We start from the raw sequence: 56,012 nt of genomic DNA on the forward strand, positions 1-56,012 counted from the left end.
CCGATGAGCGTGAAACCGTGCTCGATCGCGACCCGGATCTTCTCCACCGGCTGCGTCTTCGTCGCCAGCATGATCCGCACATCCTCAGGTGTGCGTCCGGATCTCCGCGCCGCCTCGGCGGCCTGACCGGCCACCGCATCGAGACGGTCGCGGATCTTTTGAGCATGTTCGGAGGAGAGGGGCTCGGTGCTCATCGCGGCTGCATCGTTCATGACTCCATCATGGCACTTCTCCTCTCTGTCGTGGCCGCCGCCTCGGGTGCTGCTGACACATATGACAGCTGTACGGCAGGCAGGTGAGCCCCGGTGGCACAATGAGGGTATGACTGACGCTCTGCGCCTGCGCGCTCCTGAACTCACCGGCCGCCGCTGGATCAACACCGGCGGCATCGACCTCAGCCTCGCCGACCTGCGCGGCAAGGTCGTGCTGCTGGACTTCTGGACCTTCTGCTGCATCAACTGCCTGCACGTGCTCGACGAGCTGCGCCCCATCGAGCAGAAGTACGCAGACGAGCTCGTCATCATCGGCGTGCATTCCCCGAAGTTCGAGTTCGAGCGCACCGTCGAAGCCGTCGACAAGGCCGTCGAGCGCTACCAGGTCGAGCACATCGTCCTCGACGACCCGGACCTTGAGACCTGGCAGGCGTATTCGGCCCGGGCCTGGCCGACCCTGGCCCTCATCGACCCAGAAGGCCACCTCGCCGCCTCGATGTCCGGCGAGGGACACGCTGCCGGGCTCGCCTCCCTCATCGAAGACCTCATCGAAGAGCATTCGGCCAAGGGCACCCTGCGCCGCGGCGACGACCCCTTCGTCCCGCCGGCGCCAGTCGAGACCGACCTGTTCTACCCCGGCAAGCTCATCCGGCTCACTACCAGCGAACACGCCGGCAACCTGCTCGTCGCCGACTCCGGGCACCACTCACTCGTCGAATACGACCCGACCGGCAGCACCATCCTGCGCCGCTACGGCTCCGGGGAACGTGGTCGGACTGACGGGCCGGCAGAGACCGCCGAGCTGAGCGAACCCGGCGGCTTAGCCGAACTCCCGGCCGAGCTGGCAGCCGAGGTCGGCTATCACGTCGTCATCGCCGACACCGTCAACCACCTGCTGCGCGGCCTCAACCTCGACACCGGTGAGATCTCGACGGTCGCCGGTACCGGCGAGCAGTACATGGTCGGCGCTGTCGACAACGTCACCGGCACCCACGGCGACACGGGCCGCTACGACGGCCCAGCCGATGCCATCAAGCTCTCCAGCCCCTGGGACGTCCACTACGCCGAGACCACCGGCGAGGTCGTCATCGCGATGGCCGGAAACCACACGATCTGGTCGTTCAACCCGCAGACCGGCACCATCCGGCTGCTGTCGGGCACGATGAACGAAGGACTCGTCGACGGTGACGCCGAAACCGCTTGGTACGCCCAGACCTCCGGCGTGGCAGCCGCTTCGGACGGCTGCGTGTGGCTGGCTGATTCCGAGACCTCGGCACTGCGACTGCTTGACCCGGCCACCGGTGTGGTCGAGTCGAAGCTCGGGCAGGGCCTGTTCGACTTCGGGTTCCGCGACGGAGCCGCCGCCGAGGCGCGCCTGCAGCATCCGCTCGGCGTCGCCGAACTGCCCGACGGGTCGGTGGCGATCGCCGACACCTATAACGGTGCGATCCGCCGCTACGAGCCCCGCACCGATGAGGTCACGACGTTGGCCCGCGGGCTCGACGAACCGTCTGACATCCTCGTCCTGCCCGGCAGCGACGGCGAGCAGCCGAGCCTGCTCGTCGCCGAATCGGCAGCCCACCGGCTCACCCGGGTCGCCATCCCGGCTGAGGCACAGCATGTCGACGAGGGCGCCCAGCAGACCTCACGGCCGGCCACCGAGCTCGGCACCGGCACGCTGACCCTCACCGTCGGGTTCAGCGTGCCTGCCGGACAGAAGCTCGACGACCGGTTCGGCGACCCGACCCAGCTGCAGGTCTCGTCCACTCCGCCAGAGCTCATCACCGCTGGCGCCGGCGGTAGCGAAGGTTTGGAGCGGACGATCGAGATCGCCGATGGCATCGACTCCGGTGTCCTGCACATCACCGCCCGGGCCGCGGCCTGCGATGGCTCCGAGGACGGGGAGATCCCGCTGCATGCGGCCTGCCACCTCTACCAGCAGGACTGGGGCATCCCGGTCACGCTGAGTGCTGATGGCCCGCACGAGCTGCGCCTCGACCTGCGCGGCACCAGCTGAGCGCCAGGCCGCAGACCGTCAGCTGCCGAGCTCGGCTCCACTGTTGGGCTCAACCCGCACCTCATCACCGGTGACGATCACCTCGGCACCGAGCGTGAACGGCACCTCCTCACGGAAGTCGAACTCGAACCCGGTGACGCTGTCACGGTAGGTGCCCGACACCTCGGCGACGGCAGGCGAGCGCACGAGCGAGAGCTGCGACCCGGAGCTGCGCAGGCTCACCTGCGGGTCCTCAAGCATCCGCCATGACACCTCGCCGAGGATCTCGTTCTCTGTCTCATAGCCGAAGGTACAGCCGGTCGGCATGAGCGTCGTCGCCCTCACACAGCCAGCGAGGTGCTCCTCGATCTGGCGCTCGACCTCGGCGGTCAGCGCCGGGGTGGGGGTCGGCTGCAGGGCCACCCCCATGTCGTCGGAGCTGCTGGTGACCACCACCTGCTTGACCTCGGAGGTGAGGTATTCGGCGTTGAAGCCGATGTTGTAGCTCATGGGGAACAGCACCGGCACCGGCCCATCACCGGCCGGCACCTCGACCCCGTTGACATCGGCGGTGCCTGAGCCGCTGATCTGCAGCGACAGCTGCGGCCAGGAGTCGACGGCGATCGCCCAGCGCTCGAACAGCCCCCACGTCGCAGGCCCCTGCTGGAGAGTCAGATCGGTGGTGCGGGTGGCCGAGCCGAGGTTGTAGCGCACGCGCACGCGGGCGGTGTCGCCGTCGCGTTCGCTGGCGGTGATCCGCACGTGCTCGGGAACGGCCGGGGCACCGGCGAGCACCGCATCGGTCAGCGCGTTCTGCGGGGTGCGCTCGCTGTGCGATGGGGCTGCGAGCATCCCGAGCGCGGCAGCGGCATCCCCGTCGGCCAGGGCTGCGAAATAGGCGTCGACAGCCCGGGCGGGGGAGTAGACGGTGAGGTTGAGCAGCGGCACCGCGGCTGCGGTGAGCGCGATGATGAGCAGGCCGGCGATGAGCAGCGCGCGGGCGCGCCCGACCATTCGCCTCATCGCCTGTTCCCTCCGCTCTGCGCCGCCGGCCCGGTGGCCTGGGTGCGGCTAGTCCACCTCAACAGGATAGGCGTGCATGCGGGAGGTATCGACCTCGATGTGCACCCGCGTGCCGACCCGCACGTTCGCCAGCGTCTCAGCGACGGTGGCACCGAGCCCGGGGTGCAGGACACCCCACTGCGGTGAGCACTCCGTGCCCGAGGCGGTGGGCGCCTCGGCGTCGGAACCCGGACCGGGCTCCCGGTGAGGGGTGTCAGCCGGCAGTGAGCGGAAGTCGAGCACATCAGCGGTCATCGCCAGCCCCACCTCGGTGTCGGAGGGGGAGACGACGATCTGCAGACGCCCGCCGCGATCGCGGATGCCGACGATGAGCGCCTCGAAGACGGTCTCGGCGGTGAAGACGGGATCGAACTCGTCGAAGGACATCGTCGTCGCATCGGTGGGAATGGTGACGAAGACCTTGCCGTCGAGTTCGGTGCGGGCACGCACCTGGGAGTGCCCGATCGAGAGCCAGCCGCGACGGGCCAGTCCGGAGAAGACGTTGACCCCGGCGAACGATGCCGCCAAGTTGCTGCGCGGGTTGCGCAGCATGGCCGCCAGCTCACCGGAATCGGCGACCTGACCCTTCTCGACGACGACCGCGGTTCCCCCGGTGGTCGCGGCGTCGAGGAGGTCGTTGCTGGCCAGCACGAGCCCGAGCCCGAACTCCTCGCACACTCCGAGCAGTCTTCCTCGCACACCTGCTCGAAGGTCACCGGGCAGACCGGCGAAGGGATTGTCCAGGATGGGCCACTGCGCGCCGCTGACGAGCGCTGCCGCCAGATGCAGGCGCACGCGCGTGTCGGGGCCGAGATCGCCCAGCCGGGAGCGGCGCAGCCGGTCATAGGAGAGGCCGTAGGCGTCCAGGGCATGATCCGGATCGACCGGCTCGGGTTCACCCAGCTGAGGTGTCCCCGAACCGGTGATCCGGCGGAGGTAGGCGGTCACGCTGAGTCTGCGTGCCCCGTCAGGTGCCGGCACCACAGCGGTGCCGGGCAGCGCAGCCACCCTCTCAAGCACATGGGAGACATCGTCCCGGTCGCCCATGACGACGAGACGGCCCCCGCGATCAAGCGGAGCGGAGACGAGCGGTCGCCCGGACACCTCGACTGTGTGGGCAGCGAGGTGTCCGGGGTCGTGCATCGTCACAGCGGCCTGCCTTCTGAACTCTCAGCTCAGATGTCGGCAGGTCCGTTGCCGCCGGCGGTGCGGCGGCGGGTGATGACGACAGCGGCCGCGCCGATGACGAGCAGGCCTGCGCCCATCGCCAGTCCGGTCAGCTCGGCACCGGTGCGCGGCAGATCTGTGCCACCGGAGGTGCCCTTCTTCGTGTCGCCGGTCGTCTCATCGCCGACCGACGAGCCGTTGGTGATGACGGTGAAGCTGCCGTGCAGCGCCTCGTCACCATCAGCTGCCGCGTCGGACGGGTGGACGGTGACGTTGTACTGGCCGAGCACCGGGGTGGTCACCGCACGCACCCGGAACGCAGCCACGCCGTTGTCATCGGCGGTGACCTCCGTGGTGTACTGCTTGACCTTGCCCTGGGCGTGGTTGACGACCATGGTGATCTTCTGGCCCGGCTCGAAGTTCTCACCGATGATCTTGACGCCGTCCTTGCCGAAATCGGCAGAGGCGATCTCCAGCGGATCGATCGTCAGCTTCGGTGCGGCCTTCTGCTCATCCGAGTCCGTCGGCTGGCCGGTGGGCACCGGCGACTTGCTCGGCGCGGTCGTCTCCGATGGGGTCTCAGAAGGCGTGGCGCTCGGGGTGTCGCTCGGGGTTGCCGACTCCGAGGGATCGCTCGTGGCAGACGGGCTGTCCGACGGGCTCGGGGTGCCTGTCGGGGTCGGCTCCTCGGTCGCGGCAGCGGTGACATCGAAGGTGGTCGTTGCGGCCTTCTCTGCACCCTCGGCCTTCACCTCGACGGTGTAGGTGCCGGGCTTGACGGCGATCTCGAGCGGAGAATCGCTGTCGCCGCTGGCCGGTGTGGCCAGGGCGTCGGCGGTGCGCGCGCCCTTGACGGTGAACGCGAGCTTGCCGTCCTTGTCGGTGGTCACCTCGGCCTCGGCAGTCTGCGGCGCCTCGCCGTTCTCAGCCGGCGCCTTGACGGTGACAGTGGTCTTGAGGTTGGCGGTGAATCCCTCGCCGGTGAACTCGATGCCCTTGTCCAGGAAGGCCTTCTCATCGACCTCGGCAGCGCTGGCCTTGACCTCACCGATCTCCGGCTTGGGATTCTCGGTCGGCGTGGCGCTCGGGGTCTCAGACGGGGTCGTGGTCTCTGAGGGAGTCTCAGACGGTGTTGCCGACGGTGTTGGGGCGGGCGACTCCGAATCGGAGACGACCGTGAAGGTGACTTCGGTCGATTCGGTCTTCGTGTCGTTGCCGACCAGCTTGAGCTTGTACTCACCGAGCGGCACCGTGGCGTCACCGCTGGTGGTAAAGAAGTACGATCCGTTGACTTCGCCCTTGTCGTTGACAGTCAGCTTCTGGTCTGCCGGGTACTCGGTTCCGTCGGTTCCGGTGACGACCACACGGGCGGTCTTGTCACCGTCGAACCCGGATCCGGAGAACCTGATTCCCTTGTCCTTGTTGGCGATGTCGGACTGCGTGACAGTCTCAGATTCGACGGTGGCTTCGGGTTTCTTCGTGTCGCCCTGCGCGGGCGGACTGTCGGGCGCAGTGCTGGTGGACGCGACGGCTGGTACGGCAAACATGCCGGAAACCGCTACGGCGACTGCGGGGGCAAGCACAAGACTCTTGGAAGTCTTCACAGTTCGGCCTTTCGGTTGTGGAGGCTACGTCCACGCAGAAGGCGACGAAGTGCGTCCAGGGATGACCCTGGCATTCCCGGCTTCCTTTGGTCACAAAGGGGGAAGGCACCATCGGCGCGGGCGTAATGTCACAACCCACTGTAGAGCATCTGTCCAGCTCTCGGTGAGTTTTCTGTGAACCAGCCCGCTGGAAAGTGACGAAATCGTTGCCAAATCGCGATAGATTGGCAGGGTGACTCTGCTATCTGATCGTGACATTCGCGCCGAGATCGACGCCGGGAACGTGCGTCTGGACCCCTACGACCCGGAGATGATCCAGCCGGCGAGCATCGACGTGTGCCTCGACCGCTACTTCCGGCTCTTCGACAACCACAAGTACTCCGTCATCGATCCCTCCCAGGAGCAGCCGGAGCTCACCCGCTTCGTCGAAGTCGACCCCGAAGGCCCCTTCGTCCTGCACCCCGGGGAATTCGTCCTCGCCTCGACGCTCGAGCTCATCTCCCTGCCCGACACCATCGCCGCCCGGCTCGAAGGCAAGTCCTCGCTCGGCCGGCTCGGCCTGCTGACCCACTCGACGGCCGGCTTCATCGACCCCGGCTTCTCCGGGCACGTCACCCTGGAGCTGTCCAACGTGGCGACCCTGCCGATCACCCTGTGGCCGGGCATGAAGATCGGCCAGATGTGCTTCTTCGCCCTGTCCTCACCAGCCGAGCACCCCTACGGTTCGGATGCCGCCCGCAAGAACCGCTACCAGGGCCAGCGCGGACCCACCGCCTCGCGGGCGTTCATGAACTTCCACCGCGCGCCCATCCGCAGCGCGCCGGTGACCGGAAACGGCCCGGCAGGCTGACGCCGCTGCCATGAGTGCTCCTGCCGCCCCGGACCCGCGCAGTCCCGAAGCCCTGGCCGGTGAGCACCTGCTCATCGTCGACGCCGGCTTAGAGGCCAGCGACGTCATCGCGCTGCTGTCGAACCTCTACCCGCGGCTGCCCGAACCCGAGGCGGTGGCACCGGCGACCAGCACCGCTCCGGAGGTGCTGCGCTGGCGGATGACCCGCCACTCGGCGCTCAAAGGACCAATCTACCTGCCGGCCGAGGCCCGCACCCGCCTCGGGCTGCCCGACTGGGCCGACGTCGTCTTCGCCCTGTCCTGCCCGCGCGACCGCGAGGATGCCCCGCCGCCGGAGTGGTACTCCGATGCCGACGGCCTCGAACGCCACTTCCCCGACGGCCTGCCCGAACGCGAAGAGGGCCGGTCACTGGCCGCGCTCATCGCGCTCGCCCGCCGCCTGCACGTCGCCGTCCGGCTGGCAGACGAGACCGGGCGGATCAACCGGATCATCACCCCGGATCCCGAATCCCACATCGACATCTTCGTCTACTCCCCGTACTGGCTGGCCCCCGATGTGCTGCTGACCCGGCTGCGCGAGATGGAGCCGACTGCCGAACTGCCCGGCCCTCTGAGCGCTGAGCAGGAGGCCCGGGTCAGCGAGCTCATCGCCTCCGGCATCGTCGACCCCGACGAACCCGTCGTGCTCGATGGCTATGAGGTCACCGTCAGCCTCGATGAGCTGGGCCCGGCCGCCGGCAGCATCGCGGTGCGCGTCAGCGTCGAGACCGCGCTGCCGCGCATCGTCACCGAACACCTCGGCGAGACGGCGGTGTGCTACCACCTGACCTGGATCGACACCGATGACCGCCGCTACGACCGGCAGCCCGGCGCGTGGCTGTCGAACCTGCGCCGCACTGCCGCTGTCCGGCTTGAGGAGATGGCCGCCTCCGTCATCTCCGGGACCGCCGGCATCGCGGTGGACGAGAGCGGTTTCCTCGTCACGGAGAACCAGCTGCGCGGCTGACAGGACGGCGGATCTGATGACGATGCTGACCAGCCCGATCCCCTCGCCGCTTTCCACCGGCACCGGCAGATATGCCAGAATAGATGCGTGGACCGCTAGGGGTGAGGTGACAGCATGGCAGTGATGACGGGCGCATTCTTCCTGGCCGCCGTCATCGCCCCGCTGTTCATCCGGTTCCTCGGTCGCACCGGCTTCGCCGCCCTCGCACTCGTCCCCGCCGCCGGTCTCGCCCTGTCGCTGTCGGTCGCCCCGCTCATGCTCACCGGCGCCGAGGTGTGGGTTGAGTCCTATCGCTGGATCCCGGCGCTCGACATGTCGCTGGTGTTCCGGATGGACATGCTCTCGTGGATCTTCTCCCTGCTCGTCACCGGTGTCGGGGCGCTTGTCTTCCTCTACTGCGCCCGCTACTTCGACGCCGATGAGCTCAGGCTCGGCCGCTTCGCCGGGATCCTCATGGCGTTCGCCGGGATGATGTACGGGCTCATCGTCGCCGATGAGATGCTGCTGCTCTTCATCTTCTGGGAGGGCACGACGATCTTCAGCTACCTGCTCATCGGCCAGTACCACTCCCGGCAGCAGACGAGGCGTGCGGCCCTGCAGGCCCTCATCGTCACCACTGCGGGCGGACTGTCGATGCTCATCGGCGTCATCCTCCTCGGCAACATCTTCGGCAGCGGCAAGCTCTCCTCGGCCGTCCAGCGCGGCTTCGAGTCCGGCTACCATGACGGCCTCGTCATCGCCGCGATCATCCTCATCCTCGTCGGCGCGGTCTCGAAGTCCGCGCTCGTTCCCTTCCACTTCTGGCTGCCCGGTGCCATGGCCGCCCCCACGCCCGTCAGCGCTTACCTGCACGCCGCTGCGATGGTCAAGGCCGGCATCTACCTCGTCATGCGCCTGGCACCGGGCTTCAGCGGCATGCCCGGCTGGCACCTGATACTGCTGAGCCTCGGCATCGCCACGATGTTCATCGGCGCCTGGCAGGCCCTCAAGCAGCACGACCTCAAGCTGCTGCTCGCCTACGGCACGGTCTCCCAGCTCGGCTTCCTCATCATCGTCTCGGCCTTCGGCAACCGCGACCTCACCACTGCAGCGCTGGCCCTGCTGCTGGCCCACAGCCTGTTCAAGGCCGCGCTGTTCCTCATCGTCGGCATCATCGACCACCGTGCCGGCACCCGCGACCTGCGCAAGCTCTCGGGCTACGCGCGCTGCTCACCGCTGCTGTTCGCCCTCGCACTCATCTCGGCTGCCTCGATGGCCGGGCTGCCGCCGACGCTCGGATTCGCCGCCAAGGAAGCCGTCTTCTCCACCCTGCTGGCCGATGGCTCCAAGGAAGGCGTCATCGCGCTCATCGGCGTGGCTGTCGGCTCGATCCTCACGGTTGCCTACTCCGCCCGGTTCGTCTGGGGTGCCTTCGCCGTCAAGCCCGATGTCGAACCGGTCGATCCCGGCGGTGACAGCCCGCTGCTCATGACCGCCCCGACGATTCTGACGATCCTCACGCTCACCGGCGGTTTAGCCGCTTCCGCCGTTGACGGCATCATCGCCCCCTGGAGCCGCCAGCTGCCTGCCGCCGACGCCGAGGCCTACCACCTGGCGCTGTGGCACGGCCCGGAGCCAGCACTGATGTTCAGCCTGCTCATCATCAGCATCGGCATCGTCATGTTCCTGTTCCGCGAACCCGTCGCGGCCTTCCAGACGGCGATGCCCGACGGGCTGGACTTCCACCAGGGCTACCGGTGGACGATCGGCCGGCTCGAGGCCTTCGCAGCGACCGTCACCTCCCGCACCCAGCGCGGTTCGATGCCCTTCTACCAGGGCGTCATCTACCTCTTCGCCATCGCCACGATCGTCATCACCCTCATCCTCAACAACACCTGGCCCGGTGAGGTCACACCGGCCGACACCGCCATGCAGCTGCCGATCGCCGGCGCCCTCATCATCGGCGCGATCGCCGCGACGGCTGCCGAGAAGCGGTTCGCCGCTGTCGTCGTCGTCGGTGTCACCGGCTACGGCATGTCCGCCTTCTTCGCCCACCAGGGCGCGCCGGACCTCGCACTGACCCAGGCGCTGGTCGAGACGATCACCATCGTCGTGTTCGTGCTTGTGCTGCGCCGTCTGCCGGCACGGATCGGCCGCTCGGCCGGGCGCCTGTCGCCATCGCTGCGGCTGCTCATCGGCGCAGCCTTCGGGGTGACGATGATGGTCGTCGCCTTCGTCGCCCTCGGCGCCCGGACCGCCGCCTCGATCGGCGATATGTTCCCCCGCCTGGCCTACGAGATCGGCCACGGCACGAACGTCGTCAACGTCACCCTCGTCGACATCCGCGCCTGGGACACCCTCGGTGAGCTCTCCGTCGTCGTCGCCGCAGCCACCGGCGTCGCCAGCTTCATCTTCGTGCGCAGCCGCGAAGGCACCCTGCAGCGCATTGACGCCAACCGCCCGAGCGTCTTCTCCCGCCTCTACCGGCCGGTCGAAGACGACCTTGCCCCGCTGTGGCTGGCCTCCGACGAGGAGCAGGAGGGCCGGGCAGTGCGCCGCAACGCCTGGCTGCTGGCCGGCCGCACGCTCTCACCGGCCAACCGGTCGATCATGCTCGAAGTCATCGTCCGGCTCATCTTCCACGCCCTCATCGTGTTCTCCGTCTACCTCCTCTTCGCCGGGCACAACCTGCCCGGCGGCGGCTTCGCCGCAGGACTCGTCGCCGGGATCGCACTCGCGCTGCGCTACCTGGCCGGCGGCCGCTACGAACTCGCCGAGGCCGCCCCGGTCGACGCCGGCAAGCTGCTCGGCCTCGGACTGGCGCTCGGCGCCGGCACCGCGTTGGGCGGACTGCTGTGGGGCTCAACAGTGTTCGACGCCGTCTGGCTCGACTTCACCGTCCCGCTGCTGGGCGAACTCCACGTCGGCACCGCACTGATCTTCGACATCGGCGTCTACCTCATCGTAGTCGGACTCATGCTCGACATCCTCCGCAGCCTCGGCGCCGAGGTCGACCGGCACCAGGAATCCGACGGGCGCCGGCTCGCCGAATCCCTCTCGACCGAGGAGACGAGTCCCGACACCCAGCAGCTGCACACGCTGCTCGGCCGGATGGACGACGTCGACGTCGACGGCGGAGCGTCAGGAGGCCGGCTGTGAGCGTCTCCCTCGTCATGCTGCTGGCCATGGGCGTCATGTACGCCTGCGGCATCTACCTCATGCTCGACCGGTCCCTGACCCGCGTGCTGCTCGGCTTCATGCTCATGGGCAATGCGACCAACCTGCTCATCATGCTCACCGCCGGCCCGCCCGGCCGCCCGCCGCTGACCGACGGGAAGAACCTCTCGGCTGCCGGAATGTCCGATCCGCTGCCCCACGCACTCATCCTCACCGCCATCGTCATCACCTTTGCGATGAGCGCCTTCCTGCTGGCGATGATCTACCGGTCCTGGCGGCTGGTGCGCAACGAGAACCTCGAAGACGACATCGAGGACATCCGCATCGCTTTCTCGCAGGGCCGCGACAATGCTGAAGAGGCCGGCACCAGCGGCGAATACGACGACACCGAATTCGGTGACGAAGCCCAGTCCCCGATTCCCGGCGCGCTCGACCTCGACGAGGAGGATGAGCGCTCATGACTCTGGCCATGCTCATCCCGCTGCCCGTGCTGCTGCCGCTCATCGGCGCCGGCATCACCCTCCTGCTCGCCGGGCGCGCCCGGGCGCAGGCGGCGATCACCATCATCACGCTGCTGGCCGTGCTCGCCATCGACGTCGTACTGCTCATCGGCGTCGACGCCCACGCCACCCAGGCGCTGGCCGTCGGAGGCTGGGAGCTGCCGTTCGGCATCGCGCTCGTCGTCGACCGGGTCTCGGCGCTGATGCTCATCATCTCCGCGATCGTCACCTTCGGCGTGCTCCTCTACGCCGTCGGGGAGGAGATGGCCGACACCTCGACCGAAACGCCGGTCAGCGTCTTCTACCCCGCCTACCTCATCCTGTGCGCCGGTGTCGCCGCCGCGTTCGTCACCGGAGACCTGTTCAACCTCTACGTCGGCTTCGAGATGCTCTTGGCGGCCTCCTATGTGCTGCTGACGCTCGGCTCGACCGGTGAGCGGATCCGGGCCGGGGTGACCTACATCGTCATCTCGCTGGTGTCCTCGGTCCTGTTCCTCTCCGCCATCGGACTCATCTTCGCTGCCACCGGCACCGTCAACATGGCCCAGCTGTCCGAGCGGATCGGCCAGCTGCCCGACGACATCCAGATGATCCTCCACGTCGTGCTGCTGCTGGGCTTCGGCATCAAAGCCGCCGTCTTCCCGCTGGCGTTCTGGCTGCCGGACTCCTATCCGACCGCACCCGCCCCGGTCACCGCCGTGTTCGCCGGGCTGCTGACCAAGGTCGGCATCTACGCGATCATCCGCACCGAAACCGTCATCTTCGCCGAATCCGACCTGCGCGTACCGCTGCTCGTCATCGGCGGGCTCACGATGATCGTCGGGATCCTCGGCGCGATCGCCCAGTCGGAGATCAAGCGGATGCTGTCCTTCACGCTCATCTCCCACATCGGCTACATGATCTTCGGCGTCGCCATGGGCACCGTCGAAGGGCTGACCGCTGCGATCTTCTACACCCTGCACCACATCCTCGTGCAGACCGCGCTGTTCCTGGCCATCGGGCTCATCGAACAGCGCGCCGGCTCCACCTCGATCCGCAAGCTCGGCGGACTCGGGGTGCTCGCCCCCTGGATCAGCCTGCTGTTCTTCATCCCCGCCCTCAACCTCGCCGGCATCCCGCCGTTCTCCGGGTTCATCGGCAAAGTCGCGCTCTTCAACGCTGGCTTCGACACCCGCGACTGGCTCATCTTCGTCCTCATCGGCGCCGGCACGCTCACCAGCCTGCTGACCCTCTACGTCATCGGCAAGACCTGGAACCTCGGCTTCTGGCGCGACCCGGACGATGTCGAAGAGCCCACCGAGGAGCTCGTCACCGAATTCAAGGAGCGCCGCGTCGCCCTCGCCGAGGGCCGCCGCTGGACCTCCTCCATCACCTCGGACAAGACCATGGTCGCCGCCACCACGCTCATCGTCGCCGTCAGCGTCTCGCTCACCGTCATTGCAGGCCCCCTGTGGGACGTGTCGTCCCGGGCGGCGGAGAACCTGCGCGGGCCCAACACCTACATCACCTCCGTGCTCGACCTGCGAGGTGACCGATGAGTCCCCAGCGGATGCTGCCAGCTGAGAACACCCCGACCCTGCGCCAGCGGCTGCGCTGGTTCTTCCGGCTGCCCAGCCCCCAGCAGTGGCTGCTGCTGGCCGGGCTCATCATCCTGTGGATCATGCTGTGGGACGAAGTCAGCGTGCTCACCGTCGTCACCGGCTTCATCATCGCCTGGACGGTCAGCCGCACCTTCTACCTCCCGCCCGTCGAACTCTCCGGCCGGCTCAACGTGTGGTACCTGCTCGTTTTCCTCGCGTGGTTCCTGTGGTCGATGGTCAAAGCCTCGATCGAAGTCGCCTGGCTGTCCGTGCGCCCGGCCCGCGTGCGCGCAGGAAGCCTGGTCGCCATCGATCTGCACACCCGCTCCGACCTGCTCATCACGCTGGTCGCACTCGTCGCCGGGCTCATCCCCGGCTCATTCGCCACCGAGATCAACCGGGCCCGCTCGACGATCTACCTGCATGTCCTCAACTGCGCCACCGACGAGGACGTCGAACAGGCCCGCGCCGATGCCTACCGCATCGAGTTCTACCTGGTGCGCGCCATCGGCTCCCCGCACGACATCGCGATCCTCAACGACTGGCGCCACGAGCAGGGGCTTCCGCCGGTGCTGGAGAGCAAGTCGATCACCCACCGGAGGAGGAAGCGCTCATGATGATCGCCGGCTACATCACCGGGCTGCTGTTCTCCGCGGCCGTGTTCATCACGATCGTCCGCATGATCAAGGGGCCCTCGATCCTCGACCGCATGATCTCCACCGACGTGCTGCTGGCCACCATGCTGTGCGGCTTCGGCGGCTTCATCGTCGTCACCGGCCGCACCGACCTGCTGCCGGTCATGCTCGTCCTCGCCTCACTCGGCTTCATCGGCTCAGTGGCCGTCTCGCGCTACGTCAGCCGGTCCGAATCCCGCACCCCGGTCATCGGCGAGACCCGCCGCGGTGCCGCAGCACATGAGCATGCGCTGTCGGAATCGCATGTGCCCGGCCGCCACCAGGTCGGCCCGCTGTTCGGCTCCGACACCGAGGCGGTGCCTGAGAACCCGGCACCGCAGGCCTTCGCGGACGGCCGGGCCGGCGAGGCGATCGCCGAACTGCACGACCCGGCTGTCGACGCGGCTGACACGGAAGGGGAATCCGATGATCGCTGACATCGTCTCCGGCACGCTGCTCATCGCCAGCGGCGCCCTGTCCCTGGCTGCGGCGGTCGGCCTGCTGCGCTTCCCCGACCTCATGAGCCGTCTGCACGCTGGCTCCAAGCCGCAGATCCTCGGGCTCATCTTCATGATGATCGCCATCAGCGTCCAGCAGTTCCACTGGGGCGTCATCACCACTCTGCTGCTCATCGTCACCCTGCAGATGGCGACCACCCCCGTCGGCACGCACATGGTCGGCCGCGCCGGCTACCGCACCAAGCATCTGCGCCGCTCGATGCTCTATCGCGATGAGCTCTCCGATGCCGTGGCGCTGGCTGAGGAGCGCGACGCAATCGAGCACGAACGCCGGCAAGACGGCTAAAGTTCGGGATAACAGCAAATCTGAGCCAAGCGAAGGGTCCCCATGACTGCGCAGCCCGGTGCCGACAACCGTCCCGTTGTCGTCCTCGCCGATGACGAACCCGATGTGCTCGGTGCCGTCGCCCCGTTCTTGGAACGCTCCGGCCTGCGGGTCATCACCGCACCCGACGGCAAACTCGCCCTCGACGAGATCCGCCGCCACAAACCTGATGTCTGCGTCCTCGACGTGCTCATGCCCGGTGCCGACGGCCGCGAGGTGTTGCGCACCCTGCGTCGTGAGGAGAACTGGGTGCCGGTGCTGCTGCTCACCCAGGTCGGCGAAGCCGTCGAACGCGCCATGGCACTCGAAGAGGGTGCCGATGACTACCTGAACAAGCCCTTCGACCCGCACGAACTCGTCGCCCGCATCCGCGCGGTGCTGCGCCGCACCCGCCACGACGGCCCGCCCCTGGCCACTGCCCCGGTGCTCGTGTCGACTTTCGGGCTGCGCCTGGACCGCACGTCGCGGCGCGTGTGGCTCGGCGACCGGGAACTCGTCATCACGCCCAAGGGCGTGACACTGCTCGAATACCTCATGGTCCACCGCGACGAGCTCATCGAACGCCAGCGCCTGCTCGAGGTGCTGTGGGGCTTCGACGACGCCGTCGGCACCCGTGCGGTCGACTCCCGGGTCGCCGAGCTGCGCCGCGTCCTCGGTGAGGACGCCTCGAATCCGCGCTGGATCGGCACCGTGCAGGGCCGCGGCTACCGGTTCGTCGCCGAGGTCACCGGCGCTGAGAACGCGAGGCCGTGATGAACCAGTTCCTCATCTTCGAGATCCGCATCTGGCTGCTGCTCATCCTGGTGCTGCTCTTCCTCGGCCTGCTCGTCGGCGCGTTCTTCTACCTGCGCCACCTGCTGCGCAAACGCGAAGCCGCCCTGCGGGCAGAGGAGCGGGCACGGGCCGAACACGAGGCACTGGCCAACCGCAACCGGATGCTCATCCGCCTCGACCACGAGCTGAAGAACCCGCTGACCGCCCTACGCACTTCAGCAGCGACAGTCCGTGAACTCGTCACCGAACCGGTCGCTTCATCCAGTGAGATCGAACCGGTCGCCCGGCAGATCGACACTTCCTCCCGCCGGGTCGCCCGCCTGCTGGCCGACCTGCGCAAGCTCGCCGACATCGAATCCCGCGAGATCCACTACCAGCGGGTGAATATGGATCAGCTCATCCACCAGGCCGTCGAAGACGCCCGCACCGCACCCGGTGCCGAGGACCGGATGATCATCGCCACGGTCGCCCGCGCCCCGTGGCGGCTGCCCGATGTTGCAGGCGAAGAGGACCTGCTGATGTCAGCGATCATGAACCTGCTCGGCAACGCCATCAAGTACTCCACCGACACCGATGTCATCGAGCTGCGCGCCAATGAGCAGGTCATCAATCAGCACCGCTGGATCGTCATCGAGGTCGCCGACACCGGCATGGGCATCCCGGCCGCCGAACAGGCAACCGTGTGGGATGAGCTCAGCCGCGGCCAGCAGGTCCGCGCCGTCGCCGGCTCCGGCATGGGGCTCTCGCTCGTGCGCTCGATCATCAGCCGGCACGGCGGCTCGGTCTCCCTGCTGAGCCAAGAGGGCCAGGGCACCTCGGTGCGACTCGTGCTGCCGGTGCTCGGCGAAGCCCAGCACCCGGTGGCCCCGCAGGACTACGACGGTGCAGCGGCCGTGGCCGGCTCACGCGCCGTCGAACCGGTCAACGCCAACCGGTCAGCCCGGGCCGATCAGTCCTTCCGCCCACCGCGGGCCCCATCCGAGGCCGAACTCGGCCGGATGCTCGGTACCCCGCGGCGCGGCTCGAAGCGCCGGCTGCAGAAGGTCGACGGGCAGTGGCACGACACCGCTACCGGGGAGACGCTGGGCAGCAACGGCCACCAGCAGCCCATGCCCGGCAGCCAGCCGGGCCCCTACCGGCCCCCGGCACAGGGGATGCCGCCGCAGCAGCCGGCCGGGCCGCGCTCACCGTTCGCCCCGCCGCGCCCACCACAGCAGCCGGTCGGCTCGCAGCCACCGCAGCAGCCGCGGCCGCCGCAGCCGCAGACCGACCCGCAGCAGCATGGCTCCGGCCCACCGCACCCACCAGCCCACTGACCCCGCTCACCCCCCGACTCTGGAGACGCTGTGAGAACTCACCCCACACCTCGGGCCCGGCACCGCCGAGCCCTGCGTGCACTCGCTGCGGCTGGCGCGATCCTGACGCTGTCCGGCTGCGGTCTGGTGGGCATCCGCACCTCCGATGAACCCGGCGGGCCGCTCGGCATCGCCGTCGCCCCCACCCAGGGACCCGAACCTGAGCCCACGGAGACCGGCCCGCAGATCCCCGAGGGCTGGGAGCTGCATCGGGCGGACTTCGCCGGCGAATGCAACTCGCGGCTCGAGGTCGCGCTGCCGCCGAGCGTGAAGGCGACGCCGGGCACTGAGCGCGGTTCCTTCATCTACTTCACCTTCGGCAGCCCGCACGACAAGATGGCCATGAACATCTCGTGCAACGAGAGCTTCCGGCAGTCACCGGTCGAGGAGCTGCAGTTCGAGAAGGAGTACGAGTTCTCCTACGGCGACAGCACCAAGCTCGCCGACCGCGACGTCAGAGTCGACAACGGCGCCGGCTGGGCGTACAAAGCCGAGGTCAACGAGAAGTCGAGCCTCATGATCGGCCTGGCCGGCGGCAGCGCTGCGAAGGGCTACGCGTTCGCTGTGTATGCGGCGCAGCAGGCCGAGGGCCGGATGGAGACCATCAGCGTCACCACCGTGGCCCTGGAGGACTCTCCCGAGGCGGTCGAAGCGGCTGAGGAGATCACTCAGCACGTCTTTGTCGACAAACAGCTGCTCATCATCCCCGACTGGCAGTGACCGCCGCCGGGGTATCAGGCTGCACCTCATTCCCGGTCGCGGATCGCGGTGAGCTCTGCCGCCAGCGCGGCTTGGTAGGTGAAGACGTCGCCGCTCAGTGAGATGACCGAATAGCCGCGCTCGAGTGCCGCAGCGCTGAGCTGCTCGGAGGTGGAGAAGATCCCGGCCGCCGTGCCGGTCGCCTGCGCCGCCTCGGCCACCGTGTCGAGGGCGGAGAGGAACGCAGACGACGTGAAGTCCCCAGGGGCGCCGAGGTTCGTCGACAGGTCCAGCGGGCCGACGAAGAGCACATCGACGTCGTCGACCGCGCCGATCTCGGCGGCAGCCGCGACCGCAGCCGGGGTCTCGATCTGCGGCAGGAACATCACCGACTCATTGGCTGCGGCCTGTTTGTCCCCCGGCGCGCCGGGGGAGTAGAGGTCATGGGCGATGCCGAAGGCGCTGCCCCGCCGGCCCGCCGGCGGGAACCGCATCCACTGGGCGATCTCGGCGGCCTGTGCAGCGGAGTCGACGTAGGGCATCATGATCCCCTCCGCCCCGGCGTCGAGGGCGGTGGAGACGAGATGCTGACTGTGCCCGGCGACCCGGACGAAGGAGGCGATGTCCTCTCGGCGGGAGACCGCCAGGGCCGGGCGGATCGCATCGAGCGACCAGCCGGTGTGCTCAAGATCGTAGAGCACCCAGTCGGCCCCGGCCCGGGCGCAGAGCGCACCGATGCCGGGAGTGGCGAATTCGAGGATGAAGGTGCCCAGCGCCGGCTTCCCGGCAGCGAGGCGCTCACGCACATGTGCAGTCGTCATGAGGTCAGCGTATCCGGCGCAGGCACAGCAGCATATGCGCGTGCCACGATGTGAATTCTGAGCATTTCCCCCCACCGCACACCCGGCCGACGCTGGTAGCGTTTCGCCCATGACGATTACCGACACTCCCACATCCCCGGGCATCAGCATCGACGCCCTGCTCGACGCCCACCGCCTCAACGGCCTGGCCGCCAACCCCACCGGCGGTGCCGTCGCCCTGGTGCAGACGGTCCAGCAGGCACCCGCCGCCGAGGTGGCCGAGCCCGGCGAGACCGCCGACCGCGACGACGCGGCTGGCGACCCGCGCGCCGGTGACTACCTCACCGCCCTCTACACCGTCGACGAGGCGCCGGTCAGGCTGACCTCCCCGCTCGCCTCGGTCGGGGCTGCCAGCGTCGACGACGCCGGCAATGTGTGGTTCATCGCCAAGCGCGCCAACACCGCCGACGATGCCGCCGAGGACGCCAGCCTGTGGAAGCTTCCCGCCCGCGGCGAGGCGATCCAGATGGCCACCCGCCCCGGCGGATTCTCCTCGGTCACCGTGCGCGGCACGACGGTGCTCGCCACCGGCCCGATCGCTGATGGTGCTGAGGATGAGAAGACCCACGCCGAGCTGTACGGCACGCGCACAGCCCACAAGGTCACCGGCATCCTGCACGATTCCTTCCCGCTCCGCAGCTGGGACTCCGATCTCGGACCGGACCGTGACGGCCTGCTCATCGCCGACTGCAGCGACACCGGCCGCAGCGACAGCCGTGATGCCGGGACGCTGAGCTTCCGGCACGGGCCGGTTCCGGCCGGCCGGGTCACTGGTGTCGAACTCTCCGCAGACGGCACTGTCGCGCTCCTGGACGTCAGGCGGCTGGAGGAGAAGACGACCGAGGTCACCGATATCTGGCGCGTCGACATCGCCTCCGGTGACGCCGGCATCCTGCTGCACGCGGCCCATCCGATCGACTACACCACACAGGCGCTCAGCCCCTCGGGCCGGTTCGCCGCGGTGAGCGAGGAGACCGCCTGGACTGCCCAGTCGAACCTGCAGCAGCGGTCCGTGCTCGTCGACCTCGCAACCGGAGCCGCCCAGCCGCTGTGGCCCGCCGGCGACCAGTGGTACTCCATCACCTGGCTCGACGACGACACACTGCTGGCGACCTCGGACTACCGCGGTCGCGGAGCCGTGTGGATCGGCGGACCCGACGACGCCCAGCCGCGCCTGCTGGCAGGCGGCGCCGACCAGCCGTACCACTACAGCAGTCTTGTCTCCGCGCCCGAGGGGGTGCTCGCGATCCGCTCCTCGGTCGCCGAAGCTCCGCACCTCGTCGCCATCGACACCGCAAGAGGCGACGTCGCGATCCGCACCAACCCGGCTGATGACCTGGCACCTGCCGGCCGGCTCGAGGAGGTCGTCACGACCGCAGCCGACGGTACCGAGATCCGCGCCTGGCTTGCCCTGCCGGCCACCGCCTCGGCGGCGGAGACCGCAGCACCCCACCCGCTGGCCGTGTTCGTCCACGGCGGGCCGTGGGGATCCTGGAATGCCTGGACCTACCGCTGGAACCCGTGGCCCTTCGTCGCAGCCGGCTACGCGGTGCTCATGCCGGACCCGGCGATCTCGACCGGCTACGGTCAGGCGTTCATCGACCGCGGTCAGCAGGAGCTCGGCGGGGCACCCTTCGACGATGTCGTGGCGCTTGCCGATGCGGCGATTGCCCGCGCCGACATCGACGAGACCCGCCAGGCGCTCGCCGGCGGCTCCTACGGCGGCTACATGGCCAACTGGGTCGCCGGGCACACCGGAGACCGGTTCCGCTGCATCGTTACCCACGCCTCCCTGTGGGACGTCACCACGATGGGAGCGACGACCGACAACGGCTCGTGGGCGCTGGCGATGGCCGAGCAGGCCCAGACGTACTCGCCGCACCTGTATGTGCGCGACATCGAGGTGCCGGTGCTCGTCATCCACGGCGACAAGGACTACCGCGTGCCGATCGGACAGGGCCAGCAGCTGTGGTTCGACCTGCTGACCTTCTCCAAGACCCCGCTCGATGCGCACGGGAAGACCCAGCACAGGTTCCTGTACTACCCGAACGAGAACCACTGGATCCTCAGCCGCGGCAATGCCCGGCAGTGGTACCAGGAATTCATCGCCTTCCTCGACCAGCACGTCACCGGCGCATGAGCGCCGCACCGCAGCCTGCCATGACGACCAGCCCCGCATCCGAATCCCAGCCCGCAGCCTATCGCCGGCGCGCACACGCCGGTGCGTGGGCGGTGCACCTGTTCACCCTCTCCGGGTTCCTGTGGGCGCTGCTGGCGATGCTCGCCCTGCTCGACGGACACATCGGCTGGATGTGGCTGTGGCTGGGCATCGCAGCGCTCATCGACGGGGTCGACGGGTTCCTCGCCCGCAAGGCGCGCGTCAAGGAGATCGCCCCGTGGTTCGACGGCACTGTCGTCGATATCGTCGTCGACTACCTGACGTGGACATTCATTCCGGTGCTGTTCATGCTCATGCACCTGCCGCTGGGACCCAGGCCGGTGGCGATCGGGCTGTCAGTGCTCATCCTCGTGTCCTCGATGTTCTGCTATGCCAATGAGAACTGGAAGTCGACTGACTACTACTTCATCGGCTTCCCGGCAGCCTGGAACGTCATCGCCGTCATGCTCTACGTGCTGGCCCTGCCGGCATCGCTCACCATCGCCGCAGTGCTCGTGTTCGTCGTGCTCACCCTCGTGCCGACGCACTACACGCACCCGTTCCGGGTTGAGCGCTTCATGGCGCTCAACATCATCGCCGTGCTCGTGTGGATGGGGGCCACAGCCTGGATGGTCGCGATCTACCCCGAGCGCCCGGTATGGCTGCTTGCGGTTTTCTGGATCTCCGGCGGCTGGTTCGCCGCGACCTGCATCCTGCGCGATATCCGCGGCCGACGGGCGGAGCAGCGCTGAAGCTGTCGACTAGGAGGGCTCTGGACTAGGAGGGCTCGGAGATGCCCGGCCGCGTCGGCGCGCGGCCGCCGAGGCGCCACTTGACGATCCGGTCGCGCTGCCACCGGGAGGCCTCCAGCAGGCAGGTGAAGACGATGAGACCGGCGACGATGAGGATGACGTAGAGCGGGTACCGGTCCCCCTTGAGCCAGAAGTACACGTACGGGGCGGTGAAGGTGATGATCGCGACGATCATGCCGAGCAGCCGGGTGATCCGCCGGCGTCCGGCGACCATCGCGATGACACCCCACGTGTATGGGATCGCGGTGACGAGGTCGATCGTCCACAGCACCCACAGCTGGCCATTGAACTGCGAGACGAAGGACACCGGCAGGGCCCGCAGCGCCGAGTACACGAGCACCACCAGATAGGCGATGACCTTCGGGCTGCGGAAGAACCGGCGCAGCCAGGACCGTTCGATGATCGGGGCGGCGGTGCGGCGCAGTGCCGCCAGGCTGCGGCGGGTCAGCGTCAGCGCATCGGTGCCGGTGCCGGCTGCGCGTACGAACGCCTGCTGGGCAGGCGACCCATGTGCCCACGTGCGCACCCAGTTCTCGGGGTTGAGCGCCACCGGCACGCAGCCGTTCTCTCCTGCCCCGGCGACGTGGAGCACGTTCGCCCCGAACGCCTCCTGCAGCCGGGCGACCTGCCAGGCGTCGACGGCCGCCAGCCACAGCAGCTGGCGGCGCTCAAGCGCCTGCCGCAGGGCGGCAGCCAGCGAGGTGGCCAGCGGGTCCTCAGCGGCGAGCGCCTCGGCGGTGAGAGTGGTGGCCTCGATCTGTGGCAGCTGCGCGATTTCGACCGTGTTCGCCGGGGTGAGGTCGCCGAGGCGGTCGGCACCGGAGATCTCGATGAGGGCGGCGGAGTCCATCTCGAAGCGCCGGCACAGCGGCAGGTCGGCTGCGCTGTAGGAGGCGATGAGCTGAAGCCAGGGGGATCGGGTCACGTGTGGAATTCTCGCATGCGGCCGGTGGCGGGCCTTCCAGCAATTGCGCAGCCAGGGCCGCTCAGAGCCACCCGGCCCGCTTGAACAGCCAGAACAGGAACCCGGAGCCGGCGACCATGAGCCCGAGCGCGAACGGATAGCCGAAGATCCAGTGCAGTTCGGGCATCGTATCGAAGTTCATGCCGTAGGTGCCGGCGACCAGTGACGGGAAGAAGAGGATGCCGGCCCAGCCGGAGATCTTCTTCATCTGCTCGTTCTGCTGGATCGACAGCTCGTTCATCCGCCGCATATCCTCGTTCTGCGCCTCGGAGATGAGCGTGGAGTTGAAGGTGAACAGCTCACGCAGAACGCTGCGCAGCCGTTCGACGCGCTCGTTGACGCTGTGGATGTGGTCGGCGACGTCGCGCAGGCCGCGCTGCAGCTCGGCCGGCACGGTGTGCACGACCAGCGAGTTGAAGAGCGTGTCGATGACCCCTTCGAGCGGCTTGACCGCCCGGTCGAGCTCGATGAGCTCACGCGAGAGGTGATAGATGTCCTGCGACTGCGCCGGGGTGCCGGTGAAGATCCGCTCTTCGAGGTCATCGGTCTGGTCTTCGAGGATCGCCACGACCGGCAGGTAGTTGTCGACGATGCGGTCCATGACGCGGTAGAGCGCAGAGAACTGCGGGAACCCGGAGAACCGGGTGTCGGATTCGAAGACCTCGCGGACGTTCTGCGTATCGAGCAGGGTGCCGTGCCGGATGACGATGATGAACCGGGCGCCGAGGAAGATGTGGATCTCACCGACCTTGATGTCGACCGACTGGGCCTCAGCGGCATCACCGGAGGCACCTGAGGCACCGGACGCACCGCCTGCCCCTCCGGCGTCACCGGCCCGGGCGTCGGCCAGCCCGGCAGGGGTGTGCGGCCGGTTGCGGCGGATGACCGCCGGGCGCAGCACGACGAACTCGGTCGAGCCGTAGCGTTCGTACTTGGGCCGCTGATGGGCTTCGATCGCGTCCTCGATCGCCAGCGGGTGCAGGGAGAACGCCTCGGCGAGCTCGGTGAGGTCCTCGTGAGTCGGGCGGTACATGTCGATCCACAGGAACGGCCGCTCCTCATCGGATTCCTCGGCTGCGGCGAGTGCGCGGGCGGCCTCGCGGATCGAGGTCATCGAGGCGACCTCGACGTGATCGGAGTAGAGGACGAAGTTGTCGTCGCGCCGGTGTCCCAGATGCTCGGAGGCGAACCGGTAGGTGTAGCGCAGATCGGCCATCGTCCCTCCTTGGTGTGCGTGCGCGGTGACTATGCTTGAAGCCATGGACGCACTCATCCTCATGAACACCGCCGGCAGCGGCGACGCCCTGTCTGAGATCTCTGCACAGCTTACCGAAGTTCTCAACCGGGCACGTGTGGCTGACGGCGTGGTCGCCTATCTGCAGGCTCCCGCGCCCGAGGCGGGGGCTGGCCAGGGTGCGGGAGCAGACTTGCCGGCCGGTGGGCTCGGGCAGACCGAGGACGACCTGGCCCTGAGCTCAGAGGTCGCCGATGCCTTCGACGGCATCGACGACCTGGCAGCCGGGCTGCATGATCTGGCGATCGATCGGCTCGTCATCGGCGGCGTCGACGTCGACCGGTCGGTCTATCACACCGCGATGGCCGGGCTGGCATGCAACTTCGACGTCGTGGTGCTCGCAGACGGTGTCATCGCAGCCGATGGCCGGCCGGTCGACTGGGCGGAGACGGCAGCCGGCGACGGCGCGGTGCTCTCAGATGCCGCGCAGACGTGGCTGCGGATGTGATCAGCCCTGCCGTGCCTTCAGGCGCGGGTTCTTCTTGTTGATGACATAGGTCTTGCCCTTGCGGCGCACGACCTGGGAGCCGGGCTGGTTCTTCAGGGAGCGAAGCGAATTGCGGACCTTCATGATGGTGCCTTTCTGTAGCTGATGGTGCAGAGCTGGTGGTTCAGTGCCGATGGTGCAGAGCGGCTGGTGCAGTGCACATCTGTTCAGTGCTGGGACAGGTGGTCGGGCAGCGCCGGCTGGGAGCGCACCGCCCCGGCCAGCAGGCCCGCCCAGTCCTGGGCGTACTCGCGCGGAGCGGTGAGTGCGATGCGCGAACACCGGTCGCCGTGGTGGGGGTGCCAGTGGCACAGCGCATCGATGACATGCGGATCCGCACTGTGATGGCAGGCGAGCACCGCTGATGGTGAGGAGAACGCCGGGGCGAACCACTGGCCGTCCTCCTCCATCCACACCTGGGTGCCGATTCCGCACACCCGCACGCGGGTCTCCGGCCGGGAGTCGACCCACACGGTGCCGCGGATCCGGCACGCCCCAGCGGCCGCCTCGGGCAGCAGCCGGCAGAACGCCTCGGCATCGAGCTGCCCGTGGGCGGAGACGACCCGAGTGACGAAGTGCTCACCCTCCCCGGTCAGGCCCACCCGCACGGGCCCGGCGGCGGGCGCGGGCAGGAACTCGGCGGCAGGCCCGAAGGCCGGGCAGCCGAGGTGGATGAGCAGCTCCCGGGTGCGCTCGCCCAGGACGTGCCGGGCGGTGAGCACGCTGGCATGCTCGACGGCGACAGCGGCGAGCTCAGCGTGACCGGTGAGCGCGCAGTCAGTCGACTCCTCCAGCCCGTCGGTCGACCACAGCAGGTCCTCGAGGCCATCGAGGCTGCCGTGCAGCACCATCCGCCCGATGCGCACATCGTCGAGGTGGCTGGCCAGAGTCGAGCGCAGCCGCCCGATATGCAGCCACCACGGGATAATGACCTCGAACACCTCGGTCGTGTGGGAGAGCCGCTCGAGCACGTCGACGAGCTCATGGGCGAGCGCGCACACCGTGCACGCACGCAGCTCGGTGCCCTCCGCCTCGGGGCCGGTGAGCGCCGAACCCCAGTCGCGGGTGTCGACGACATACCCGCGGTGGCGCGGCAGCCGCACGCGCGCCGGGGCGTGCCCGGGCTGCGGCGGCAGCAGATGGTGGACGTTGACGAGCATGACCGACACAGTAGGCGCCGGGTGCTCATAAGCACTAATGGCAATAGGCTCATGCGTCCCTGCCGGGCCGAGGCGGGCGCAGCGGCGGCGGGTCCGCAGGAAGAGACGCGCCTGCCCCGCATCATGCAGATGCGGGGCAGGCGTCGCAGGGGTCTGCCGGGCGGCAGTCAGCTCAGCTGAGAGCTCAGCTCAGCTTGCCGGCCTTCCAGTCCTCGGCGAAGTCCGGGTTGTCCTTGAGCCATTCGGCCACGGCCTCGTCGAGGTTCTCGCCGCCGTAGTTCTCATCGGAGAACATGACGTTCTCCAGGCTGGCGAGGTTCTCGTCATCGAGCACGAGGTTCTGCAGCAGCTGCGCGGCCTTCGGGTTGTCCTCGGCGAATCCGTCGCGGGCGAAGTTGTAGATCACTTCAGCTCCGCCCATCGCGCCCTCGGGGTCTTCGAGGTCACGGACCGGGAAGGCGTCGTAGGCCCAGTGCGGGCGCCACAGGGTCACGGCGACGTTGTCACCGGCGTCGGTGGCCTTCTTCAGCTGTGCGAGCATCGCCGGGGTCGAGGAGATCTTGAAGTCGAGGTTGTCCAGACCGTAGGTCGGGATGGCCTCATTCTCCGTCGTCGAGGTCAGGCCGGCGCCGGGCTCGATGCCGTAGAGGGTGTTGCCGTACTCGTCGCCCATGTCCTTGAGGTCGGCGATGGACTGGGCGGGGGAGTCCTCGTTGACGGCGATGGTGAGCTTGGCGTTGTTGTACCAGCAGCCGTGGACCTCCATCTTGTCGCCGAACTCCTCGACGTAGTCCTTGTGCGTCAGCGGCATCCAGCCGTCGAGGACGACGTCGATATCGCCGTTGGCGACACCGGTGAAGCCGGGCCCGGCCTGGTAGCTCTCGATGTCGACGGAATAGCCGTCCTCTTCGAGAACGGCCTTCGTCAGGTGGGCTGCGGCGAAGGACTCATCCCAGCCGTCGAACGCACCGAGGGTGATGTCGGTGTTGTCGTCTGCTTCGGTGTCGGTGACGTCCTGGGCATTGGCGCCGGGGGTGCAGTTCTCCCAGTCGCGATCCGGGTCAGCCATCTCGGCCTGAGGGCCGTCGCCGTTGCCCGATCCGCCATTGGATTCGGTTCCGCCGCCACCGCATGCGGTGAGGGCGAGAACCGATGCGGCCAGGATGCCGCCGGTCTTGGTCAGAGTCGAGAGTTTCATCGGACGATACCTCTTTCCTGTGTTCTTCTGCGGATGTGTGACAGCGGTGGGCGGTCAGCCGGTGGAGGCCGCCGCTGCCCGGGTGGCCGGGCTGCGGGAGCCGAGCGCGGCGGTGACGCGGTCGAGATAGATGGCGATGATGACAACGGCGATGCCGGCTTCGACGCCGAGGGGCACATCGAGTGAGCTGATCGAGCGCATGACCTGGCCGCCCAGCCCGCCGGCACCGGCCATACCGGCCAGCACCACCATCGACAGGGCGAGCATGATGACCTGGTTGACACCGGCCATGATCGTCGGCATCGCCAGCGGAAGCTGCACGCGGCCGAGGATGTGGCCCTCGGAGGCGCCGAAGGCGTGCCCGGCCTCGACGACCTCGCGGTCGACCTGGCGGATGGCCAGTTCGGTCAGGCGCACGCCCGGCGGCATCGCGAAGATGATCGTGGCGATGGCCCCGGGAACCTGGCCGACGCCGAACATCACGATGGCAGGGACCAGGTAGGCCAGCGCCGGCATCGACTGCATGAAGTCGAGGACCGGCCGCACGACGGTGGAGACGACCTGCGACTTGGCTGCCAGGATGCCGATCGGGATGGCCATCAGCAGCGCGAAGATGACGGCGACGATGACGAGGGAGATCGTCGACATGGCGGTCTCCCACTGATCGAGCGCGGCCAGCAGGTAGAAGCCGAGCAGGGTGAAGATCGCCAGCTTCCACGACGCCGCCACCCAGGCGATCGCGGTGAAGATGAGGATCATGATGAGGAAGTGCGGATACGTCAGCGCTGACTCGATGTTGTCGTACAGCACGTCGAGCAGCCAGGTGACGCCGTTGATGAGCCAGCCGAACGCGTCTTCGAACCAGTCGAGGAACGCCTCAGCCCAGTCGCCCAGCGGGATGCGCGGTTCGAGAAAGTCCATGCTCAGGCCTCCTGATTCTGCTCGTCGTCGATGTCTGCAGCGGCAGTCGATCCGCTCGCCGGTGATGACCCGCCGGCAGCGGCCGTACCGGCGGCTGTGCGCGCCTCCGGCGGGGATGCCGTCGAGGTGTCGCTGGTGGCCGAGGCCATCGCATTGAGCAGCTGGACGCGCGGGATGATGCCGACCAGCCGGTTCTTCTCATCGGTGACTGCCAGCGGCACGAGCGCCTCGGCGCTGGGGGCGAACAGCTCGGAGAGCTGCGTGTCCACGGAGACGCTGAGCAGGCCGTCGGTGCGCAGCAGCCCGCTGAGATCGCTGGCCCCTGCGCGGGCGGCGGCAACGACATCGTCATCGGTGACGACACCGAGCAGCTGGCGGGACCGGTCGGTGACGAACAGCGCTGAGACGCTGTGCTCCTCCATCGCGCGGGCGGCCACCCGCGGGCCGGCGGTCACCGGCACGAACGACTCGGTGGTCTTCATGACCGAACCGGCCGTGAGCACGCGGGTGCGGTCGACATCCTGGATGAAGGAGGCGACATAGTCATCGGCTGGGGCGGTGAGGATCTCCTCGGACGTGCCGATCTGCACGATCCGGCCGGCGCGCATGACCGCGATCCGGTCGCCGAGGTACATCGCCTCGTTGAGGTCGTGGGTGATGAAGATGATCGTCTTGTTCAGCGATGACTGCAGCTCGACGAGCTGCTCCTGCATCTCGCGCCGGATCAGCGGGTCGAGTGCCGAGAACGCCTCGTCCATGAGGAGGATGTCCGATTCCGAGGCGAGTGCGCGGGCCAGGCCGACGCGCTGCTGCATGCCGCCGGAGAGCTGGCTGGGGTACTTGTCTCCCCACCCGTCGAGACCGACGACCTCGAGCCAGTGATCGGCGCGCTCGAGGCGTTCGGTCTTGGCGACGTCCTTGATCTCGAGGGCGTAGGCGGCGTTCTCGCGCACCGTGCGGTGCGGCATGAGCGCGAAGTGCTGGAAGACCATGGCGATGTTGTCCCGGCGCATGCGCCGCAGCTGTGCTGCCGACATCTGCGAGATGTCCTCGCCGGCCACGCGCACCGTTCCCGAGGTGGGGGACCACAGTCCGTTGATCATCCGGATGAGGGTGGACTTGCCGGAGCCGGAGAGGCCCATGACGACGAAGCTCTCACCGTGCTCGACGGTGAAGCTGGCGTCGATGACGGCAGCGGTGCCGAGGTGGGAGAGCTCTGCGCGGTCAGCGCCGGCTTCGAGACGCTCGACGACATCGCGTCCGCGCCTTCCGAAGACCTTGTAGACGTGTGAGGCTTCGACGACTGCCACTGCGGTCGGATACCTTTCTTTCGGCAACACAGGTGTGTGGCCCGGCGCAGGAGAGAACAGGAGAGCGCATCGGGCGGTGGCCGGTCCCGGTCTGGCGACCGGCATACAGGTCAGAGCGCTGCCAGGCCACGACGACCAGTCTAGGGAGCCGCCCACCGCAGACACCCTGACGGCGCCCGGCTGCCTTCCGATGCGCTCTCGCGAACTGCTCAGAATAGACAAGCTGACCTGGGCAAACACTGAAAGCCGGAACGTTACCCCATCGTTACACCGGTGGCGGTGCACGAGCGCTGTGCTGCGGGCATGCGGCGCACTCGGCGCACATCTGCCGTAGGCGCGGCCTCGTCCGCAGTCCCGCAGCCACACCCGCGGCCCGGGGTTTGCACGACAAGTTGTAGAATGAGGCGGGCTCGCACCGCGCGTGCGGGCCGGCAGGAATGAGCTGAGGAGGTGGCATGAGCAGACAGCTGCGCATCTGGCGTTCGGTGGGTGCGGCATTCATCGCCACCGCGATCGCGACGCTCTTCCACCTCGGCGCCCACGGCAGCGCCTCACTGCTGGCCGGCATCGTATGCTTCGTGCTCACCCTGTGGATCGGCGTGCTGCTGGCCGGCCGGCGGCTCGGGATCCTTTCGCTCAGCGCGATCGTGGCGTTCGCGCAGCTGGCGCTGCATCACCTCATGACCGTGTTCAGCCACGTCCCGCTCATCATCAGCGGCCACAGCGGCCGGGTCTACCTGCAGCTGGGCACCGGCGCCGGCAGCGGTGCACACGCCCACCACTTGACCGACGCCGAGGTCTCGGCTGCGGTCGCCGACACCGCCGCAGCCGCCGGGCAGGCTGCCGCACAGGCCGGTGCGGGCGCCTCGATGCTCATCGCCCACCTGCTCTCAGCTGTCGTCACGATTGCGATCCTCAAATGCGGCGAGGAGTTCGTCTTCGCCCTCATCCAGGCAGCCCTCGGCCCGATCGCCACGGCCTTCACCCGCTTCGTCCCGCTCGTCATGCCCTCGCGGCTGCCAGCGCAGGTCGCTCCGGTGCTGGCCGCAGTCACGCCCGCTGTGCTCGACTCCCGGTTCAGACGCGGCCCGCCGTCGGTCCTCTTCACCCGCCTGCAGGCACCCACGCCTGCCTGATCTGCACGACCGGACTCCCGCCTCGGGAGCGGTGCAGGTCCTCACCCATCTGAACCCCGTGCCCCCGGCAGGGCCCTGACAGCACCCCGCGTGCGGTGCTGCCCTGCGTGCACCAGCGTGCACGGCACGCAAGAGCAAAGGACTCACCACAGTGAAGAAGACCATCGCATTCCGCACCGCCGCAGCCGCCTCCGCCCTCGGCCTGGCACTGACTCTGGCCGCCTGCGGCGGCACCGACGGCACCGACGCCTCCACCGAGGCCGGCGGCACCGACGCCCAGCAGGACGAGGCGGTCACCGCCGAATCCGCACTGACCCTCGAAGACGGCTGGGTCAAGGCCGTCGACAAGGACCACGGCATGACCGCCGTGTTCGGCACCCTGAAGAACTCCTCCGATCAGGACATCCACTTCACCGGTGCCGAGTCCTCAGTTGCCGGAATGGCCGAGCTGCACGAGACCGTCGAAGACAACTCGGGCTCGACGAAGATGCAGGAAAAGGAAGGCGGCTTCGTCATCCCCGCCGGCGGTGAGCTGAAGCTGGAGCCGGGCGGCGACCACATCATGCTCATGAAGCTCAAGGAGGGCATCGAGCCCGGCGCCGAGGTCACCACGACGCTCAAGACCGACGCCGGCGACCTCGACGTCACCGTCCCGGCCAAGGAGTTCGCCGGCGCCCAGGAGGAATACGACCAGGGCGACGGCTCGGACATGGACCACGGCGACATGGACCATGGCGACCACGACGGCCACGACCACGGCGATGAGGAAGACGGACACGATCACTGATCGGCCCTGACCTGCTGCCTGGAGCCGGCCGGTGCCGACCGGCCGGCCCGGGCAGCCGCCTACCTCTGAGGAGATGATTTCTGTGGAGATCGATCGTCGGCGTCTGCTCGGCGCCTCCGCACTCGGCGTCGGGGCAGGAGCCGCCGGTGCCGGACTCGGGTTCCTGACCGGCCGGCAGCAGCCGGCCGCGACGGCTCAGCCCCAGCCCGACACCTCGGGCCTTAACGGCGCCCAGATCGAGCCGTTCTACGGCGCGCACCAGTCCGGGGTCGAGACGATCCCGCAGGCGCACGCCATGTTCGTCTCACTGACCCGCAAGGACGACACCGATGTCACGCGGCTGATCCGGATGCTCAAGCTGCTGACCGACGATGCCGCGCTCATGACCCAGGGTGCCGCGCCCCTGGCCGACACCGAACCGGAGCTCAACGAGCGCCCGGCCCGGCTGACGGTGACCTTCGGGTTCGCCCGCGGGCTCGTCGAGCTGGCAGGCAGTCAGCATGTCCCCGGCTGGCTGGGCCCGCTGCCGGCATTCGGCATCGACCGGCTTGAGGACCGGCTGTGCCGCGGCGACCTGCTGCTGCAGGTGTGCGGTGATGACCCGTTCACCATCGCGCATGCGGTGCGGATGCTGCTTAAGGACGCCCGTGCGTTCATGGACGTCGCCTGGTCGCGTTCGAGCTTCCGCCGCTCCTACGGCTCGGACCCGCAGGGCACGACGACCCGCAACCTCTTCGGCCAGGTCGACGGGACCGCCAACCCGGGGCCGGGTTCGGAGGACTTCGCCCGCCTGGTGTGGGGCAAGACGCTCGGGCAGGCCAGCCCGGTGTTCTCCGCGCGCGGTGAGCCGCCGCTCGACCTGGCCGCTGACTACCCGGAGTGGCTGAGAGGCGGGACCTCGCTGGTGCTGCGCGACATCGACATGAATCTGGCGACCTGGGATGAGGCCGACCGGCCGGCTCGCGAGTTCTCGATCGGCCGCGACCTGAAGAAGGGCGCGCCGATGACCGGCACCGAGGAGCACGACATCCCGGATCTGGAGGCCACTGACGACAAGGGCTTCACGATCATCTCCCCGGCCAGCCATGTCGCGCGCAGCCGCAACAACGCAGCCCCTGAGCAGCAGATCTTCAGGCGCGTGTACAACTACCATTCGGTGCCTGACGCCGCCGATGCCGCCACCGGCCCGACCGGCAGCGCGATCGTCGGCAAGACCGGGCTCATGTTCGCCTCCTACCAGGCCTCGGTCGAACGGCAGTTCCTGCCGATCCAGAAGCGGCTTGACGAGGTCGACCTGCTGAATCAGTGGACCGCGCCGATCGGCTCGACCGTGTGGGCGATCCCGCCGGGCGCAGCTGAGGGAGAGTACATCGGCCAGGCGCTCTTCGAGTCGTGAGTGCTCTAAGGTAGTGCCATGACATCGCTGCCGTTCGTGGCTTCAGATCAGCTGCCTGCCGTCATCGTCCCGCTCGTCGCCGGTGACTTCGACGAACTCGGCCGGCTCGCCGCCGACTGCGCGCAGACTGCCGGGATCGACGCGCTCGAATGGCGCGTCGATGCCCTGGCCGCCGGGCTGAGCGCGAAGGCGGGCGACGTCTTCCCCGCGGGGCTGGCGGCGATCAGTGCGCACACGGACCTGCCGGTGCTGCTCACCATCCGCACCGATTCCGAGGGCGGGGCCGCGAACCTCGACGAGGACGCCTACACCGCGCTCATCCGGCAGGCGATCGCCGCCGGCCCGGCCGCCGTCGACATCGAGTTCGCCCGCCGAGACGCCGGTGAGCTCATCACCGCCGCCGCCGAGGCAGGGGTCGCCTCGGTCGCCTCGGCGCACGATTTCACCGACACCCCGCCGTCGAAGCAGCTGCTGCGCACTCTCAAGGCGATGGCTGACCTCGGGGCTGACGTCGCGAAGATCGCGGTGATGCCGCATAACCGTTCCGATGTGCTCGAGGCGCTCGAAGCCGCCGACCGCGGCCGGGCCCGCCTGCGGATCCCGATCATTGTCATCGCGATGGGCCGGCGCGGCAGGCTCACCCGGCTCATCGGCGGCGAGTTCGGCTCTGCGGCCACTTTCGCGACCGTCGGCGAAGGTTCGGCTCCAGGTCAGGTGTCCGTGCCCGAAGTGCGTCAGACCCTGCAGATCCTCGTCGGTGAGGACTGAGACGGCTCACCGGCAGGTCGTGCCGATGAGCTGCCGGTAGACCCGGCAAGCGCGTACGATCTCGGCAACCTCGATCGCCTCATCGACATGGTGAGCCTGTTCGCTGATGCTGCCCGGGCCGTACACGATGGTCGGGATCCCGAGGTCCCGGGCGATATAGCCGCCGTCGCAGGCTGCCGTCCACACCGTGCATTCGGGCACCTGCCCGGTCACTGCCTCGGCAGCGGCCTCAAGCGTCGTGACCGCAGGGGAATCGTGGTCGGTGATGAAGCCCGGCATCTCCATCGTCACCTCGACATCAAGGCCGATCCCGTCACCGGTGATGCCGACCTCGGCTGCGGCAGCCATGAGCCAGCCGGCGATGCGCTCGGCGCTTTCGCCGGGCAGCAGCCGGCGGTCGAGGGAGATCCGGCAGGCACCGGCGACCATCGAGGTTCCCTGCCCGCCGGTGATGATCCCCGGACTCCACGATCCGGCCCCGAGTAGCGGATGACCATCGGCATCGAGTTCTGCCTGATTGTCCGTCAGCAGGGTGATGAGCTTCGCTGCGGCGATGATCGCCGAACGGCCGTCGGCCGGTCTGCCCGAATGTGCAGAGATCCCGGTCAGCCGCACCTCCAGATAGGCATCCCCGCGGCAGGCGGTGATGATGGCCAGATCCGTCGGCTCAGCGACGACACACGAGCTGAAGTGCTGCCCGGCGTGCGGGCCAAGCCCGTCTGTCACGAGATGCCGGATGCCGGTGCCCAGATCCTCCTCATCGACAGTGACCGCCAGACTCACCGGAGCGCTCAACCCGCCATCGGCATGCGCGTCGGCGAGCGCGCACAGGACCGCGGCAAGCCCGCCCTTCATGTCCGCTGCCCCGCGCCCGGTGAGCCAGCCGTCCGCCAGCCGCGGCTCGAACGGATCCCCGGTCCAGCCGTCGCCAGCGGGTACGACATCGGAGTGGCCGAGGAACAGCAGACCCTCCGGCAGTTCCCCCGAACGGCGCGCCGCGGCTGGTGCGGTGACGACGATGTTCGGCCGGCCGGCGGCCACCTCGGCGATGTGCACGTGAAGCCCATGAGCGTGCGCGAACCCGGCGATGACGTCAACGGTCGCCTCTTCGGTGCCACCGGGATTCTCACCTCGGGCACGGATCAGATCCCCGGTCAGCTCCACCAGCCGGCCGGCCAGCCCATCGTCAGCGTCGGTCATGGCCGTCACTTCCGGATGAGGTCGCGGGGGAAGTCGGTGAAGCACTCGACGCCGGTGGTGGTGACGGCGAGCGGTTCGCTCACTTCGTAGCCGATGCCATCAAGCCACATGCCGGCGATGACATGGAAGGTCATGCCGGCGGCGAGCACCTGCTCGTCTTCGCTGCGCAGCGAGATCGTCCGCTCACCCCAATCCGGCGGGTAGCCGATCCCGATCGAATAGCCCAGCCGGGACTCCTTGACCATCTCGTAGCGGGCGAGCACCGCATTCCACACCCGGGCGAGTTCGGCGACCGGCACGTCCGGGCGCATCGTCTCCAGCACCTCATTCAGCGCTTCGGCGACGACATCTGCGGTGTGCTGCAGCTGAGCCGGCGGGTCGCCGAGCATGACGGTGCGGGCCAGCGGCACATGGTAGCGGTGATGGGCGCCGGCGAGTTCGATGACGACCGGCTCCCCGGACCTGAGCCTGCGGTCGGTCCACGTCAGGTGCGGGGTGTCGGCGCCCTCACCGGTCGGCAGCATCGGCACGATCGCCGGGAAGTCGCCCCACACCTCGGCGGTGCCGGCCGCCTGCGCGTGGGCGATCGCGGCGGCGACGTCGTTCTGCCGGGCGCCCGCCTCAACAGCGTCGAGTGCCGCGTTCATCGCCGCGGTCGTGACCTGGGCGGCCTGTCGCATGATCGCGATCTCGGCCGGGGATTTGATCGCCCGGATCCAGTTGACGAGCTCGAAGGAGTCGACGAGCGTCCACTCCGGGATGCCGTGGACGAGTGCGCGGTGGGCGCGCGGGGAGTAGTAGTGGCTGTCCATCTCCACGCCGATGCATCCGTGGGCGGCCGGGGCGACCTCCCAGCGCTGCCGCAGGGCGAACGCGATCCAGTCGAAGGGGTGGATGTGCGGGCGGTGGACGTAGCGCTCGGGGTAGCCGACGATGTCCTCTTCGGGCAGCCAGCAGGTGCGCTGCGCCCCGTGGGCGTCCATCTCCCGGGCGAACAGTGTCATCGGGCCCGACGCCGGGACGTAGAGCAGCTGCGGGGTGTAGAAGGACCAGGCGTTGTAGCCGGTGAGGTAGAACATGTTCGCCGGGTCGGTGACGATGAGCCCCGACAGGCCCTGATCGCGCATCCGGCGGCGGACGGCGGCCAGCCGCTGCTCGTACTCCTCAGCGGAGAAAAGCAGGCCGTGCGCACCGGGTGTGCCGGCGTCTCCCGGCCGTGGTTCGGGCCGGCGGGCGGCTCCGAAGCCGCCGGGGCGCATGCTGTGGATGTCACCCGGTCCCGAGGCGGTGGCCGGGTCCGTGCCCGAGGTGGTGGCCCCCGGCGGGTGCAGACCCGGATGGGGTGCACGCGGCTGTGTCATGGCTCACAGTCTGAGTCGTGCTGGTCGGGTGTGTCAACAGAGCCGCGCCTCGTACATGGAAGAACCCGCAGCTCCGGCATCACGTGCCGGGGCTGCGGGTCCTCTCTGCTGCCGAGTGTCTCAGTCGACGTCGGCGCCCTTCTGCAGTTTCTTGGGCAGTGCGGTCTCACCGAAGTGGTTGCGCACGGCTGATGCAGCGTAGCGCTGCACGACGAGCTGGGCGACGGCGATGCCGACACCGGAGATGATCGTCCATGCCAGCGCCTCGCTCAGGCCGACCTGGTCGTCTTCGGTGTTGATCGGCACCGGCTTCGAGGTAGTCTTCTCCCACACGATGCCCAGTGCCTTGCGTGCGGCCAGGGTTGCCAGCGCGGTGCCGCCGACACCGAGGATCTGCCATGCGATCTTGCCCATGTCTCCATCTCCCTTGCGGATCTGAGGTCTGTTACGGGACTGCTGTGTCCTAGCCTACCGCCACGGTCCGCGTCCGGGGCACGTGTCCTCAGCCCTGCAGGACGAAGGTCTCGAAGAACACGAACCCGGCGAGCAGGACGACGAGGGTGGCGAAGCCGTAGCGGACGACGGTGTTCGGCAGCTTCCGGCCGAGCTGACCGGCCACCAGCGCCGCGGTCATTGCGCACACGGTGTAGGTGATGGCCACCGGCCAGTCGATTGCGGCCAGCCGGTCGAAGTAGCCGATGACTCCGGCGATCGAGTTGAGCGCGACGACGGCCAGGGAGGTGCCGACGGCGATGTGCATCGGCACGTGCATGAGGATCGTAAGTGCTGGGACGATGAGGAATCCGCCGCCGACGCCGAGCAGGCCGGTGAGGAACCCGACGACCGCACCGACGGCGATGCCCTTGGCGAACCGCCGGCCGGTGAACGCCCCGGTGTCGGGGTCGATATAGGGCATCGGCATGAACATGCGGATCGCGGCGATGAGCATGAGGACGCCGAAGGCGATCATGAGCCCCTTCTCGGGGAACAAGTCGTGCACCCGGGCGCCGACGATCGCGGTGAGCATGCCGGTGACGCCGATCGTGCCGGCGGTCGTCCAGTCGACCATCTTCGAGCGCAGCCGCGGCAGGATGCCGACGATCGAGGAGGAGGCGACGACGATGAGCGAGGTCGGCACCGCCTTGGCCATCGGCATGCCGAGGCCGTAGACGAGTGCCGGAACAGCGACGATCGCCCCGCCGCCGCCGGTGAGCCCGATGACCGAACCGGTCAGCAGCCCGAAGAGAATCGCACCGATCGTCATGGCGTGCCTCCCTGCGGCGGACCGTCTGCGGCAGTGGTCCCAGCCGTGATGTCGGGCCCAGCCGTGGTGTCGGGCCCAACCGCAGTGTCACCGGCAGTCCCGTCATCAGCGGCGCCGGTGACCCAGTCGTACATCTGCCCGGTGAGTTCGGGATCCATCGTCACCGCCTCCCCATCGAGGCTGCGGAACGGCACCGCAACCCGGGCTGAGGAGACCATCCACGCACCGTCGGCGGTGAGCAGGTCGTCGCGCGTGAGATCGGCATATGAGCACAGGTAGCCGTGTTCGGCGGCGGCGGCGAAGATCGTCTGCTGGGTGGTGCCGTGCAGCAGCCCGGCCTTCGGGTCCGGGGTGAGCAGCTCGTGGCCGCGGCGGATGATGACATTCGAGGTCGGGCCTTCGAGGACGAGGCCGTCGCGGCTGATGAACAGCCCGTCATCGGCGCCGTGCTCCTGCGCCCAGCGGGTCGCTGCCATATTCGCGGCATAGGACAGGGTTTTGGCGCCGAGCAGCAGCCACGGCGCGGACTGCCCGGCATAGGCCTCGAAGCCGCGGTCGAGGCTGATGAAGTCAGCCCCCTCCCGGCGCTGGGCGGGATACGCCTCCGGCAGCGAGATCGACATGACCCAGCCGCGCGGGGCATCGAGTCCGCGCGAGAGCGTGTAGCGCACACTGAATTCGGTGACCCCGGGGTTGCCGGCGATGACGGCGCGGGCGACGTCGTCGACAGCGGCGTCCCACACCTCGGCCACGGGCACCGGCAGTTCGAGGGCGCGTGCTGAGCCGCGGAACCGGTCGAAGTGCAGTCGCCGGGCCTTGACCGAGTGCGTGCCGCCGGTGACGGTGACGAGCACGGTCTCGAAGATCCCGTCACCGCGGTGGGTCGAGAGGTCATCGACCGGCAGGTGGGCTGCGGCGAGGTCGGCCAGCTCGTGCGTGCCGGCGCTGACGTCGATGAGAGCCAGGGAATGGGTGAGGGTCATGCCCTCAATTAAAGCACTTGGGCCCGGCTGTCCGGCTCGCCGCTCAGCTGCTGGCATCCGCGCCCGAGGTGTCAGCTCAGCGTCGTGCCGAAGGCCAGGCCGAGCAGGTAGGTCGCAGCGGCCGCGCCGAAGCCGATCGCCAGCTGGCGCAGCGCACGCGGCAGCGGCGGGCGGCCGGAGAGCACGCCGACGGTGCCGCCGGTGCCCAGCAGCACAACGCCGACGAGGCCGGCAGCGGTGAGGATCGCCGGCATCCCGTGCATGCCGAAGATGTAGGGCAGGATCGGCACGATCGCCCCGGAGGCGAAGAAGCAGAATGAGGAGGCCGCAGCACCCAGGCCGGTGCCGAGCTCTTCGTGTTCGTTCTCCTTGCCCGTCGGTGCGGTGTGGGAGGGCAGGGTGCCGCCGTGCGCGCGGGCCAGGGTGCGCTGTGCCTTGGCCAGGGCCTCCTCCTCGTCGTAGCCACGGGCGCGGTAGACGAGGGCGAGCTCATTGGCGTCGAAGTCGAGTGAGGCCAGTGCCTCGGCGGGCTGGCGCACCGGCTGGGAGGCCTCGAGCAGCTCGCGCTGGCTGCGCACCGAGATGTACTCTCCAGCCCCCATCGACAGGGCTCCGGCGAGCAGTCCGGAGATGCCGGTGAGCAGGATGACGGGGTTCGACATGCCGGCTGCGCCGACGCCGAGGACGAGGGCGAGGTTGGAGACGAGCCCGTCGTTGGCGCCGAAGACGGCGGCGCGGAAGTTGCCTGAGAGCCGGGCGCGGGACTTCGCGGCCAGGGCGCGGACGACCTCGGCGTGGACCTTCTCATCAGCAGCCATCTGGTCGGTGGCGAACTGGTCGGTGTCGTAGGGACTGGAGGTCTCCTGCTGCTGGATGAGGGCGAGGATGAAGACCGAGCCGAAGATGCTGCCGAGCAGCGACAGGATGCGAGTTCCCAGATCCGGGGCGCGGCGCTGTTCGGCGTGGGGGCCGAGGAGGTCGATCCAGTGCTGCTGGTGCCGGCGTTCGGCATCGGCGATGGCGAGCAGGATCTCGCGCTCCTCACCCTGCTTGCGGGCGGCGAGCTTGCGGTAGACGCGCTCTTCGAGGCGCTCATTGGCCAGGTGCCGCTGCCACTGCCGGATGAGGGCAGGGCTCGGCTCAGCGGGCACGGCGGCGCGGGTGTCAGGCATACGTTCAATGATAGGCGCAAACGTTTCTATGTACAACACTTGCGCAGATGAGCAAAAGAATATTTCTGTGTGCTCTCTGAGCGCCTGGGTTCCGCATGAGTCCGCGGCTTCCGGGGTGCTTCGTTACCATGTTGTTGCCGTTGTTATCATTCCGTTATCAAACATGCAGCGAACTGTAATACTGTGGTGGACTGTGTGATGACTATCACGGGGTGATGCACACCGAGGTGCAGCACCGTCAGATGGACCGAAAGGTTGTTATGTCGAATCGATTGGCACGCGCCGCAGTAGCGGTTACGGCCGCAGCGGCGCTCGGTCTGGGGATGACCTCCCCGGCAATGGCCGCTCCAGTGACAGCGCACACCGATATGGGTGTGACCGGTGACCAGGTGTTCAAGCACCTCACCGAGCTCAGCGAGATCTCCGAGGCCAACAAGGAGGATGGATACCGCGCGCTCGGTACCAAGGGCTATGAAGAGGCCTCCGAGTACGTCGAAGGCGTCATGAAGGAAGCCGGCTTCGAGGTTGAGCGTCAGGAGTTCGATTTCCCGCGGCAGACCTTCGACGAGGTCAGCCTGAGCGTCAACGGCGTGGAGCAGAAGGACTTCGGCACGATCTCGAACGCCGAAGGCACCGACGAACCGCTCACAGACGTTCCGATGACGCTGCCAGCTGGTGAAGGTGAGAACGCCGGGCTGGGCTGCTCCGGTGAGGCCTTCACCGAGGACAATAAGGACACCATCGTCCTCATCCAGCGCGGCGAATGCGCCTTCGGCGACAAGATCACCAACGCGAGCAAGGCCGAAGCGGCCGGCGTCATCATCTACAACAACCAGGATGGCGCCAGCAACTTCACCGCCGGCGATCGCGTCGAGGGCAATGCCCCCGCCGGTGCGCTGAGCAAGGCTGAGGGCGATGCCCTGGTCGAGAAGATCAAGGCCGTCGACCCGGAGGACCAGGAGACCGCGGTCACCGCTGACATGACGGTCGAGACGACCTTCGAGACTGTCAAGACCTGGAACGTCATGGCCGAGACCAAGGCCGGCGACCCCAATAACGTCCAGATGATGGGCGCTCACCTCGACGGTGTGCCTGAGGGCCCGGGCGTCAACGACAACGCCTCCGGCGTGGCCGGACTCCTCGCTGTTGCCGAGGGCATGGCCGCACTCGACTACGAGGTCGACAACAAGGTCCGATTCGGATTCTGGGGTGCTGAGGAAGTCGGCCTCGTCGGCTCGACCCACTACGTCAACGACCTTGCGCAGAACAACCCTGACGAGCTCAAGAAGATCAAGGCGTACCTCAACTACGACATGATCGGTTCGGAGAACTACGTCGTCGGCACGCTCGACTCCGATGGCTCGTACGTCGACATCCCGCCGGGTGTCAACGTGCCGGAGGGCTCGGCTGAGCTGGAGAAGATCTTCACCGACTTCTTCGATGCGAACGACCAGGAGCACATCGGCACCGAGTTCTCGGGCCGCTCGGACTACCAGGCCTTCATCGACAACGGCGTCCCGGTCTCCGGTCTGTTCTCCGGTGCCGACGGCATCAAGACCGAAGAAGAGCAGAAGATGTTCGGCGGCACCGCCGGCGTCCAGCGCGACCGCAACTACCACACGCCGGAAGACAACCTGGAGAACGTCAGCCAGGAGTCGCTCGATATCTTCGCACCGGCGATGGGTTGGGCTGCACACGTGCTCGCCTACAACCTCGAAGAGGAAGACGACAGCGGCGATGACGACGGCGGCAAGGACGATGAGGCTCCGACGGAGCGCGGCCTGACTGTCAAGCCTGAGAAGATCTCCCCGGCTGACTTCGTCAACGAGGACAAGGGCGTCACCATCATGGCGGCCGGCTGCACCCCGGGCACCGAAGCCAAGCTGACCGTTGAGGCCCGCGGCATCGACGTCCTCAAGCACGAGGACACCGCCACCGTGGATGAGGACGGCAACGTCACCTTCGCCGTCCACGGCGTCAACGCCGATCGCCCGAACAGCTACGTCGGCACCTACGATGTCCGCGTTGCCTGCGACGGCGGCGACGACCTCACCGGCACCTTCACCGTCGGCGACGTCAAGGACGACGACGGCAAGGGCGGCGAAGACGATAAGGGCAAGGACGACAAGGGCAAGCTGCCGCGCACCGGCAGCGAAGCCGGACCGCTCGTCTGGGGCGCTGCTGCTCTGCTGATCGCAGGCATCGGCATCACCGCCGCAACTCTGCGCCGGAAGTCCAGCCTCTGATCGGACACCTGATGATCAGCTGAGATCCCTCAGCTGAGAGCACAGGGCCGGTGGCACACGCCACCGGCCCTGTTGCGTATTCACTCAGACTGCTTCGGCACAATGGTTGGGTGACTCCCAAGAAGCTCTTCACCACTTTCGCGATCGCCGAGGCCATCACGTGGACGCTGCTCATCGCCGGCATGATCCTCAAATGCGTCACGCACACCACTGAACTCGGTGTGCGCATCGGCGGCGGCATCCACGGGTTCGTGTTCCTCACCTACTGCGTCGTCACGGTGCTCATCGGCACCTCGCAGCGGTGGCGGGCCGGGCAGATCGCCACCGGTCTGCTCTCGGCGATCATCCCGTACGCCACGATCCCCTTCGAGATCCACGCCCGGCGGGCCGGCCTGCTCGGCGGGACCTGGGAGCTGGGCGCCGGCACGCGCGAGCCGCGGAACTTCTTCGAAGGATGGTGCGACTGGGCGATCCGCCGCCCCTTCGCCGCGCTCGTCGTCGGGTTCGTCGGCGTCGCCTGCCTCTTCGGCGTGCTGCTGTTCCTCGGCCCGCCGATTCCCAAGGGCTGAGCGCCCCTCTCTGCACACGAATGCGGCCGGCCACCGGGGAGGATTCCGGTGGCCGGCCGCTGTGTATGTCAGTCGGGCGTGATGGTGTATTCGGCGACGCGGAACTTCTCCAGCTGCGCCGGGTCGATCGTCACACCGAAACCGGGGCCTCTCGGCACATCGACGACACCGTCGTGCATGACGATCTCCTTGGTGATGTCCTCGTGGAAGAACCTCTTCGAACCGGACACATCACCCGGCAGCGTGAAGCCCGGCAGCGAGGCCATCGCGGCGTTGGCCGCACGACCCAGCCCGGTTTCGACCATGCCACCGTGCCAGACGGCCACACCGTGGGCGCGGCACAGGTCGTGGATGCGCTTGGCCTCGATATAGCCGCCCACCCGGCCGGGTTTGATGTTGATGACCGAGGTGGCGCCCAGGCTGATCGCATCGGCCGCCGCCTCCGCGGAGACGATCGATTCATCGAGGCACATCGGGGTGTCCATGAGCTTCGCCAGCTGCGCATGCTGCCGGATGTCGGCCTCGCCCAGCGGCTGCTCGATCAGCAGCAGGCCGTAGTCGTCGAGCTTCTTCAGGTGGTTGGCGTCGACGAGCGTGTAGGCGGCGTTGGCGTCGACCTGGAAGAGGAAGTCATCACCGAACTCCCGTCGCACGGCTGCCACCGGTTCGATGTCAGCACCGGGCTTGATCTTGAGCTTGATGCGGGCATACCCCTCATCGAGGTAGCCGCCGATGGCTTCGAGCAGCTCGGGGATCGAATCTTGGATGCCGACCGAGACGCCGGAGGGGATCTGGTCGACGACACCGCCGAGGTAGTCCTTGAAGGACAGGTTCTGCACCTTCAGCTGCGCTTCGATGACGGCCATCTCGAGGGCCGACTTGGCCATCGGGTGGCCGATGATGTGGCGCAGGTGCCAGCCGACGGTCTCGGCAGTGAGGTGCTCAACGTTGAACAGCGCTGGTGCCAGCCAGTCACGGGTGACGGCGATGCCGCCTGCGGTGTACTCATCGGAGTACAGCGGCCCGACCATCGCCACCGACTCGCCCCATCCGGTGACCTCACCGCTGCCGGTGTCGAAGCGCGCCTCGACGAGGTAGCAGTCCTTCTCCGTCTCCTTCATGAACGACGTGGTGAAGGGGCTGACGAGCGGCAGCCGGATCTGGTGGAGGGTCAGCGAGGTCAGTTTCATGGCAGGCTCCCGTGCGGCGCGGCGGCAGATGGTACGGCCACCATAGCAATGGAGGGTGATGCCAGTCGCAGGCCGGTCCCGAGGTGGTGGTTCAGTCGGCGAGCTGGTCGGCGATGAGGGCGGCCAGCAGGGCAGTGCGCGGTGGGATCTCGGAGATGATCGCATGCTCGTGCTCGGCATGCGCACCATCGCCGACAGCCCCGAGCCCGTCGAGGGTGGGGATGCCGTCACCAGCGGTGAAGTTGCCGTCGGAGGCGCCGCCGACAGCGGTGCCGGTCGGCTCGGCGATGCCGATCTCACCGGCCAGCGCCACGGCGCGGTCGAAGAGGTGGGCTGCGGCGTCGCGTTCGAACGGCGGCCGGTTGATCCCACCGGTGACCTCCACCTCGGCGCCGGGCAGCTGGGCCGTCAGCGCCCTCATCTCCTCATCGATGCGCTCCTGCTCGGCGGTCAGCCGGGCGCGCACATCGACGTGGACCGTCGCCTTGGCAGGCACGGTGTTCGGAGTGGTGCCGGCGGTGATCGTCGTCGGCACCACGGTGGTGCCCTTCTCGTCATCGGCCATCTCGGCGATGAGCGGCATGAGGCGGGCGAGTTCGAGGCCGGCGTTGACGCCCTTCTCCGGTTCCAATCCGGCGTGGGCGGCCTTGCCGTGGACGGTGACCCGATAGTCCGAGGTGCCCTTGCGGGCGAGCTTGAGGGAACCGGCAGCCGAGGCCTCCATGACGTAGACGGCCCGCGCACCGGCCGCCTCCTCGCGGATGAGCTGGGAGGATGTCGTCGAGCCGAGCTCCTCGTCACCGGTGATGAGGATCGTCAGCCCGTCAAGGGCTGAGCTGTCCTCGGCCTGCTCGAGCAGCATCGCGGTGGCGTGGATGCTCATGATCGTGCCGGTGAGCATGTCGAAGCTGCCCGGCCCGCGCAGGATTCCGTCCGCGACCGAGAACGGCAGCCGGTCGAGCGTGCCGTGCGGCCACACGGTGTCCTGGTGATTCAGCAGCACCACCTTGACCGGCCCGGAACCGAACCGCAGGCGCAGGTGCGTCACCCCGTCGATGACCACCACCTCGGGCGCGGTGCCCACTCGCTCCTCGATGAGCGCGGCGAGGTCACGGGCGCCGGCGGCGACCGCAGCGTGGTCCTCCGAGGGCGTCTCCAGGGTGATGACCCGCTCCAGATCGGTCAGCATCTGCGGCAGCCGCGCCTGGGCGGCATCGGGCAGAGCGGCAAGGTCGACGGAGCGGTCAGTCATCAGGTCCTCAATTCCACACAGCGGCGTACCAGTCCGGATCATTGTATGCCGCAGGCCTGCCCAGGCGCGGTCCCGGCACGTATCATTGGGCCATGGGAGATGACGTTTCGAGGCAGCGCTACTCGCCGGAGCAGCGGACGACATACCGCGAGCAGCTGAATGCCGATCTGGAGACCTTCGACTCGTATCTGCAGGAGGCGGAGTTCTCCAGCCAGGGCACGATCGGCCTCGAACTCGAGCTCAACCTCGTCGATGCGGACATGCAGCCGGCGAAGGTCAACCACAAGGTGCTCGAATCGATCGACCATCCGGACTTCCAGTCCGAGATCGGCGCCTACAACATCGAGCTCAACCATCCCGTCCTCACCGTCCAGGGCGATGGGCTCAAGCAGTTGCAGGACGGTGTGCAGTCCCGCCTCGACATGGCCCATGCCGCCGCAGCCGAGCACGGCGCGAAGGTCGCGATGATCGGCACGCTGCCGACGCTGACGACCGAGTTCCTCGAAGACCCCAGCTGGGTGACCGACGAGAACCGCTACCGGGCGCTGAGCAACGCCGTCATCGACATGCGCGGTGAGCTGGTGCGCATCGAGATCCACGACCGCGAGTACTACCGGCACGACTTCACCGATGTGGCCCCCGAATCGAGCTGCACCTCGATGCAGCTGCACCTGCAGGTCCCGCCCAACCGGTTCGCCACCGCCTGGAACGCCTCGCAGGCGATGGCCGCAGCCCAGGTGGCGCTCAGCGCCAACGCCCCGCTGTTCGCCGGGTACAAGCTGTGGCATGAGAACCGCATCCCGGTCTTCACCCAATCGATCGACACCCGCACCCCCGAACTCGTCACCCAGGGAGTGCGCCCGCGAGTGTGGTTCGGCGAACGGTGGATCACCAGCGTCTTCGACCTCTTCGAGGAGAATGTGCGCTACTTCCCGCCGATGCTGCCCGAAAGCCGCGAGGAGTCCGGCACCCCGGTGATGCTCGGCAGCTCCCCGGCGCTGCACTACCTCAACCTGCACAACGGCACCGTGTGGCGCTGGAACCGGCCCATCTACGCCCCCGACGGCGATCTCGCCCATGTGCGGCTGGAGAACCGGCTGCTGCCGGCCGGGCCCACCGTCACCGACCTCGTCGCCGATGCCGCCTTCTACTACGGCGTGGTGAAGTACATGGGCGAGGAGAACCGGCCGGTCTGGTCGCGGCTGTCGTTTCCCGATGCGGAGAAGAACTTCTTCGCCGCCGCCCGCTCAGGTCTGTACTCGCGGATCCTGTGGCCCAAGCTCGGCCGCGTCGACGTCGCCGAACTCATCCGCACCACCCTCGTGCCGCAGGCGCGCAAGGGCCTGCAGATGCTCGACGTCGACGCGGCGATCATCGACGAGTACATGGACATCATCGAAGCCCGCGCCCGCACTCGGCAGAACGGCGCGACCTGGCAGCTGCGCACGCTCATGGCGCTCAAACCGCGGCTGACCGACCCGGACACCGCCGAGCGGCGCGACGCCCTCAAGCGGCTGCTCGAGCTCTACATCCGCCACCAGTCCACCGGAGCTCCGGTGCACACCTGGCCGGTCGGTGACCAGTAGGCGACCGCTGCGGCGATAGGCGCGGCCACCCGCTGCGGCGATGGGCGCTGCGACCCGGTGCGGCGACAGGCTCTGCGACCCGGCGCCTGCGACCCGGCGGACTCTCGCGCCTGTCGGGCCGGGATCGGCCGGGCATGGTATGAGAAGCTGGCGGTATGACACAGCGCAGCATCCGCATCTCTGAGCGAGCCCAGACCGTCCGCCCATTCGCCGTCATGGACATCGTCTCCCGCGTCGCCGAACTCAAGGCCGCTGGCGAGGACGTCATCTCCCTGTGCGTCGGCGAACCCGGCCAGGGCGCGCCGGCCGCGGTGCGCGCGCGGGCTGAGGAGATCATGCGTGACGGCACCGACCTGGGCTATGTGCCGGTCACCGGCATTCGCGAGCTGCGCGAGGCGCTGTCGGGCCACTACCGCCGCTGGTACGACCTCGATGTGCCGGCCGACCGGTTCTTCATCACCACCGGCTCCTCCGGCGGGTTCCTGCTCGCCTTCCTCGCCGCCTTCGACGCCGGCGACCGCGTCGCCCTCGCCCGGCCCGGCTATGCCGCCTACAAGAACATCCTCACCGCCCTCGGCTGCGAGGTCGTCGAACTCGACTGCGGCGTCGACGAGCGCTTCCAGCCCACCGTCGAACTGCTCGAAGCCGCCCACGCCGAGGCTCCGCTGCGCGGCCTCATGGTCGCCTCCCCAGCCAACCCGACCGGCACGATGCTCGACAAGGACAGCCTCATCGCCCTGAGCCGGTGGTGCCGTGACAACGGCGTGCAGCTGATCTCCGATGAGATCTACCACGGCATCACCTTCCCCGGCACGCAGGCCACCGAATCAGGCAATCCCAACGGCGAGACCGCCATCGCCTACGACCCCGACGCCATCGTCATCTCCTCGTTCTCGAAGTACTGGGGCATGACCGGCTGGCGGCTCGGCTGGGCGATCATGCCCCCGGCCATCCACCAGGCCGCTGTCGGCTTAGCCGGCAACATCACCCTGTGCGCCCCCGTACCGGCCCAGCACGCCGGTGTCGCCGCGTTCTCCGAACCCGCCTATGCCGAGGGTGAGGCTGCCGTGGCCGGCTTCGCCGCCGCCCGCCAGTACGTCCTCGACGCCGTCGGCGAACTCGGCTGGAAGGACCTCGCCCCCTGCGACGGCGCCTTCTACATGTACGCCGACATCACCGACGTCCTCGGCCCCTACTCCACTGCCACCGAATGGTGCGCGGCACTTCTGGAGGAGGAGCGGGTCGCGCTCTCACCCGGCCTCGACTTCGACAACGTCCACGGCGACGAGTGCGTGCGCCTGTCACTGGCCGCCGGTCCCGACCAGATCTTCGCAGCCCTGACCCGCATCAGGGCCTTCACCGAACGGCTGCGCCATGCAGCCTGACACCCCAGCAGCACCGAGGCGCCGGTGAGCCTGACCGACTCGCCAGCGCTCGCCCGCCTCGGAGTGCTGACCGCCGCAGTCTGCCTTGGCTCGGCGGCGCTGCTGCTCATCCTCGCCCAGGCCACACCGTCGACGGCGGCGTTCCTGCGCTGCGCGCTGGCGATCATCGCGCTCGCCCCCTTCGCCGTGGCCGAGGTGTCCCGCCGTGGTCTGCCCGGTCGCCGGACCGTGGGAGTCGCCGCAGCTGCCGGGGCGTTCCTCGGTCTGGACTACATCATGTGGGCGCAAAGCGTCTATGACGCCGGCGTCGGCGTCTCCATGGTGCTCATCAGCGTCCAGGTCGTCGTCTTCCCCGCCCTCGTGTGGCTGCTGCACCGCCAGCACCCCGGCCGGCTGTTCCTGTGGTGCGTGCCGGTGATGCTCGTGGGCATGCTGCTGACCGGCGGCGCATTCGGCGTCGACCCCGGTGCAGCCGCACCCCTGCGCGGGGCGATCCTCGGGGTGCTCTCAGGTGTGCTCTACGGCGTCTACATCTACGGCACCCACCGCTGCCGGGTGCTCGACCCGGGCCTCATCGTCACCCCGGTGCTCGTCGCCACCACCTCGGCTGGCGCGGTCACCCTCATCGGCGGGCTCATCCTCGGCGGCTTCGACTTCGATCTGGGCATCGGCGGCTGGGCGGCGATGGTCGGCCTGGCAGTCCTCGGCCAGGCCGGCGCCTGGGGGCTGCTGGCGGTGTTCTCCACTCGCCTGCCGGTCACTGAGACCGCCTCGCTCATGCTCGCCCAGCCGATCACCGCGGTCCTGCTCGGCATGCTGCTCGCCGGAGAGCAGCTGGCGATCGGACAGTGGGCCGGCATCGCAGTTGTCATCGCAGTGGTGTGGCTCGTCTCCGGCGGCATGCGCCTGCTGCGCCCCCGCAGCCGGCGACCGGCGCGATAGTTGCGCCGGCCCAGCGCAGAGCCTCACGACTGGTCGATATACCACGGTGCAGTGACGGATGTCATATTGCTATGTCCTACTCTGGTGCCCTGACGTGCCAGAGGTTGCCTGGGCAGTAATAAGCCCCGCTGAGGCTGGCCGCAGCGGGGCTTAGGCGTCGTATCGAAGGTGATACTGAGGGGTGAGGGTCGTTCAGCAGCGAACCGGGGATCAGAAGTGCTGTTCGGTCGCGTGGGTCATGGCATCGACGATGATGTGTGCGACGTGGTCGTCTTTGAGTGAGTAGATCGCCTCGCGGCCAACGCGGTCGACGCTGACGAGGTGCAGTCCGCGCAGCAGCTTGAGGTGCTGGGACACGAGCGGCTGGGACAGCGCCGTCTGCTCTACCACGCTCGAGACGGTCGTCGGACCGTGCGAGAGCACGAGCAGGATGCGCAGCCGAGACGGGGTCGCCAGGGCCTTGAACAGTTCTGCCGTGCGGCTGATCGTCAGATCATCGCGCACATTGGTGGGGACGTCGGTCAGCGGTGTTTCGGAGACGTGGGGGTGGTCGTCGTGTGTGCGTCGGAGGGAATATACGTCGGCTTCGTTAAGCATGGGAGGACTGTACCTTTGGACGACGGGCCGCGAGCGACGACAGTCGCATCGCGGTTGTTTTACTGGGCGGTAGCCAAATTATCAGAAAATGCTGGGATTCCCCTGAAAGGTTCAAAAACGTTTAGCGGGAATTCCGCATATATGGATGTGTCGCGCTCAGCATGTGTGGATCGTCGCGGCCGACTCGACCATGCTGTGAATCGCTCGACCGTGCTGTGAATCGACAGCGGGTTCTGCCGCTCACGCAGCAGAACCCGCACGTCTGATCGAGTCCCTGTCAGCTGGGCTGCCGGGGATCAGTGCTCGTCGTAGTGGTCGCCGTGTTCGGCGTGCTTGTGTCCGTCGTGGATGTAGTCGTAGTGGTCGCCGTGCTGCACCTTCTCGTGGTTGCAGTCCGGGCCGCCGTGCTGGTGCTCTTCGACGGTGTGCTCAGCGATCTTGTGGTCTGCCATTGAATCCTCCTGGGTGTGACGTCGCCGGAGAGTGCGACGCCGCCAGTATATCAACCCATTCGCATAAATGCATACTGCAGGCGGCATGAAACTCCGCACATAAGTGCTCCAGCTCGGGTCTGCAGTGTCAGGCGCGCAGTGCTCAGGGTGACGCGGTGACGTTGTCGTGGGACTCGAGGATCTCCTCGGCGAGCGACTGCCAGCGGCCGTAGGCGTGCGGGAAGCCCGAGCGCTGAACCGCTTGGGCAGCCTCGTTCGGGGACATCGACTCCCAGCCGGAGATGTGCACCAGTCCCGGGTTGCGTCCCTGGGGATTGACGCCGTAGAAGGACTGCGCGGCCCACACCGGGTCCTGCACCTCCTCAGGTGTGCCCCAGCCCTGCGACGGCCGCTGCTGGAACAGGCCGAGTGAGTCGCGGTCGCCGTAGTCGAGATTGCGCAGCGAGGACTCCTGCAGCGCGGTCATGAGTGCGATGACGATGGCGTCATCGGGCAGGTCGGCATCCCGTCCGACGCCGATGATCGTCTCGGCGTGCTCGAGCTGGCTGCTGTTGAGCCGGTCGACGTGGCTGAGCTCCCACTGGCGCACGATCGTCGGGCCGGTCACGCCCATCGCGCCGATGGCCCAGACGACGACGAACACCGCGGCGAGGATCGCTGCGGTGATGCTGAATCCGATGGCGGGGCCGATGAGCTGCGGTCGGCGGGTGGAGCTGGCCATGGCAGACATGCTAGCCCGTGCCCGCCGGACTTCGACAGCAGGTTCGGCTGGGTGTGCGGTGCAAGCTTCGTCACAGTCGCCGGCCCCGATGGCACGGGCACGCCGAGAGCGGGCCCCAGCTGCGCTGAAACCCGCTCTCGTGTCGGTGCCGGTGGGACGGGCCCGGGATCAGAGACCGTTGAGGCGGTAGGCCTCGAAGCCCTCCAGTCCGTTGTACGGGTAGCCGATCTCCCGGGCCACAGCTCCGGCGTCGCCGGCCTGTTCGAGACCGTGGTAGGCGGTCTGCTCGTCGTTGGCCCAGCCGTTGAAGATGGCGACATGGCCTGCGGCGCCGCCGGTGCCCGGGCCGCCGCGCATGAGCACGTCACCGGGCTGCAGGTCCTCCTTGGCGATCGGATGGGCGACGTCGACGAGTGTCACAGTGCTGAGGCTGTCGTCGAGCCCCCAGGCCATGGAAACGAATCCTGAGCAGTCGGTGCGGTAGTTCTTGCCGTTGATGTCCGGGTAGTACGCGGACATGCTGTACGGCACGCCCTGGTCGACCCAGAACTGGGCGCGGTTGATGATCTCGGCTCGCCGGTCGTTCTCGGCGGTCTGCTCCTGGGCGGCTGTGGTGTCCGGTCCCGAGGCGGCGGTCGCCGGGGCGACGGCGATGCCGGTTGCGGCGATGGTCAGGGCAGCGGCGGTGGTGCCGATGCGGCGGGCTGTGGGGGACAGAAGTGTGATCGACATGGGTTGCTCCGTTCGTCACAGTGTGTGTGGGGATGGTCGGTGCCGGGATGCGTCCGGGGGAGGGGAGGGGTGGGGCAGGCTTCCTGAGGGTGCTGGGCTGCCCCTCAGGAAGCCATCGGGTTAGAGGGGGATGACCGACGGGGTCAGGGGATCGCCGGTGCGTCGCCGTGGGCGGCGAGCAGTTCGCGCGCCAGCGGCTCCCATTTGGCGTAGGCGTCAGGGTAGGCCGAGCGCTGCACTGCCTGTGCCGCCTGGGTCGGGGCCATGCTCTCCCAGCCGTCGATCTGGATGAGGCCGGGGTTCGAGCCCTCGGGATTGATGCCGTAGAAGGACTTCGAGGCGTAGACCGGGTCGGTCACCTGTTCGGGTGCACCCCAGCCCATCGACGGGCGCTGCTGGAACAGGCCGAGCGAGTCACGGTCGCCGTAGTCGAGGTTGTACATCGAGGATTCCTGCATTGCGGTCATGAGGGCGATGACGATGCCCTGGTCGGGCAGTGCGCCGCCGCGTCCGACACCGATGATGGTGCGGGCGTTGTCGATCTGTGCCTGGTCGAGGTCGGCCACGGTGGTGAATGCCTCCTGTCGCTGTTCGACCGGCGCCGCGGCCGGGTCGAAGCTCGGGGCGGCCATCGCCGGTGATCCCATGATCCCGCCGCCGAGGATGCCGGCTGCGAGAGCGGTGGTCAGCAGTGTCTTGGAGAGTTTCATGATGGTGCTCTTTCAGGGGTTGATTGACTCTGTGCTGTGTCTGCTGAGCCCAGCTGCCCGGGTGAGGCTGACAGGAAGTCTGGGGATTGCTTCCCGTCCGGGTCTCGGCGACGTGTTTAACAATCGCAACCGATTTGTGATCTCTCAAGACCCCGAATCTGACTGCACCCTGATCATCGGCTGCACTGCGCGTGGAAATCCCGGCGTGCAACGCGGGTGCCCACCCGGCACGTCCGGCATGCGCGTGCGGAAGGGTGCGGTCATTGAGCTCTCAACCGTCGGTCTGGGTGCTTCGGGCAGGACAGATGAAAGAAACCTCCATGCGTCCGCACTGTGAGAGATCTTCAGCGACGTTGAAGTCGAGGCGGCCTCATCGCTTACGACCTTCGCGGTGGCTCTCTGCACGTTCGTCGTAGACGCTCGCGCCCAGTCCTGAGCGTCTCCCACCACCGTGTGGCGACAGCACTGCGGGCCCTGGCCGCTATCGACCCAGGGCCCGCAGCGAGCGCAGTGCGGCTCAGGCCTCCCGCAGTGCGCTGCGCATGTTCTCCAGCACCTCGGGATCCTCGATCGTCGAGGGCACGACGACGTCGTCGCGGCCGTCGGCGATCTCGCGCATCGTCTTGCGCAGGATCTTGCCCGAACGGGTCTTCGGCAGCGCGGAGACGATGTCGACGCGCTTCAACGCCGCCACCGGGCCGATGTCCGAGCGGACCAGCGAGACGAGATCGGCCTTGACCTCCTCCTGGTCGGTCTCCGGCCCGTCCTTGAGCACGACGAACGCGCGCGGGATCTGGCCCTTCGTCGCGTCGTAGACGCCGATGACCGCACATTCGGCCACGGCCGGGTGCGCGGCGATCGCGGCCTCCATGATGCCGGTCGACAGGCGGTGACCGGCGACGTTGATGACGTCATCGGTGCGGCCCATGACGTAGACGTAGCCGTCGGCGTCGATGAGCCCGCCGTCGCCGGTGAGGTAGTAGCCGTCGAATGCCGAGAGATAGGAGGAGATATAGCGCTCGTCATCACCCCACACGGTGGCCATCGTGCCCGGCGGCATCGGCAGCCGGATGACGACGAGCCCGTCCTGACCGGCTGGCACCGGGTTGCCGGCGGCGTCGAGGACCTCGACCTGGTAGCCGGGCACCGGCTTCGTCGGCGAACCGGCCTTGAGCGGGTAGGTGTGCAGGCCGATCGGGTTGGCGGCGATCGGCCAGCCGGTCTCGGTCTGCCACCAGTTGTCGATGACCGGGATGGACCTGCCGGTCGCCTCGGCGAGCTTCTCGGTCGTCCACTCATAGGTGTCCGGGTCGAGGCGCTCACCGGCCATGTACCAGGCCTTGAGCGAGGCCATGTCGTAGCGCTTCATCATCTCGCCGTTGGGGTCCTCCTTGCGGATGACGCGCATGGCGGTCGGGGCGGCGAAGAAGACGTCGACGTCGTGTTCGGCGACGATCCGGAAGAACGTCGAGGCATCCGGGGTGCCGATCGGCTTGCCTTCGAACAGCACGGTCGTCACCCCGCCGATGAGCGGGGCGTAGACGATGTAGGAGTGGCCGACCACCCAGCCGACGTCGGAGGCGGTGAACATCGTGTCGCCGGGATGCAGGCCGAAGATGTTCGGCAGCGACCAGGCGAGTGCGGTCGCGTAGCTGCCGTCGCGCACGATTCCTTTGGGCTTGCCGGTGGTGCCGGAGGTGTAGAGCACGTAGAGCTCATCGGTCGAGGCGACCGGCGTGCACGGGGCGTGCTCGGTGGTCGCGGCGAGCAGCTGGGCATAGTCGAGGTCGCGGCCGTCGGTCAGCTCGCACTCGTGCTGCGGTCGCTGGACGATGACGGTGAACTCCGGCTCCTCCTCGGCCTTGTCGATCGCGGCGTCGAGCAGCGGCTTGTACTCGATGGTCCGGTTGCGTTCGATGCCGCAGGACGTCGAGATGATCGCCTTCGGGCGCAGGTCGTTCATCCGCACGGCCAGTTCGTTGGCGGAGAACCCGCCGAACACGACCGAGTGGATCGCGCCGAGCCGGGCGCAGGCGAGCATCGCGATGACCGCCTCGGGGATCATCGGCATGTAGATGACGACGGTGTCGCCCTTGCCGATGCCGCGCTCGGCCAGCGCCTGAGCGAACCGGGCGGTCTCATCGAGCAGATCGGCATAGCTGTAGTGCTTGATCTGCTCGGTGACCGGGGAGTCGTAGATGAGGGCGGTGTCGGAGGCGCGGCCGCTGTCGACGTGCCGGTCGAGGGCGTTGTAGCAGACGTTGAGCTCACCGTCGGGGAACCAGCGGTAGATCGGGGCGCGCGAAGTGTCGAGGGCGCGGGTCGGCTTCCTCACCCAGTCGATGAGCTCAGCGGCGTCGAGCCAGAAGCCCTCAGGGTCCTCGGCGGCCCGGGCGAAGGCGCGGTCGTAGGGAGTGTCTGTCGGCTGCTGCGCCGTCGAGGCGGCGCTGTCGGTGTGATCGCTCATACTCTATTGTTGCCTACGACACACTAGAGTTGAACAGCGGGTCCCCGAACGTCACGGTTCACCCTCAGGCAGGGCTGGGTGCCGTTGCCGTCGCCGAGGCGGAGGCCGGGTCTGCAGACACGTGCCGGTGCGCCGTCTCACCGGTGGAGGAAATGGAGAAACATGCGCTATGTCGTTGCCCTGGCCTTGGCCGCGCTCGCGGTGCTCGGCGTCCACTGGGCGATCGGGCTCGGCACGCTGCCCCGCCCGTGGGGTGCGCTCGGCCTCGGCACCGTCGCCGGTGTCACGCTGGTGGCCACCCTCATCGTCTGGGAGATCATCAGCCCGAGTGAGGAGAACGCCGACCGCGACAAGCGCATCGCCGTCGAAGAGGCCGCCAAAGACGAACAGCGCGAGCTGCGCCGCGCCCAGCGTGGGGCCGCCCGCAATTCCCGCCGCCGCGGCGAGCAGCCCGGCAGTTCCGCTGGCGAGGCGGACTGAGGCTTCCTGGCCGGGATGCTGTGCCTGCGGCGGGGCGGGTGGCGTGCTGGGCACGGGCGGCGTGGTGCTGAACGCAGCAGAGTAGAAATGGCGTCGCCAGACGATGAGGCCCCGCCGCCGTCGCACATCAGCTCATACGCCCGTAAGTCCGCGCAAATGTGTCGTGGCTGTGCGCGGGTATGTGCCGATTGAGGATGGTGGCGGGGCGGTCTATTGGTGTGTCGCTCCCCGTGGTCATCAGTGCTTACGAGATTCGCACCGAACGGGCTCGCCTTCTGGATCGAACGATGTTGATCTCAACGTCGCAGGACGCCAGCTTGGCGCCGATCGTCTCGGCGCATCGACGAATGATGTCTCTTCTCACATCGGCGAAGAGCTCGTCGAAATCAGCTCGCTCGTCGGCGTCGATCTGCAGGGCTAGTTGTGGTGCGGACAGTGATCCGCGCAGAACGGCGGTGGCGTTGTCGACCCCATTGAGCTGTTCAACGTCTAGAGCGACGGCATCGGCGACCGCCTGCGACGGGACGAAAGTCATTCCAGTCCGCGCATCCTCTTGCATTCGCAGAGGCTTGGCCGCCCGACTCTGGGGAAACTGGCGAACGAGCCACCACAGACCGATTGCGGCGAGGCCGATGCCGACAGCCGCCGCGAGCGCAGGCAATTGCGTGGCGCTGACAGGAACATCAAGATCGGCTGCTGAAGAATCAGCGGCCGGCCACGCGCTGAACCACCGGGTCCCAAGTCCGGATCCGGTCAGAATCCACAGCGCACCAGCGACAACGAGCGCGATGCCGATGACCGCAAGCCACAGCCGATTTGCGGCGCCATTGAGCTTCTTCATGAGACATCCCTGACGTTGGCGGAGACTGAGATTCGCGGGGGTGAGTACAGATTTAGATCTGCCAATCGTGAGGCGGTCCTGTCGCGAACTGCTGCGCGGATGTCGGCATGCTCGCGCAGCGACGTCCGCACGTCGACTCGTACCCGTCGAGCTGTGGCCGTGACGCTGACTGAATCGACCCCATCGACTTGGTCTGCGGCACTTGCAACGAGGTTCGCCACACCAGCTGTCGTCACTGCCAGGTGAGTACGCGTGGACCACGTGTTGGCCGTGGCCCGAGCGCCTGAGACTCCGCTCGTAGGAGCTTCCGCAACAGCAAGAACTCGACGCTTGCCGGGCATCAGAGCCATGAGAACGAACGCGGCTCCGATCAGCACGATGACAGCCGCTACAGCGATTGAAGTCGGCGCAGACGCAGACGTGCGTGCGAACTGAGACAGCTCATCCTCTAGCAGCAGGGCGCCGCTGCGCAATGATCCGATTGCCCACCACAGTAGCGCTGTCGCGGACAGGAGAATTGCAAGCGCTGCGATGACAGCGGGGACGATACGTGCTGGGCGGATCCGCAGTGAAGTTGATTTCACAGCAGCCTCCTTTCGTTGCTGCCGTCGGAGTCGGGCCGCAGCCAACGGACATGGATATCGACTTGGCGGATCTCGACGCCAGTCAAACGTGTGAGCGTCGTGCGCAGCAGTGTCCGAAGTTCATCGGTCGCTGAGCGGATCTGCGTTGGATAGGCCAAGCCAATGTGTGCAGTCACTGAAGCTGTCCGGCCGGACAGGGCAACAGAGACGGAAGGGCGCGTATCGAATGTCTCGCGTGCTGCCAACCCGAGTATGCCGGTGCGGGCCCCTCCGATGCCGGGTGCGTCGGCTACGATCTGTCCGGCAATCTTCTCGACAGCGGTGTCGGAGATGACCAGCCTTCCGCGTGCTTCTGGCGCTGCGAGACGGGGGCCTTCGTCGGATGTGATCGGGGAAGGCATCGGCCCGTGCACCGCCAGCTTATGAGTCTGTGCGGTCATGTCCATTTATCTCCTGCTTGATGAGGAGCCGAGCACGGTGCCGAGATCAAGCTTGTTGTCCAGGATCAGACCGACGACGAGCCCGGCGGCGCCGAACAATGTGACGACG

55 protein-coding genes (2 of these 55 cut by a window edge) are annotated in these 56,012 nt (G+C 67.9%); 25 read left to right on the top strand and 30 right to left on the bottom strand.

Annotated elements, in window-relative coordinates:
• A protein-coding gene (locus H9634_RS02790; protein WP_225210521.1) for a YggS family pyridoxal phosphate-dependent enzyme crosses the window boundary here: on the bottom strand, positions 1 to 212 show its 5' portion. Its footprint begins 553 nt before the window's first position; 212 of the gene's 765 nt are visible here — the first part of the coding sequence; the start codon lies at positions 210 to 212; its stop codon lies off the left edge, out of view.
• 109 nt (positions 213 to 321) lie between these two features.
• Here H9634_RS02790 and H9634_RS02795 point away from each other — a divergent pair, with 109 nt between their 5' ends.
• Positions 322 to 2,229 (top strand): NHL domain-containing thioredoxin family protein, encoded by a 1,908-nt coding sequence (locus tag H9634_RS02795; RefSeq protein ID WP_191725273.1) that lies wholly within the window; start codon positions 322 to 324, stop codon positions 2,227 to 2,229.
• A gap of 18 nt (positions 2,230 to 2,247) precedes the next feature.
• Here the strand turns inward: H9634_RS02795 and H9634_RS02800 are convergent, their stop codons facing one another.
• From H9634_RS02800 to H9634_RS14840, 3 genes are read right to left on the bottom strand one after another with little or no spacing between them, the layout of a single operon-like run.
• Positions 2,248 to 3,231, bottom strand: coding sequence for a hypothetical protein (locus H9634_RS02800; protein WP_191725274.1), 984 nt, complete (start codon positions 3,229 to 3,231; stop codon positions 2,248 to 2,250).
• 48 nt (positions 3,232 to 3,279) lie between these two features.
• On the bottom strand, positions 3,280 to 4,419 hold the full coding sequence (locus H9634_RS02805; protein ID WP_191725275.1) for an ABC transporter ATP-binding protein: 1,140 nt from the start codon (positions 4,417 to 4,419) through the stop codon (positions 3,280 to 3,282).
• Between the two features lie 26 nt (positions 4,420 to 4,445).
• A complete protein-coding gene (locus H9634_RS14840; RefSeq protein ID WP_191725276.1) occupies positions 4,446 to 6,041 on the bottom strand; it encodes an LPXTG cell wall anchor domain-containing protein in 1,596 nt (531 codons plus the stop codon).
• A 232-nt stretch (positions 6,042 to 6,273) separates the two neighbouring features.
• Here H9634_RS14840 and dcd point away from each other — a divergent pair, with 232 nt between their 5' ends.
• The 11 genes from dcd (at position 6,274) to H9634_RS02865 (ending at position 17,499) form a co-directional block, all read left to right on the top strand.
• A complete protein-coding gene (gene dcd, locus H9634_RS02815; protein ID WP_175293600.1) occupies positions 6,274 to 6,891 on the top strand; it encodes a dCTP deaminase in 618 nt (205 codons plus the stop codon).
• 10 nt (positions 6,892 to 6,901) lie between these two features.
• The gene (locus H9634_RS02820) at positions 6,902 to 7,897 is read left to right on the top strand and encodes a hypothetical protein (protein WP_191725277.1); all 996 of its coding nucleotides are present in this window, start codon (positions 6,902 to 6,904) and stop codon (positions 7,895 to 7,897) included.
• Positions 7,898 to 8,011: 114 nt separating this feature from the next.
• Positions 8,012 to 11,035: a Na+/H+ antiporter subunit A gene (locus H9634_RS02825; RefSeq protein ID WP_191725278.1), complete on the top strand. Its 3,024-nt coding sequence runs from the start codon at positions 8,012 to 8,014 to the stop codon at positions 11,033 to 11,035.
• Positions 11,032 to 11,514 (top strand): Na(+)/H(+) antiporter subunit C, encoded by a 483-nt coding sequence (locus H9634_RS02830; protein ID WP_191725279.1) that lies wholly within the window; start codon positions 11,032 to 11,034, stop codon positions 11,512 to 11,514. The genes H9634_RS02825 and H9634_RS02830 overlap by 4 nt, the downstream gene beginning before the upstream one ends.
• Positions 11,511 to 13,091 (top strand): Na+/H+ antiporter subunit D, encoded by a 1,581-nt coding sequence (locus H9634_RS02835; RefSeq protein ID WP_191725280.1) that lies wholly within the window; start codon positions 11,511 to 11,513, stop codon positions 13,089 to 13,091. The genes H9634_RS02830 and H9634_RS02835 overlap by 4 nt, the downstream gene beginning before the upstream one ends.
• Complete coding sequence (locus H9634_RS02840; RefSeq protein WP_225210522.1) at positions 13,088 to 13,750, top strand: Na+/H+ antiporter subunit E; 663 nt, start codon at positions 13,088 to 13,090, stop codon at positions 13,748 to 13,750. Before H9634_RS02835 ends, H9634_RS02840 begins: the two co-directional genes overlap by 4 nt.
• On the top strand, positions 13,747 to 14,244 hold the full coding sequence (locus H9634_RS02845; protein WP_191725281.1) for a monovalent cation/H+ antiporter complex subunit F: 498 nt from the start codon (positions 13,747 to 13,749) through the stop codon (positions 14,242 to 14,244). The genes H9634_RS02840 and H9634_RS02845 overlap by 4 nt, the downstream gene beginning before the upstream one ends.
• Entirely contained in the window at positions 14,234 to 14,611 is a 378-nt protein-coding gene (gene mnhG / locus H9634_RS02850) for a monovalent cation/H(+) antiporter subunit G (protein ID WP_191725282.1), read from the top strand. The genes H9634_RS02845 and mnhG overlap by 11 nt, the downstream gene beginning before the upstream one ends.
• 42 nt (positions 14,612 to 14,653) lie before the next feature.
• The gene (locus H9634_RS02855; protein ID WP_191725283.1) at positions 14,654 to 15,403 is read left to right on the top strand and encodes a response regulator transcription factor; all 750 of its coding nucleotides are present in this window, start codon (positions 14,654 to 14,656) and stop codon (positions 15,401 to 15,403) included.
• Positions 15,403 to 16,740: a sensor histidine kinase gene (locus H9634_RS02860; RefSeq protein WP_191725284.1), complete on the top strand. Its 1,338-nt coding sequence runs from the start codon at positions 15,403 to 15,405 to the stop codon at positions 16,738 to 16,740. The genes H9634_RS02855 and H9634_RS02860 overlap by 1 nt, the downstream gene beginning before the upstream one ends.
• 30 nt (positions 16,741 to 16,770) lie before the next feature.
• Complete coding sequence (locus tag H9634_RS02865) at positions 16,771 to 17,499, top strand: hypothetical protein (RefSeq protein ID WP_191725285.1); 729 nt, start codon at positions 16,771 to 16,773, stop codon at positions 17,497 to 17,499.
• A 26-nt stretch (positions 17,500 to 17,525) separates the two neighbouring features.
• Here H9634_RS02865 and H9634_RS02870 read toward each other — a convergent pair whose 3' ends face one another.
• Positions 17,526 to 18,299, bottom strand: coding sequence for an HpcH/HpaI aldolase family protein (locus H9634_RS02870; RefSeq protein WP_191725286.1), 774 nt, complete (start codon positions 18,297 to 18,299; stop codon positions 17,526 to 17,528).
• A gap of 109 nt (positions 18,300 to 18,408) precedes the next feature.
• Between H9634_RS02870 and H9634_RS02875 the strand changes: the two genes are divergently transcribed.
• Positions 18,409 to 20,478, top strand: a complete 2,070-nt coding sequence (locus H9634_RS02875) for a S9 family peptidase (RefSeq protein WP_191725287.1) — start codon at positions 18,409 to 18,411, stop codon at positions 20,476 to 20,478.
• A gap of 20 nt (positions 20,479 to 20,498) precedes the next feature.
• Positions 20,499 to 21,248, top strand: a complete 750-nt coding sequence (locus H9634_RS02880) for a CDP-alcohol phosphatidyltransferase family protein (RefSeq protein ID WP_191725288.1) — start codon at positions 20,499 to 20,501, stop codon at positions 21,246 to 21,248.
• 25 nt (positions 21,249 to 21,273) lie between these two features.
• Here the strand turns inward: H9634_RS02880 and H9634_RS02885 are convergent, their stop codons facing one another.
• Both H9634_RS02885 and H9634_RS02890 read right to left on the bottom strand, forming a co-directional pair.
• Positions 21,274 to 22,233 (bottom strand): hypothetical protein, encoded by a 960-nt coding sequence (locus tag H9634_RS02885; RefSeq protein WP_191725289.1) that lies wholly within the window; start codon positions 22,231 to 22,233, stop codon positions 21,274 to 21,276.
• Between the two features lie 61 nt (positions 22,234 to 22,294).
• A complete protein-coding gene (locus H9634_RS02890) occupies positions 22,295 to 23,488 on the bottom strand; it encodes a magnesium and cobalt transport protein CorA (protein ID WP_225210523.1) in 1,194 nt (397 codons plus the stop codon).
• Between the two features lie 43 nt (positions 23,489 to 23,531).
• Between H9634_RS02890 and H9634_RS02895 the strand changes: the two genes are divergently transcribed.
• A complete protein-coding gene (locus tag H9634_RS02895) occupies positions 23,532 to 24,014 on the top strand; it encodes an isochorismatase family protein (RefSeq protein WP_191725291.1) in 483 nt (160 codons plus the stop codon).
• Here the strand turns inward: H9634_RS02895 and ykgO are convergent, their stop codons facing one another.
• The 5 genes from ykgO to H9634_RS02920 form a co-directional block, all read right to left on the bottom strand.
• Positions 24,015 to 24,137, bottom strand: a complete 123-nt coding sequence (gene ykgO, locus H9634_RS02900) for a type B 50S ribosomal protein L36 (RefSeq protein WP_102162416.1) — start codon at positions 24,135 to 24,137, stop codon at positions 24,015 to 24,017.
• A gap of 83 nt (positions 24,138 to 24,220) precedes the next feature.
• Positions 24,221 to 25,213: a GTP-binding protein gene (locus tag H9634_RS02905; protein WP_191725292.1), complete on the bottom strand. Its 993-nt coding sequence runs from the start codon at positions 25,211 to 25,213 to the stop codon at positions 24,221 to 24,223.
• Between the two features lie 184 nt (positions 25,214 to 25,397).
• Positions 25,398 to 26,411, bottom strand: a complete 1,014-nt coding sequence (locus tag H9634_RS02910; protein ID WP_175293616.1) for a glycine betaine ABC transporter substrate-binding protein — start codon at positions 26,409 to 26,411, stop codon at positions 25,398 to 25,400.
• A gap of 54 nt (positions 26,412 to 26,465) precedes the next feature.
• Complete coding sequence (locus tag H9634_RS02915) at positions 26,466 to 27,332, bottom strand: ABC transporter permease (RefSeq protein ID WP_225210524.1); 867 nt, start codon at positions 27,330 to 27,332, stop codon at positions 26,466 to 26,468.
• Positions 27,333 to 27,334: 2 nt separating this feature from the next.
• Complete coding sequence (locus H9634_RS02920; RefSeq protein ID WP_318244979.1) at positions 27,335 to 28,642, bottom strand: quaternary amine ABC transporter ATP-binding protein; 1,308 nt, start codon at positions 28,640 to 28,642, stop codon at positions 27,335 to 27,337.
• Positions 28,643 to 29,097: 455 nt separating this feature from the next.
• Between H9634_RS02920 and H9634_RS02925 the strand changes: the two genes are divergently transcribed.
• From H9634_RS02925 to aroD, 4 genes are all read left to right on the top strand, one after another.
• Positions 29,098 to 29,778, top strand: a complete 681-nt coding sequence (locus H9634_RS02925; protein ID WP_191725294.1) for a hypothetical protein — start codon at positions 29,098 to 29,100, stop codon at positions 29,776 to 29,778.
• 151 nt (positions 29,779 to 29,929) lie between these two features.
• On the top strand, positions 29,930 to 30,565 hold the full coding sequence (locus tag H9634_RS02930; protein WP_191725295.1) for a copper chaperone PCu(A)C: 636 nt from the start codon (positions 29,930 to 29,932) through the stop codon (positions 30,563 to 30,565).
• A 73-nt stretch (positions 30,566 to 30,638) separates the two neighbouring features.
• Positions 30,639 to 31,961: a Dyp-type peroxidase gene (locus H9634_RS02935; RefSeq protein ID WP_191725296.1), complete on the top strand. Its 1,323-nt coding sequence runs from the start codon at positions 30,639 to 30,641 to the stop codon at positions 31,959 to 31,961.
• 18 nt (positions 31,962 to 31,979) lie between these two features.
• Complete coding sequence (aroD, locus tag H9634_RS02940) at positions 31,980 to 32,729, top strand: type I 3-dehydroquinate dehydratase (RefSeq protein ID WP_191725297.1); 750 nt, start codon at positions 31,980 to 31,982, stop codon at positions 32,727 to 32,729.
• Between the two features lie 6 nt (positions 32,730 to 32,735).
• Here aroD and H9634_RS02945 read toward each other — a convergent pair whose 3' ends face one another.
• The 6 genes from H9634_RS02945 to H9634_RS02970 form a co-directional block, all read right to left on the bottom strand.
• Complete coding sequence (locus H9634_RS02945; RefSeq protein WP_191725298.1) at positions 32,736 to 33,929, bottom strand: M20 family metallopeptidase; 1,194 nt, start codon at positions 33,927 to 33,929, stop codon at positions 32,736 to 32,738.
• A 5-nt stretch (positions 33,930 to 33,934) separates the two neighbouring features.
• Positions 33,935 to 35,290, bottom strand: a complete 1,356-nt coding sequence (locus H9634_RS02950; RefSeq protein WP_225210526.1) for a M24 family metallopeptidase — start codon at positions 35,288 to 35,290, stop codon at positions 33,935 to 33,937.
• 120 nt (positions 35,291 to 35,410) lie between these two features.
• Entirely contained in the window at positions 35,411 to 35,704 is a 294-nt protein-coding gene (locus H9634_RS02955; protein ID WP_191725299.1) for a DUF4235 domain-containing protein, read from the bottom strand.
• A gap of 88 nt (positions 35,705 to 35,792) precedes the next feature.
• Complete coding sequence (locus H9634_RS02960) at positions 35,793 to 36,554, bottom strand: sulfite exporter TauE/SafE family protein (protein WP_191725300.1); 762 nt, start codon at positions 36,552 to 36,554, stop codon at positions 35,793 to 35,795.
• Entirely contained in the window at positions 36,551 to 37,537 is a 987-nt protein-coding gene (locus tag H9634_RS02965; RefSeq protein WP_191725301.1) for an aminotransferase class IV, read from the bottom strand. The genes H9634_RS02960 and H9634_RS02965 overlap by 4 nt, the downstream gene beginning before the upstream one ends.
• A 71-nt stretch (positions 37,538 to 37,608) precedes the next feature.
• Entirely contained in the window at positions 37,609 to 38,709 is a 1,101-nt protein-coding gene (locus H9634_RS02970) for a VIT1/CCC1 transporter family protein (RefSeq protein WP_191725302.1), read from the bottom strand.
• A 338-nt stretch (positions 38,710 to 39,047) separates the two neighbouring features.
• Between H9634_RS02970 and H9634_RS02975 the strand changes: the two genes are divergently transcribed.
• Positions 39,048 to 40,955, top strand: a complete 1,908-nt coding sequence (locus H9634_RS02975) for a M20/M25/M40 family metallo-hydrolase (protein WP_225210527.1) — start codon at positions 39,048 to 39,050, stop codon at positions 40,953 to 40,955.
• 110 nt (positions 40,956 to 41,065) lie between these two features.
• Positions 41,066 to 41,524: a DUF3817 domain-containing protein gene (locus tag H9634_RS02980; protein ID WP_191725304.1), complete on the top strand. Its 459-nt coding sequence runs from the start codon at positions 41,066 to 41,068 to the stop codon at positions 41,522 to 41,524.
• 68 nt (positions 41,525 to 41,592) lie between these two features.
• Here the strand turns inward: H9634_RS02980 and menC are convergent, their stop codons facing one another.
• Complete coding sequence (gene menC / locus H9634_RS02985) at positions 41,593 to 42,714, bottom strand: o-succinylbenzoate synthase (RefSeq protein WP_191725305.1); 1,122 nt, start codon at positions 42,712 to 42,714, stop codon at positions 41,593 to 41,595.
• A gap of 91 nt (positions 42,715 to 42,805) precedes the next feature.
• Positions 42,806 to 43,966 (bottom strand): M20 family metallopeptidase, encoded by a 1,161-nt coding sequence (locus H9634_RS02990; RefSeq protein ID WP_191725306.1) that lies wholly within the window; start codon positions 43,964 to 43,966, stop codon positions 42,806 to 42,808.
• A 92-nt stretch (positions 43,967 to 44,058) separates the two neighbouring features.
• On the opposite strand from H9634_RS02990, the gene H9634_RS02995 reads away from it, so the two are divergent.
• The 3 genes from H9634_RS02995 to H9634_RS03005 all read left to right on the top strand — a co-directional run bounded on the left by H9634_RS02995 (position 44,059) and on the right by H9634_RS03005 (position 47,879).
• Positions 44,059 to 45,552, top strand: a complete 1,494-nt coding sequence (locus H9634_RS02995) for a glutamate--cysteine ligase (protein WP_191725307.1) — start codon at positions 44,059 to 44,061, stop codon at positions 45,550 to 45,552.
• Positions 45,553 to 45,707: 155 nt separating this feature from the next.
• The gene (locus H9634_RS03000; protein WP_191725308.1) at positions 45,708 to 46,937 is read left to right on the top strand and encodes a pyridoxal phosphate-dependent aminotransferase; all 1,230 of its coding nucleotides are present in this window, start codon (positions 45,708 to 45,710) and stop codon (positions 46,935 to 46,937) included.
• Between the two features lie 24 nt (positions 46,938 to 46,961).
• The gene (locus tag H9634_RS03005; protein ID WP_191725309.1) at positions 46,962 to 47,879 is read left to right on the top strand and encodes a DMT family transporter; all 918 of its coding nucleotides are present in this window, start codon (positions 46,962 to 46,964) and stop codon (positions 47,877 to 47,879) included.
• A gap of 210 nt (positions 47,880 to 48,089) precedes the next feature.
• Here the strand turns inward: H9634_RS03005 and H9634_RS03010 are convergent, their stop codons facing one another.
• The 6 genes from H9634_RS03010 to H9634_RS03035 all read right to left on the bottom strand — a co-directional run bounded on the left by H9634_RS03010 (position 48,090) and on the right by H9634_RS03035 (position 53,558).
• Entirely contained in the window at positions 48,090 to 48,476 is a 387-nt protein-coding gene (locus H9634_RS03010; protein WP_175293633.1) for an ArsR/SmtB family transcription factor, read from the bottom strand.
• Positions 48,477 to 48,772: 296 nt separating this feature from the next.
• Positions 48,773 to 48,928, bottom strand: coding sequence for a zinc transporter permease (locus H9634_RS03015; protein WP_191725310.1), 156 nt, complete (start codon positions 48,926 to 48,928; stop codon positions 48,773 to 48,775).
• Positions 48,929 to 49,070: 142 nt separating this feature from the next.
• A complete protein-coding gene (locus H9634_RS03020) occupies positions 49,071 to 49,649 on the bottom strand; it encodes a peptidoglycan-binding protein (RefSeq protein ID WP_191725311.1) in 579 nt (192 codons plus the stop codon).
• A gap of 168 nt (positions 49,650 to 49,817) precedes the next feature.
• Positions 49,818 to 50,381: an NlpC/P60 family protein gene (locus H9634_RS03025; protein WP_191725312.1), complete on the bottom strand. Its 564-nt coding sequence runs from the start codon at positions 50,379 to 50,381 to the stop codon at positions 49,818 to 49,820.
• Positions 50,382 to 50,524: 143 nt separating this feature from the next.
• On the bottom strand, positions 50,525 to 51,091 hold the full coding sequence (locus H9634_RS03030) for a peptidoglycan-binding protein (RefSeq protein WP_175293636.1): 567 nt from the start codon (positions 51,089 to 51,091) through the stop codon (positions 50,525 to 50,527).
• 517 nt (positions 51,092 to 51,608) lie between these two features.
• Positions 51,609 to 53,558 carry an acetate--CoA ligase gene (locus H9634_RS03035; protein ID WP_191725313.1) on the bottom strand — a complete coding sequence of 650 codons (1,950 nt, stop codon included), beginning with the start codon at positions 53,556 to 53,558 and terminating at the stop codon, positions 51,609 to 51,611.
• A gap of 162 nt (positions 53,559 to 53,720) precedes the next feature.
• Between H9634_RS03035 and H9634_RS03040 the strand changes: the two genes are divergently transcribed.
• The gene (locus tag H9634_RS03040) at positions 53,721 to 54,038 is read left to right on the top strand and encodes a hypothetical protein (RefSeq protein ID WP_191725314.1); all 318 of its coding nucleotides are present in this window, start codon (positions 53,721 to 53,723) and stop codon (positions 54,036 to 54,038) included.
• 244 nt (positions 54,039 to 54,282) lie between these two features.
• Here the strand turns inward: H9634_RS03040 and H9634_RS03045 are convergent, their stop codons facing one another.
• The 4 genes in view from H9634_RS03045 to H9634_RS03055 are tightly spaced (each overlapping or abutting the next) and all read right to left on the bottom strand, a layout consistent with a single transcriptional unit that may run on beyond the window.
• The gene (locus H9634_RS03045; RefSeq protein ID WP_191725315.1) at positions 54,283 to 54,879 is read right to left on the bottom strand and encodes an Asp23/Gls24 family envelope stress response protein; all 597 of its coding nucleotides are present in this window, start codon (positions 54,877 to 54,879) and stop codon (positions 54,283 to 54,285) included.
• Positions 54,876 to 55,463, bottom strand: a complete 588-nt coding sequence (locus H9634_RS14980) for a DUF6286 domain-containing protein (RefSeq protein ID WP_404801665.1) — start codon at positions 55,461 to 55,463, stop codon at positions 54,876 to 54,878. Before H9634_RS14980 ends, H9634_RS03045 begins: the two co-directional genes overlap by 4 nt.
• Positions 55,460 to 55,909 (bottom strand): Asp23/Gls24 family envelope stress response protein, encoded by a 450-nt coding sequence (locus H9634_RS03050; protein WP_191725316.1) that lies wholly within the window; start codon positions 55,907 to 55,909, stop codon positions 55,460 to 55,462. The genes H9634_RS14980 and H9634_RS03050 overlap by 4 nt, the downstream gene beginning before the upstream one ends.
• Positions 55,910 to 56,012 carry the 3' portion of a hypothetical protein gene (locus tag H9634_RS03055; RefSeq protein WP_191725317.1) on the bottom strand. The gene runs 80 nt beyond the window's last position, so the window shows 103 of its 183 coding nt (coding positions 81-183); the start codon falls outside the window, past its right edge; the stop codon is at positions 55,910 to 55,912.

Source organism: Brevibacterium gallinarum (assembly GCF_014836885.1).
Classification (GTDB): domain Bacteria; phylum Actinomycetota; class Actinomycetes; order Actinomycetales; family Brevibacteriaceae; genus Brevibacterium; species Brevibacterium gallinarum.

Coding starts and splice junctions, on each gene's coding strand:
- H9634_RS02795 (WP_191725273.1), top strand. CDS start 322: ATGACTGACGCTCTGCGCCTGCGCGCTCCTGAACTCACCGGCCGCCGC.
- H9634_RS02800 (WP_191725274.1), bottom strand. CDS start 3,231: ATGAGGCGAATGGTCGGGCGCGCCCGCGCGCTGCTCATCGCCGGCCTG.
- H9634_RS02820 (WP_191725277.1), top strand. CDS start 6,902: ATGAGTGCTCCTGCCGCCCCGGACCCGCGCAGTCCCGAAGCCCTGGCC.
- H9634_RS02825 (WP_191725278.1), top strand. CDS start 8,012: ATGGCAGTGATGACGGGCGCATTCTTCCTGGCCGCCGTCATCGCCCCG.
- H9634_RS02835 (WP_191725280.1), top strand. CDS start 11,511: ATGACTCTGGCCATGCTCATCCCGCTGCCCGTGCTGCTGCCGCTCATC.
- H9634_RS02840 (WP_225210522.1), top strand. CDS start 13,088: ATGAGTCCCCAGCGGATGCTGCCAGCTGAGAACACCCCGACCCTGCGC.
- H9634_RS02845 (WP_191725281.1), top strand. CDS start 13,747: ATGATGATCGCCGGCTACATCACCGGGCTGCTGTTCTCCGCGGCCGTG.
- mnhG (WP_191725282.1), top strand. CDS start 14,234: ATGATCGCTGACATCGTCTCCGGCACGCTGCTCATCGCCAGCGGCGCC.
- H9634_RS02855 (WP_191725283.1), top strand. CDS start 14,654: ATGACTGCGCAGCCCGGTGCCGACAACCGTCCCGTTGTCGTCCTCGCC.
- H9634_RS02860 (WP_191725284.1), top strand. CDS start 15,403: ATGAACCAGTTCCTCATCTTCGAGATCCGCATCTGGCTGCTGCTCATC.
- H9634_RS02870 (WP_191725286.1), bottom strand. CDS start 18,299: ATGACGACTGCACATGTGCGTGAGCGCCTCGCTGCCGGGAAGCCGGCG.
- H9634_RS02875 (WP_191725287.1), top strand. CDS start 18,409: ATGACGATTACCGACACTCCCACATCCCCGGGCATCAGCATCGACGCC.
- H9634_RS02880 (WP_191725288.1), top strand. CDS start 20,499: ATGACGACCAGCCCCGCATCCGAATCCCAGCCCGCAGCCTATCGCCGG.
- H9634_RS02890 (WP_225210523.1), bottom strand. CDS start 23,488: ATGGCCGATCTGCGCTACACCTACCGGTTCGCCTCCGAGCATCTGGGA.
- H9634_RS02895 (WP_191725291.1), top strand. CDS start 23,532: ATGGACGCACTCATCCTCATGAACACCGCCGGCAGCGGCGACGCCCTG.
- ykgO (WP_102162416.1), bottom strand. CDS start 24,137: ATGAAGGTCCGCAATTCGCTTCGCTCCCTGAAGAACCAGCCCGGCTCC.
- H9634_RS02905 (WP_191725292.1), bottom strand. CDS start 25,213: ATGCTCGTCAACGTCCACCATCTGCTGCCGCCGCAGCCCGGGCACGCC.
- H9634_RS02910 (WP_175293616.1), bottom strand. CDS start 26,411: ATGAAACTCTCGACTCTGACCAAGACCGGCGGCATCCTGGCCGCATCG.
- H9634_RS02915 (WP_225210524.1), bottom strand. CDS start 27,332: ATGGACTTTCTCGAACCGCGCATCCCGCTGGGCGACTGGGCTGAGGCG.
- H9634_RS02925 (WP_191725294.1), top strand. CDS start 29,098: ATGAGCAGACAGCTGCGCATCTGGCGTTCGGTGGGTGCGGCATTCATC.
- H9634_RS02935 (WP_191725296.1), top strand. CDS start 30,639: ATGATTTCTGTGGAGATCGATCGTCGGCGTCTGCTCGGCGCCTCCGCA.
- aroD (WP_191725297.1), top strand. CDS start 31,980: ATGACATCGCTGCCGTTCGTGGCTTCAGATCAGCTGCCTGCCGTCATC.
- H9634_RS02945 (WP_191725298.1), bottom strand. CDS start 33,929: ATGACCGACGCTGACGATGGGCTGGCCGGCCGGCTGGTGGAGCTGACC.
- H9634_RS02950 (WP_225210526.1), bottom strand. CDS start 35,290: ATGACACAGCCGCGTGCACCCCATCCGGGTCTGCACCCGCCGGGGGCC.
- H9634_RS02955 (WP_191725299.1), bottom strand. CDS start 35,704: ATGGGCAAGATCGCATGGCAGATCCTCGGTGTCGGCGGCACCGCGCTG.
- H9634_RS02960 (WP_191725300.1), bottom strand. CDS start 36,554: ATGACGATCGGTGCGATTCTCTTCGGGCTGCTGACCGGTTCGGTCATC.
- H9634_RS02965 (WP_191725301.1), bottom strand. CDS start 37,537: ATGACCCTCACCCATTCCCTGGCTCTCATCGACGTCAGCGCCGGCACG.
- H9634_RS02970 (WP_191725302.1), bottom strand. CDS start 38,709: ATGCCTGACACCCGCGCCGCCGTGCCCGCTGAGCCGAGCCCTGCCCTC.
- H9634_RS02975 (WP_225210527.1), top strand. CDS start 39,048: ATGGCCGCTCCAGTGACAGCGCACACCGATATGGGTGTGACCGGTGAC.
- menC (WP_191725305.1), bottom strand. CDS start 42,714: ATGAAACTGACCTCGCTGACCCTCCACCAGATCCGGCTGCCGCTCGTC.
- H9634_RS02990 (WP_191725306.1), bottom strand. CDS start 43,966: ATGACTGACCGCTCCGTCGACCTTGCCGCTCTGCCCGATGCCGCCCAG.
- H9634_RS02995 (WP_191725307.1), top strand. CDS start 44,059: ATGGGAGATGACGTTTCGAGGCAGCGCTACTCGCCGGAGCAGCGGACG.
- H9634_RS03000 (WP_191725308.1), top strand. CDS start 45,708: ATGACACAGCGCAGCATCCGCATCTCTGAGCGAGCCCAGACCGTCCGC.
- H9634_RS03010 (WP_175293633.1), bottom strand. CDS start 48,476: ATGCTTAACGAAGCCGACGTATATTCCCTCCGACGCACACACGACGAC.
- H9634_RS03015 (WP_191725310.1), bottom strand. CDS start 48,928: ATGGCAGACCACAAGATCGCTGAGCACACCGTCGAAGAGCACCAGCAC.
- H9634_RS03020 (WP_191725311.1), bottom strand. CDS start 49,649: ATGGCCAGCTCCACCCGCCGACCGCAGCTCATCGGCCCCGCCATCGGA.
- H9634_RS03025 (WP_191725312.1), bottom strand. CDS start 50,381: ATGTCGATCACACTTCTGTCCCCCACAGCCCGCCGCATCGGCACCACC.
- H9634_RS03030 (WP_175293636.1), bottom strand. CDS start 51,091: ATGAAACTCTCCAAGACACTGCTGACCACCGCTCTCGCAGCCGGCATC.
- H9634_RS03035 (WP_191725313.1), bottom strand. CDS start 53,558: ATGAGCGATCACACCGACAGCGCCGCCTCGACGGCGCAGCAGCCGACA.
- H9634_RS03040 (WP_191725314.1), top strand. CDS start 53,721: ATGCGCTATGTCGTTGCCCTGGCCTTGGCCGCGCTCGCGGTGCTCGGC.
- H9634_RS03045 (WP_191725315.1), bottom strand. CDS start 54,879: ATGAAGAAGCTCAATGGCGCCGCAAATCGGCTGTGGCTTGCGGTCATC.
- H9634_RS03050 (WP_191725316.1), bottom strand. CDS start 55,909: ATGGACATGACCGCACAGACTCATAAGCTGGCGGTGCACGGGCCGATG.